The following is a 57,671-nucleotide window of genomic DNA, read 5'->3' on the forward strand; positions in this document are numbered from 1 at the left end:
GAGAGCCTCAAGGTGTCTGGTCATTCGGACCGCACCGGCCGCAGCGAGCGCCTTTGGTTCATCGAGAAGCCGGCCTTCTTCGAGGAAATCAGCTGGATCGGCGACAGGAGCGGGCCGAGGAGGCAGATCGATCTTCCTCGTGACGCGTCGTGGCGGGTCTTCGGCGACTGGCTGGCGGTAAGGCCGCGCAAGCCGTGGACGGTGGGAGGCACCACCCATCCCGCCGACGCGCTGATCGTCATCTCGCTTTGCTCTTTCCTCGCCGGCGGACGCCGATTTGAGACCCTGTTTCAACCAGGGGAAAGGCGCTCCCTGCAGTCATTCTTCTGGAATGACGGGAAGCTCATTATCTCTTACCTCATCAATCTCGTACCGCGTTTCGAGATGTTCACTCCCGGCCACCAGGAATGGACGCGCCGAGTCCTGGACACTCTGCCCGCCGAAGGGACTGTCCACGTCTGGTCATTCGATGCGGCAGTTCACGAGGCCAATGGAGAGGTCCTGGTCTGTGCTCAGGATCCGATCACGCCGCCGCAGCTCTTGCTATTCGATCTCAATGCCGCGCCGTCTCTCAGCGCTTCAGCAATCCTGAAGCGCAGCCCGGAGAATTTCGATGCATCCGGACTGGTGGTCACGCGCCACGAGGCAGTCTCTATCGATCATGAGCTGATCCCCTATACGCAGGTTGGTCCGGCGAACGGGAACGGAGATGCTCCGATTCACCTTTCCGCTTATGGCGGGTTCGGCGTATCACTCCTGCCCTACTACAACTCCCCGCTGGGCAAGCTGTGGCTCGAGCGCGGCGGCACGTGTGTCGAGGCGAACATCCGCGGCGGCGGCGAGTTCGGCACCCGCTGGCACGAAGCCGGGCGCAGGGAGGGCAAGCGTCTCGCCCATGACGATTTCGCCGCCGTTGCCGCCGACCTCGTGCGAAGGGGCATCACCCTGCCGAGGCGGATTGCCGCCGAGGGTGGCTCAAATGGCGGCCTGCTGATCGCAAACATGCTGACCCGCTATCCTGAGCATTTCGGGGCTCTGTTCTGCACAGCACCGCTTATCGACATGCGTCGCTACACCAAGCTCTTGGCGGGCGCGAGCTGGATCGACGAATATGGCGATCCGGACAAGGTTCACGATTGGGCTTTCCTGAAGGAAATCTCCGCCTATCACGCCGCAGCGCCGGGACAGCCCTATCCGCCTATCCTGATCGCCACCACGAAACGCGACGACCGCGTCCATCCGGGCCATGCGCGCAAGATGGCCGCAAAACTGCAGGCTCTTGGCTATCCCGCTTACTTCTACGAGGCCAGCGCAGGCGGGCACGGCTGCGGCGAGGACAATCGGGAGCAAGCCGCATTCATCAGTCTAGGCACCAATTTTCTCCGCAGCGCAATCGGCTTCAACGATCACCTTCCGGAGACGGCGGAACGCGTTGCAACGCAAGTGGGGCATTTGAGGTCCATCAACAATTCATTCGAGCAGGAGACGAAATAGTGCAGTGCATCCTTTCTGAACATCAAGGAGTGAATCTCATGGCGAGAACGCGAATGGGCGTAGCGCGGGCAACAGCAGCGGCGGTGGCCCTGATCATGGTGGGACAGCAGGCCGTCGCCGCGGAGCCTGCGCAAGCAGAGACCGTCCTGGCGGAGACGGGAGCCTCGGTCACCGAAGCGCCAATCCCTTGGCAGATCCGCCTGCGGGCGTTGGGCGTCGTTACGAAAGATCTGGGCTACGTTGATACGCTTCCCGGCTCCGGTCTTTCGTATTCGGACACGGTGACGCCGGAACTCGATATCTCGTATTTCTTCACCGACAACATCGCCGCCGAACTCATACTCGGTACCACCTATGCCAACATCGCGGGCCAAGGGACGATCGGAGGGTTGGGCAACATCGGCAAAGTTTGGCTGCTGCCGCCGACGCTCACGTTGCAGTACCATTTTACCGATCTCGGCGCGTTCAAACCTTATGTCGGCGCAGGCGTGAACTACACGATCTTCTACAACCAGGACACTGGCAGCGCTGATGCTCTCAAGGTGAAGAACACGTTCGGCACGGCGCTGCAGGTCGGATTCGACTACATGGTGGACCAGCACTGGGGCCTCAACTTCGACGTGAAGAAGCTTTTCCTGAAGCCGGACTTCGACGTCACGGTGGCCGGCGCGAAGCTGACGGGGAAGGCGGAGCTCGATCCCTGGCTGATAGGCGCAGGTGTCACCTACCGCTTTTGAATATCAGAGTGAAGTCTGCTTCCCGACTGCCGGTTTAAATGAAGGGCGCCTCGCGCGCCCTTTTTTACGGTCGACACTGCAGGGCGAGACCTCATGAAGCCGATTGTCGAGAGGGCGGGGCTCTCTTCCGGCGGACCAAGAAGGTGCACTGGCCAGCAGGCCTCGCGCCTGAGATGGAGGGCTTAGAAGCGCTTTGGATCGGGACGGGCTTTGGTATTGTGGGTGGAATGCTTCAGCCAGACTATTTGCCAGCATCGTCTCCCGGACGTTATGTCTGAGCTTCGTGTCAGCGCAAGGCGAACACGCGACTCCTAGATGCCGACACGATGGCTGGTTCAGCCATGCTGCGACAGTTGCCTGTTTTTTCGGTTCCTTTGCTGTTCGCGCGCTAACCGCAACGCTCCATACTAGTCTCGCGTGCCTGTCCCCGTGGGGCGGGCGACAGAAAGCGATTAGGCCCGCTGAAAGAGGCAGACCGCATCCGAAGGACCGTAACCAAGAGAAGGACCTGAAGCGAGAGCGAAGGTTGCGGCAGGCCGCGGCGGGCCTAAAAGGGAATGCCGACCACCCCACGTCCCAGGAAAAGCTGACAAAAACGCAGCGGCCGACTGTCCAATAGGGTGCGCCCGCGCGAGGGCGAGCTAAATGGCAGGGGCTGCCGGGGGACCTAAGAAAAGCGTGGGCTCACAAGCACCCGGCGCGCGCCATCAGGCCGCCAGCTACTTGGAGGGCGGGGGCATCAGGCCTGTTTGTCGGGCCGAACCAGATCCATGTGGCTGACGCCGAGGGCCAATGCCAGTTCATAGATCGTGATAATTGTCGGATTTCTTCGGCCTTTCTCCAAGCCGCTGATGTACTGCTGACTGAACCCGGAAATCTCCCGCAAGCTGCTCCTGCGTCAGGCGCTTCCTTTGCCTGATCCTCTGCACATTCCGTCCGACCAACTTGCGCATATCCATGCACGCAAGCCAGCGGATCAGGCGGCTTGAGTTTATCAACTATAATATGTAATCCACATTTAGCAGGCACAGGGCTTCGCGGGTCCATCGGCCGGAGATAGAATTAGCGATGTTGCAGCCCAGATCGAACACGCCGTTCGCCGACGAGGTCCCCTGGTCGGACCGCATCACGCCCTACGACAAGGACCACTTTACAACCTATATGAGGCTCCTGGACGCCTCAGCCGACAACGCCACTGAAGAGGAAATGGCCCATGTGATCCTCGGCATTGATCCGGCACGCGAACCGGAGCGCGCACGGAACGTTCTTCGCAGTCATCTCGACCGTGCAAACTGGGTGGTGACGAGCGGCTACAAGGATTTGTTCGCCAATTGACGAAATGGGCGGTGCGGTCGCTTCGCTTCAAGCAACGAAGTAGCGCAACCACCATGCATCGACGCATCACCACAGCGCGAATGCCGCTCCAAGATGATCGCGAGGACTTCCAGTCGGCGCGGATGGCCCTGCGCTTCGCTGGTCTCATCGTTTTGTCCTCCGCTCGCCAATGGCTGCTTCCCAGGAAGCGGTGCGGCGGCGAGTCATGACAGGAAGGGGCGCGCCGTCTGAGCCGCACCGCATCCGGAGGACCGGATGGACGACCTACTGAAAGCTCACAGCTGGCTAAGGGTTGCGGGACGCCGCGGCGGGCCTAGAAGGATACGGCGCCACCTGCTGGGAAAGGCACAAACAGAGAGAATTGCGAGAGTCTAACGACGCGCTAGGAGGCGCAGCGGAATGGTCGAGACGCCAGAGCCAAGAAAAGCGGGGATCAATCCACCGGCACACGGCACGCGCGGTGAGGGCGCGGGCGCCCACTACGTGCGCAGGCTCAACAGAATCTCACACGGATCAGCATCGAGGGCCGCAGTTACGTCGAGAAACTCAATGATATCGAGACGCCGCTCGCCACCCTCATATTTCGCCACGAAAGATTGCGGACGACCAAGCTTCTCAGCCACCTGCGCCTGCGTCAGCCCTTTGACATTGCGCAGTGAGATCAACTGGGCCAGAAACCGCTGGTGGCGGGGAGATCGAAGAGATTTGGGCATTTAGGTGAACCGGTCAGGTAGAGACCGGCTCAGCGACTAATCCCCGTTTCGGATTATCCCATTTTGGGATATTCTGCCTTGCATCCAGCGATCAACATGCGAGGTTCGCGGCAGACATGAATCGATCACCGGGAACAGATAGGACTCAACGCTCAACACTGCTCGACGAAGTCCCTTGGTCTGACCGTCTTACCTCCTACGACAGGGCGCACTTTACCATCTATATGAGGCTCCTGGACGCCTCAGCCGATGAGGCGCCCGAAGAGGAAATGGCCCAACTGATCCTCGGCATTGATCCGGCACTTGAACCGGAGCGCGCCAGGAAGGCGCTTCGTAGTCATCTCGACCGTGCGAACTGGATGGTGACGAGCGGCTACAAGGAATTGTTCGCCAGCTGACAAATTCGCAGTGCTCGGTCATAGAAGCAGGCAGTTCCTGTGGCAGCCACGGTCAGGCTGATCGGGACCTGCACTACAGCCCCGGCAAAATGGCCCCAGTGGCGAGCACAATTAAGTTCCCAGGAAATCGGGTTTGGCAACCGAGCGTCTGACGTGATAGAAGGTTCCGCTCTGTCTGGATGGGTATTAGCCCGGAGCAGCACTCCATATCGTGCCGGCGCTCGACGAAGGGTCCACCTCTTCGCTTTCAAGCCGCATAACCGACAGCCATCGCCCTAAGTTAAGGGTTTAGAGATTACCGGCAGGCAGGTATGCAAGCGGGCCATCCTCGGAAACTATATAACCGCACGACTAGCTCGTCAGCGACGAAACACCCGCTCGAGCACCCATAGACTATGAGCACCGGCGCGGACTGGAAGAATACGGCTGCATCGCCCGAGCCGGCGGAACAGAAGATCTTGGCATCCAGTCAACGCTCGATACAAGGCGTGCGATCGAATGGCCCGAGCACAAGGGGATCAGAAAGCTTCTCAGAGAATTGAGGACCCTTCGGACCCCAAAAGGGCTATAGCCTGATTTTGGGTTCGCACGCCTAGCTTCTTCTTGGCATTGTCCAAATGAAAAGCGATCGTGCGTGGCTTGATACCCAAGATGCGGCCGGTCACCCAGGCTGAATTACCCCGCGCTGCCCACCTCAGGCACTCATATTCGCGGGATGTCAGCGAAATCCCATCCACTGTTCGATCGCTCGGCAATTTGCGGCGAACGCAACGATGAAAGCAGGCCGCCATCAGTTGAAGAGCTTGTTCGTACCGCTCAGCGACCCGAAGAAATACTGGACGAGGCTCATCGGCGGCAAAAGTAACCGCAGCGATGCGGCCGCGGAGATCGACAATTGGGATCGTCAAACCGCAGCAGATGCTGAATTGAGCCGCCTCATCGAATAGCTGCTGTTGAGCCGGCGACATTTTATCGCCTCCGAAATTCGATCCCCAGTGAAACGGGCAGCCGCCATTTCGAGCACGCAAGACCACAGGATCGAGTTTCTCATACTGATTTTCCAGATACTGTCTGGTCCAGCGGGGTGGATAGTTTGAAATTAGCCTCGGTTTGCCGGAAGGCCGTGCTGGCAAGGAGAGGTAGGCAAAGAAGATTAGGTCAAGTCGTCCGGCCGCCTCAGCCATGGCATCCCGGAAATCTGCCTCATCGACACTCTGTGACAGTCTTTCTAGGAATGTCTCGAAAACAAGTGGCATGTCCCTCGTCATCGTCGCGCTCGATTCTTCCTCTTTCTGCACGCCTTCCGGCTGCGTCGTGTATGTCCCGACAAACGTGATTGAATCCGCGGGCGTCGCTGGGCTGACCGGGCTCCAGAATGCTGCCACACTTTCGATCTTCGTCGGTCATCCCAATCATGCTGGGCTCACCCGATGGGCGTCTGGCAGACGCCTCATGATCTCAACAGCTCAATCAGAGAATCTCCATGCATTAAATCATGACCGCCCCTGCACCGACCAAACCAGGAGAAATCATCCTGCGCTGACCAAAAGCCATCATTGACCCCAGCTTTTGCAGGAATTTGGGTCGGCATTAGCATAACAATTCGGATAGCCGCTCATCCCCCACCCGGGGCGCCGTGATCCGCAAAGAAGTGTTGCGATGCTTTCTTTTCTTTGATAGGCAAATCGTCTCAACAATATTAAAATGCCTTTCCTTGTGAACGGGGTGGCGTGTGAGTATCGTCCTTTTATATACCTGACGTGATAAAATTCACCGCAATGATTATTCTGCTCTTTGTGATGTGAAGGAAGATAATCATCGGCATTGCCGCACTTTGGAACCGGCGACCGTGGCCCGCTGCAATGATGTAAAGGGCACGTCTAAGCTCAATCTGCATCGGAACGTGCAGATGACCTTTACCAGACCCTCGATTCCGCACGGGCCATAATGATACTGATTACGTGGGTCAAAAAGGGCGCCCTGCCGGCGGGGAGGTACACCCGCAGGGCGCGCCGCACAGAGGTCCTGGTCGTTGGGCAACAGGACAGCGGCGGCAGATCTGATTCGGTTACAAATCGTGACTGAAATAGCCCGGAGCATGCTCAAGATCAGATATCTGGAATTCAACAGTTTTGGGTCTGCTCGGCGCAGTAGCGCGCAGGGACATGCCTGCCTCCGGACTCGCTCCTTCGCGATCGCAAAATCATACGGCACCCTCGGCCTTCAGCGCGCGATAGGTGGTATCGACCGACTTTACCGTCGCGTCGACAATGATGTCGATCTCTTTTCGGGTAATGATCAGGGGGGGGGCATAACCGAGGATGTCGCCATGCGGCATGGCCCGTCCGATGACACCATTCTCAAACAGAGCAGCTGCAGTGCGCACCCCGACCTGAAGGTCGGGTTCGAATGGTATCCTTTGTTTTGGGTCCCGCATCATCTCTACGGCCGACAGGATACCCACTCCGCGAACTTCACCAACGATGGGATGTCCCGCCAGCTCGGCCTTCATCCGGTCTTGCCAATACGGTCCAACATCGCGGACATGCTCCAGAATATTTTTTTCTTTAAGCAGTCGAATATTGGCGAGCGCGGCTGCGGCACAAAGCGTGTGCCCCGAATATGTCCAGCCGTGGCCGAGTGCGCCGTGCTTCTCAGTTCCTTGTTCCAAAACCGACCAGACACGGTCGCCAATGATTGACCCGGAGATGGGGAGGTAGGCGGAACTCAAACCCTTTGCGATGGTCACGAAATCCGGACGCATGTTATACAGGTGGGAACCGAACTTCTCGCCGGTTCGCGCGAAGCCACAGACCACTTCATCCGCGATTAGAAGGATATCGTATTTGTCGAGCACCGCTTGAATGGACGTCCAGTACCCTTTGGGGGGCGGCACAATACCTCCTGTCCCAAGTACCGGCTCTCCGATAAAAGCTGCAACCGTTTCCGGTCCTTCGGCCAGGATCAAGGCTTCAAGCTCATCGGCACAGCGCCGGGAGAACGCTTCCTCGCTCTCCTCGACACGCGCCTGGCGGTAATAGTGCGGCGTGGTTGTATGGCGCACCAAATCCAGAGGCAGGTCGAAGAAATTGTGAAAGAAGGGAAGGCCAGTTAGGCTACCCGTGACCAATCCAGACCCGTGATAGCCGCGATTTCGCGAGATGATCTTTTTCTTTTCGGGCCGGCCAAGAATGTTATTATAGTACCAGACCAGCTTGATGTTGGTTTCGTTGGCATCGGAACCGGAGAGGCCGAAATAGACCCTTCGCATGTTCTGACCGAAATACTCGACCACGGCCTCTGCCAACAGGGCGACCGGCTCCGTACCTTGGCTGGCATAGACGTGCGCGAACGGCAATTCGTGTGCTTGCCTGGCAATGGCCTCGGCGATCTCCGTGCATCCATATCCCATGTTGACGCAGTAGAGTCCTCCGAAACCGTCGAGGCTCCTTCGGCCTTCGGTGTCCCAGATATAGACGCCTTCCGCACCGGCCATAATCCTATTTGGCGTTTCGCCTCGGCTGTGCTTGGCCAAATGCGTAGAAGGATGGAAGACGAAGCTTCTATCCTTCTCCCGGAGTTGCTCGGTTCCCAGATTGCTCAAGCGCATGTCCCTCTCCTCGCGATAAATTGGCGGAGGGCACTCGGCCAGCCACCTGTTTAGCAAATAGCATACCGGAAACGTCCCTCGAGTTTCTCGGGAATGCAGGTTATTGGCCGTGGAATTCGCGGGATCGGCCCGAATTGCCGTGAAAACTAAGGCGTCACCTTCGCCTTAGCCGAGGGTCGGGGGCGCGTCCTGCAAACACGAACAGCTTACGACGCGCATGCGCCCACCATAGTGCCCGATTAGCGGGCGATATTGGGTAGTGTGCTGAGGGTTCTGCAAATTCGCTGAGAGAGGGCGGTCATGGCAGGCTGGTGATGTTCAACGTCACCGATTCCCTGGAAGGAACGCCACCATGACCAAGACAGAAAGTAAGACCGCCAGCGCTGCCGTCAAAGACATTCTGCTTTCGAATCCGGATGGATTGCACGAGGTGATCCGCGCGGTGATGCAGGAGGTGCTCGAGGCCGAGATGGACGAGGCGCTGGGTGCTTCGAAGAGCGAGCGCACGCCGGAGCGTCTCGGCTATCGCTCGGGTTACTATGGCCGCACGCTTGTCACCCGGGTCGGCAAGCTTGAGCTGCGGGTTCCGCAGGACCGGGCGGGCCGCTTCTCGACCGAACTTTTCGAGCGTTACCAGCGTTCCGAGCGGGCCTTGGTGGCGACGCTTGCGGAGATGTATGTGCAGGGCGTGTCGACCCGGAAGGTCAAGGCGATCACCGAAGAGCTGTGCGGCCATGAGTTCTCGGCCTCGTCGATCTCGGCCATCAACAAGCGGCTGGACGAGAGCCAGAAGGTTCGGCCCGGCAAAGACGCGCGGCGAGAGCTCCTTGCCATCGACATCTTGATTCGCAGCCGACCAGCGCCGCCAAGTTCTATCGGTCAGCGTGTTGCCTTTCTTGCGATCGCAGATTCGTGGTTGCAGCGCAGGGCGAGCCGAGCTGCGGCTCGCAGGAGGGGGCAGCCGACAGAATTGCGCGGCCTGAAAAGCTGCCTCCATCAATGCTCGCCGCTCGTGCAGTCTCGAAACGCTGGATCAAGCCTCAACGTCGAACAGCCGCTCCTTTTCCTCGCGAAACCAGCGCCCTCGCGCGACGTGATCGTGCCTGACGATCCGACGCTTCGAGCGGGGCTCCTCAAATAGGTTGCACATGACCTGCAGCTTTCTGCCAAACTCAGCAAATCGGACGTCTTCTTATCATCGCTCGGCAAGCTCGGAACAGGCTGGCGGTCGTTGCTAAGGCTAGTCGCCGCCAGCGGATGGCGAGGATGTTTTGGCGGCTAAGTGCTTTTAGGTGGGCGATTATAAGCCGAGATCGCGATAGGTGCTTTCGCCATAGCTCCTGGCGCCATCGCCACGCTGAGCGTTTGAAAGCCGATGAAATTCGCTCGGCCAATTGGCTAGCGCGTGCTTGATGGCCTTCATCTTGAACGGCACGTGCACAACACATTTGTCCCTGATGATAGGCGGACAGCTCACATCTTGTTGCCGCGAGCCGTTAAGGTTTGCTGCGATTATCGGCAGACCTAGATCAAGAGCCAATTCCATTTCCCAGCGCACGAAGCGAAAAAGGTTTTTCGTCTTCTCACCGATCAGGACAAGTACCTGGCTCGATCCATTCATTCTGTTGCGAAGATTGCGTTTAACATAATCTTCGTCCTGTGCTCGGCCCGTCATATTGTCCAGATCGTGAGCGTTCGCGAATTCAAAACTCACATTCTCGCTGGCGTTCCACCCTTTCATAAAGCGGTATGCCCAAGCGTCTTCATCGCCGTCAAATATTACATAGGTCGGATCGCTGTATGCCATTGTTGTCTCTTAGTTGTTTTGACGAGCAACCCACTGGGTGTGCTCCCGTGAGAAAGCCAGTTCGGCTTCGTTCACCGCGGCGGAGAATGCCTCATCCGAGTTGGCGTCCGTAATAAGGTCGGCAGTCAAGCCGATCTCGTGAGCTGTCAACGTGTAAGCCGATGCCAATTCGTTAAATTTCTTGATCTGGGTCCACCCGATAAGGGAGGCGGCGATGACAATTAGCGGCTCGGTCGGCCAGCCTGGCATCGCGGGGTCAGCGATGCGTACTACGATGAACGAGAATCCCAGAGCGTATGCAAAAATACCAAGGCCCATCCAGACTTTCGCGGACCTCTTGTTCGAGCGCGCCTTCTTCTCGTACCACTTCCGTTGGTCGCAGATTCGTCTCTGCAGATATAGGTCTTTTCGTTCTTTTCGCGGGGAGTCCCTTATCGACATCATCTCGTCCGTTGTTTGGGGCGATGCTGAATCGGTGCCGCTCAACGCGCTACCAAGGTGACGATTGCTATCAAGGATATCTTCCATGAGCTTTCGAAAATCAGCTCTGGCGTCAGCCGCGCGCGCGTCATCGAACGGCTGTGCTCGCATCGCGAAGCGCCAAGTCAATGTCTTCACCGACTCTGCCAGAGCTCGAGCCTGATACCAGACCTGCTCGGGCTTTGTGACCGACCGGAAAATGAGGACTCCCATTGAGCAAAGAAATACCGCAGCATAGACACCGAAATAGGCTTTTGATGACGACAAGTCCAAAGAGAGCACCGACGCTAAAAAAAGAAGAACGTACTCTGCCCGGATCAGGCGCAGAAACGTCGCCTGCTGCTCGTTGGATGCCACGTCGGCGCTATTATAGAGTCCAGGATATTTCATTTTTGAAGCACACCAGTCTATTTTGTGGCGGTAAATTCTTTAAGCCAGGATTTGGCAAACGTGAGGTTAGCAGTCGAGCTTACAGAGCCTATTCTTGAGCGAGGCGCGGTCCCTCTGTTCATAAACAGGAATGCAGGTCCTGTCCCATCAATGTAAGGGTATAGGCCCAAAAATTCTTGCCCGGAGAATGTTTCCGAAGAATTTTTTGCCACGGGCAGAACCGCTACCGCGGTCCGAAACCCATCGAAAAAGCCAAGCTCCCAAGGCATCCATCTGGATCCTGGAGAATTGTTTGAATGCACATAGATAAGCGTCTTTGACTGCCTCATACGGGTTCGCAGCAACTCGGCGGTGGCCGAGGAGACCTTTGTGCGGTCCAGTTGTGAATCTTCGACCCAATCTACGTAAGCAGTGAACCCAAGCTCCTCGAAAATTCGCTTCACACCGAGAATGATCTCTGCGTCCTTGAAAGAATGTGACAGAAAAACGTCGAATGACGATCTGGCTGTAGCTGCGGCCGTCTCTTCCTTTAGAACGATCGATGCGGCTCTATGTCCTCGACTGGCATTCGCAACTCTTTTCAGCTCTGCCTCGGTCAGTAGCACTATTCAAATCCCCCCATGATCTGTTCGCAATCTATGAACTTGACGCCCATTCGATTAAGCGACCCTTGTCTTGTGAAAACTGGCACCATGCTCTCCAGCCGGGTAGCGCAACCTCCACCTTCTCAAAGACCACGTCGGCTGGCAGGAGTGACCGGCCTTGTCACCCACCTACGCGCCCCCGGCACAGCCATGCTCCTCACTTAGAAGGCTGCGGAGACCAGCAATGTCAAACAGGACAGACGATCTCCTAATCTCGATCAGCAACGAACTTAGGACGTAAAAACGCGATGGAGCGATCTCCGAATGTCCGCAGGCGTCGAGGGCCCGGTTGGTCGTCAAGGCCGAGCGGGCCAGCTTGCACTCCCGCTATCCGTCGGCTTGCCAAACCCTCGCTGTAGATTTCGCCCCCTACACGGATGCGCTGACCGCGACTAAGCTCAATCGCCACTGATCGCCAATCCAGGGCGAAAGTTCCCCCCTTGAAGTAGCGGTAGAGGCATTTTTCGGCACTTCGCATCTTAGATATGGACGCCTCCTCAACCAGGCACGATCCGGTTTGACTTCTCGCCGTAACCGTGCTGGGCAAGTGCGTCCGATGGCTGCTTCGATCCGTCTCCTGGAATGATCGGTTCCAGATTGCTCAAGCGCATCGTCCTTCCTCGCCATCAACTGGCGGATAGCGCTCGGCCACCTTTTTCCAGCAATTAGTATACCGCAAATGTCCCTTGAGTTTCGTCGGAATGGGCGCCTTTTGCCGACGAATCTACGGGATCCGCGCCAAACGCCGTTGAAACTTAAACTTTCGGTTTCACCGTTGCCTCAGTGCGGACAAAGGTATCGGTGAATTGGACTTCACTGGTTTCGTGACGACAAGGCTATAGTATTGATCAATGCCCAAGCCTGCCTGCAGCAGTCCCTCCATGAAATCCTGATAGGCGGCCATAGAAGGAGATGCGACCCGCATCAGATAATCGACGCGCCCCCCAATTGCCCAGCAGTCCAGGATTTCCGGGATCTCTTGGATTGCAGTTTCGAAGTGTCGTTGGTCCTCAAGACGATGGCGATCCAGCACGACTTCTACCATCACAAAGATCATGCCGCCAATGAGGGCAGGACTCAGTCGCGCATAGAATCCCTCAATAATCCCTGCGGCCTTGAGTGCTCGGAGCCGCTCCGAACAGGCCGACGCCGAAAGATGAACTCGTTTTGCAAGCTCACTTTTTGAAATCCGACCGTCTGCCTGAATCTCGGAGAGAATCCGGACGTCCCAACTGTCGAGTTGCACGGGGTCGGGTTTCGACTTCATAACCTGTTGCTCTCAAGCAGCGATGACAGCGCCTTGTGCGCCGATCAATTCTATCCATCTTGAATGACCGAATGTAGTAGTGGAACGCATCCGTTCTCGGTCCGAGATGTGCCAGAATGGGGTACGACAATCAGCTGAGGGAGAGCGATCCGCTGAGAAAAGCTGCAGAAGTACTTTGGCTATCGCCCCGACGCCTAACGGGGCAATGATGCCGCTGGAGAGATTAGTCGGCGGCGGCGAAGACCTCCTAATAAATAGATACCCCATTTTCTTGAATCTCCGCTGCCGTACTTGATAGACGTGCGACGGCATTCGAGCCTCGATCGCGTGGACGGCATACTCAATGCAGTATTCAGTGGCACATTCAGCTATTGGGGTGAATTGAAGGCCTTGCTCGTCCGGCTCGCCGAGGCGCAAGGCACCGCAAATGCCGCTCGTCTCACGGCAATTTGACGCTGGAGTCTGGCCGAAATCGCCCAACGGAAAGACTCAAACGCCGATGTTGCGTGCGATGCTGTCGGCCGCCATACGCTTACGCCACTCAAGAGGCCCGGAATTGTGAATGGAGTTTCCCTCAACATCGACGGCCATGATAACAGGCATGTCCTGCACATCGAATTCATAGATGGCTTCCATGCCCAGGTCTTCAAAGGCAACGATCCGCGCCGCCTTAATCGATTTTGAGATCAGGTACGCAGCGCCACCCACTGCAGCAAGGTATGGCGTTTTGTGTCTTACAATCGAGGCGATGGCCGCCGGTCCCCTCTCCGCTTTGCCCACCATCGCGAAAAGGCCGGTTTCGGCGAGCACCTTGTCCGTAAAATCGTCCAAGCGGCTGGAGGTTGTTGGACCGGCGGGTCCAACGATCTCATTTCTCGCTGCCCGGACGGGACCGACGTAGTAGATCACGCGTCCCCGCAGATCGACTGGAAGCGGCTTGCCGGCATCGATCAGTTCGACCATTCGTTTGTGGGCAGCGTCACGGCCCGTCAGCATCTTTCCAGACAGCAGGAGCGTTTCACCGCAGCGCCACGATGCCGTCTCTTCCTTCGTCAGCGTATCTAAATTGACCCGCCGGACGCCGGCTGGGTTCAATTCGTCGGCTTCGATGTCGGGCCATTCGCGCAAATCGGGCGGCTGGAGGCTGATGGGTCCAGACCCGTCCAAAGTAAACTTCAGGTGCCGGTTGGCGGCGCATTGCGGGATGAGCGCCACGGGCTTGGACGCTGCATGAGTAGGATAGGTCGCAACCTTGACGTCAACGACTGTCGTCAGACCACCAAGGCCTTGGGCGCCGATACCAAGCGCGTTGATCCGCTCATAAAGCTCAATCCGCAGCCCCTCCTCTGCGCTTGACGCCCCCCTTGCGATCAGTTCCGCCATATCGATGGGCTCGTTCATGGCCTCCTTGGCCAGCAGCATCGCCTTTTCAGCGCTACCACCGATGCCGACAGAGATCAGTCCAGGTGGACACCACCCGCTGCCAAGGGTCGAAACGGTATTGACCACCCAGTCGGAAACGGAGGCGGTGGGATTGAGGGTGGTAAAACGTGCCTTGTTCTCCGACCCGCCGCCTTTCGCGGCGATGGTGATCTCAATCTGGTTACCTTGCACCAGGTCGACATGGACAACTGCCGGCGTGTTGTCTCGGGTGTTGACCCGTCTAGCGAGGGGATCCGCAACGATCGATGCCCGAAGGGGATTGTCCGGATCGAGATAGGCTTGACGTACGCCCTCATTCACAAGATCAGCGAAACTGGCCGTTGACTTAATGCGGGCATCCATGCCGACCTTTGCGAAGACAACCACAAGTCCGGTGTCCTGACAAATCGGGCGCCGCCCAAAGGCCGCCATGCGGGAGTTCAGCAGAATCTGACCTATGGCATTCTTCGCCGACGGGCTCTGTTCTCGCGTGTATGCGTGAGAAAGAGACCGGATATAATCTGGAGGATGATAGTACGAGATGTACTGAAGGGCGTCGGCGACGCTCCTTGTGATGTCGCTACCGGCCATGGTCCGTGTTCTGTTTCCCACCGGATTTTATCCAAATGAACCGAGGCCATTGACCATTTTCAGAATCTGGAAGCTTCGCACCCCCTGCTCGCCGCCTTCATATCCATAGCCGCTTTGCTTGACTCCTCCATAAGGGGCATCAGCGGAAACCCCTTTCAGGTAATTCACACTAACAGCGCCCGCAGAAAGACCGCCCACAAGCCTCTGTTGCGTATCGGCCGCGCCAGTAAACAAGTAGGCGGCCAGACCGTACTCCGTGGCGTTGGCTTCATCGATCGCCTCTTCGATCGTATCGAAAGGAGCCACGCTGAGAATTGGTCCGAACGGCTCTTCATGAAGTACTCTCGCTTCCTTCGGTACGCCAGTCAGGATGGTTGGCGGCCAGTAAAACCCCGGTCGGTCAAGGGGGGTGCCACCGGTCTCGATTTGGGCGCCGCCCTCTACCGCATCTTTGGTCAGGCGTTGCATGGCCTCGATTCGCCGCGCGTTTGCCATGGGACCCATCTGCGTTGCAGGGTCATCCGGTGGACCGATCCTGATTTTTCGGACCGCCTCCGTCATCCGGAACAGGAATTCCTCATAGCGGGATCGGGCGACAAGAATCCTGCTGGGCGCATTACAACTCTGGCCCGCGCACTCGAATTTGTATTCCGAAATAGCCGGTATCGCCGTTGCCAGGTCGGCATCTTCGCACACAATAACCGGGGAATGTCCACCGAGCTCAAGGATGCAGCGCTGCAGATTATTCGCGGCCAGTGTGGCCAGCTGTTTCCCAACAGCGGTCGACCCCGTGAACGTCAAGACTTTGACAATTGGCGAACTGAGCAGATGCCGTGATATATGCACAGGAACACCGAACACCAGGTTGACCACGCCTTCCGGTATCCCTGCTTGACGCAAAGATTCCACGATATGGACAGCCACGCTTGGCGTCTCTTCGGCCCCTTTGAGGATCACCGGGCAGCCTGCCGCCAGCGCGGGGGCGAGCTTGCGGGCGATGAGAACGGCTGGATAGTTCCACGGCGTAAAGGCAGCGACGACACCGAGGGCCTCCGGGACGATCATCCTGTTCGGACCCAACGGAATCGGGGTCGACAACTCATCGGCATGCCGGCCATTCCATTCCAGCGTTTCGACTGCGCGCGCGTACTCTCCTGTTGCTTCGGCAATCGTCTTTCCCTGTTCGGACGACAGGTCCCTGGCTGCGGCGCCAGCTTTCTCTGCCAGAATGCTGGCGGCAGAGACGAGTATCTCGCCACGCTCTTTGGCGGGTCGTGAGGACCACGCCTTGCGGCTGCGTTCTGCCGAAGCAAGAGCTTCATCCAAGTCTGAAACCGTAGCCGAGGCCACTGAGGCAAATACCTTCTCCGTCGCCGGGTTGATCACCGGCAAAGTGGCTCGGCTACCACCGGCTCGCCATTTGCCATTAATGAAGAGCTCGTAACTCTTGGCGTCGGACATCGCGGGCTCCACTTGACTGAATTCTTGCATACGAGCGCAGTTTCGATATCGAAACTGCTGAACTCGCTTGAGCCAGTTTCATCGCGATGGTCGCGGCGGGTCAAATATCGAATATTGCCGAAATCCATCTGGAATCCAGATCGGGCTGGTCCCAATGGCCGCAAAAGATCATGCCCAGCTTTACAGGTTAGTTTGTCAGGTCGCCTCAGGCGCCACCGCCGCCCAGTCCCCGATTTCAATCAATTTTCTGGCGACCTTCGGAATGAGCTTGCGGACCGCAGAAACGGCCGCAGAACGCTCATCTTTGGGATTTACAGCGAGCACCACGGACCGAGTAATCACCGGATCGACGATCTTGACAGTCCGGACCAGCCCTTGGGAGGCTTCTTTCTGAACCGCAGACGGGGCGAGAATAGAATGCGCTTTTCCCTCTACGACCATGTTGATGATCGTTGAGAGGGAGTCCACTTCAAACCTGACGTCCAGCGCGCAACCGTGTTGTGCGACGACATCAGCCACCGAACGCCTGACATTGTTGTTGCGCATGGGAACCGCCAGGGGGAATGCATGCAGGTCGGCCAGAGATATCGCATCTTCAAACGGTGGCTCGCCGGACGGAACCACCAGACAAAGGTCTTCGCGCGCTAGCACCGTCATTCGCCCCACACTGTCTGCTGTGCGGTACAGAACCGCCAGATTGAAGCGTCCAGCCGCCATCCATTCCTCTAGCGGTCCCGTCATACCCTCGACCATCTTGAGGGACACCTTGGGCAGTTCGTGTCTCACCGCCTCAAGCAGCGGACCGCTCAGGACGCGAGCAGCTCCAGACGGAATGCCAATAGTCACCTCCCCGGCAGGGGAAGCGGCTGTGTTGGTCAATTCCACCTCGGTAAGTCGAATTTCTTTGAGAATTGCCCGCGCCCGCTCGAGCAGTTTGGCTCCTGACGCCGTCACGCTCACGCCGGTCCTGTCGCGTATCAGCAGCTGAGTGCCGAAGCCTTCCTCCAATTGGCGCACATGCAGACTCAGCGCACTCTGGGCGACATTCAGAAAGCCAGCGGCCTTGGTGAAACTGCCTGCTTCGACCACGCCAACGAAGTATCTTAACTGCCTGATTTCCACGGGTACTCTTCCGAGGGCGAACTCCAATTTATGTAATCTATCTCGAAATGCGATGGCGCGACAGCAATAATTGTGCCAGGGCGCACTAAGTCTGCTCTAAACCAGCCGCAGAAGGCTCAAACACCCAAGTCGGTTCCGGACCCCAGGCGGTAATTTCTTGGGCCCTTCGGATCACCGGTGGATCGATCATCTTTCCATCCAAGGCGAAAGCGCCTCGGCCCTGCCCTGCCGCATCTTTTTCCGCCGCGAGAACACGACGGGCCCACTCGATCTCCTGTGCGCTCGGCGAGAAGGCCTCATTGAAGATGGCCACTTGTGCCGGGTGGATCGCCAAAGCTCCGGCAAAGCCAAGCCGCCGCGCATGCGCCGCGGTTTCACGAAGTCTATGGGTGTCCGAGAACTCGCCAACGCTTCCAATAAAGCCCAAAGGGAGCAATCCGGCCGCGCGGGCAGCGAACAGCACGGCAAGGTTCGGGGCCAGGAGCAGATCAAATTCCGGGGCACCGCCGACAGCGGCACTGAAGTCTTCAGGACCAAGCGCCATTGCGACCATCCTTGGATGCGCCGACGCAATGGCCGCGAGTCTTTGCAAGGCGCCTGGGGTCTCGATCTGGGCAAGGAACCGGATGCCTCCCGGCGGAAGATTTCTTTCCCGTTCAAGTTCCGAAACCGCATTCGCGACCTCTAATACCCACTCCGCCGATTCCGTCTTCGGGAGAACCAGTGCGTTAACACCTGCCATCACCGCTGCATCGAGATCGGCCGCCAAAGCGCGCAAACCATGATTCACGCGGACCAAAACAGATGCGTTCTTCCGGCCTACCTTTGCAACGCATTCAGGAAGCTGCCGCCGTGCCGTTCCCTTCTGATCCTGGGGAACGGAGTCCTCGAGGTCGAGTATGACGCCATCTGCCCCGCGCTCATGGGCAGCCTCCACAAAGAGCGGGACGTGAGCGGGTACAAAGAGCAGGGATCTCCAGCGTGGTACAGACATCGCGCCTTCAACGGCCGGAAAGGTGTCCTTGATCATGGAGTCGCCCCTGTGATCAATGTTAGCGAGCGTGACGGCGATGGGCTTGCTGGATGGCCGATGCGCTGAGATGATCCGAGATAGACAGGCTCTTCATATACCGCGAGCAGACTCACCTTACTCAAACGCGCGCTCACGCTGACGCGGCTCTTTCGCGCAAAAGCCCTCGAACCTCCTCGCGGACAGCCTGGGTATGAGCGCCTAGAGCCGGAACTGGACGCAGCGAGGAGCGCTCAGAGTTGAAGATCGCTGCTGGCGCTATTGTAGCTACAATTCCTTTCGGTGTGCCAACCCCAACCCTCCGAACGTGAGGATGATTTGAAATATCCGCGACTTCATTCAGGCGACCATACGCCAAACCGGCCGCCTCAAGCTCCTGCATTGCTTCGTGGCAGGACAATTCGGAAAACCGCCGTTCAATGATCTCATCAAGTTCCGCGCGGTGACCGAGGCGCTCCATGTTGTCAGCAAAACCGGGAGTGCGTGTGAGCTCCGGCTGCCTAAGAAATTTCTCGCAAAAATTTACCCATTCACGGTCGTTCTGAACAGAAAAGATGACGTCTTTGCCGTCGGCGCACCGATAGGCGCCATACGGCGCGAGCGACGGGTGTTTCACGCCGGCGCGTGCCGTGTGGTAGCCGCTGTAGTCGTTTTGCAAAACCGGAACATTCATCCAGTCGGCGACGGCATCGAACAGAGACACCTGGATGCTGGTGCCTTCACCGGTGACTTCGCGGTGATAGAGGGCCTGAAGAATGGCGCTATGTGCTGTCATGCCCGCCGAAATGTCGCAAACCGAAACCCCTACACGCGCAGGCCCTTGTTGGTTGCCGGTGATCGCGCATAGACCTGTTTCGGCCTGGACGATGAGGTCATAAGCCTTCAAATGCGAATACGGCCCTGTGTTCCCGAATCCAGAGATGTCGCAGGTGATCAGCCGCGGAAAACGTCGACGGAGATCCCCAGACGCGAAACCCAGTTTTTCGATGCTGCCCGGTTTCAGATTTTGGATATAGACGTCTGCACTAGCAACGAGTGTGTCGAGAACCTCGCGGTCCGCCTCCAACCTCAGGTCTAGACAAACCGACTCCTTGCCCCGGTTGAGCCAGACGAAGTAAGCGCTCTGCCCCCGAACCAACTTGTCGTAGCTTCGGGCAAAGTCACCTTCCGGCCGTTCAATCTTGATCACTCGGGCGCCGGCATCCGCAAGGCGAGATGACGCATAAGGCGCTGCCACGGCCTGCTCCACCGCAACGACGGTGATCCCCTCAAGGCTATTCTGCATTGCCGACACACCGCCCCTTTTCAACTAACATTTTTACTTGCTCGACGGTTCAGGATGGCGAGCAACCGGTTCTGTTCGTTCCCAACGATGGAAAATGCCTCGTCGACACCCATCCCGGGCTTTGCGAGCATCATGTCTGCCTGGGTCGCCACCGATATGTGGACAGAAGCTTGGGCAGAGAGATCTGTCTCGGTACAGCTTCCTCCAACGTACGCGCCTACCTTGTTCTCCTTGCACAGGAGCACGGCATGTGCCGTGTCAGCCAATGAGCCAACATCGGGCGTCTTGATTTGAATGAGATGCGCGGCTCTCGCTTCGGCAAAGAGCCGAATATCCTCAAGCGTGTTGCACCTCTCATCGACGACAATTCGAGCAGTGGAACCTCGGCTGTCCAAAATGGATACGATCTCGGCGTAGTTCTCAATTTGAGCTTGCGTCGAACCAAAGTCCGCCGGGGACTCGATGTTGATCGTAAAACCCGGAACGGTATCGACAACCCTGCAGATAAAATCGGCGATCCGTTGCGGCTCCAGGCCGATTTCTTGACCGATCCAGCCATAGACATCGAAATGCAGCACGGGATTATACCCGGGACGGCCGATCTCGCGCGTACGCTTCGCGACCCACTTCACGAACTCCATGAAGGTCTGACCGTCTACGCCGAATTTCTGCCGTGAGTTGATCAGACCGTGGGGAAGCACATCCACCGCCTTCAAAATCATCTTGTCGACATTGACTTCGCGAGCATCGCCGCTCTGGCAGTAAATCGGGACCCGGCGCGTCGGCAGCGGTAAGTTGAATTCAGCGCATACAACCTCTGCCATTGTGGCGCGCTGGAGGTAGGCCGCGGCTCGAAGCAGCGCCTGGCTGACGCCGTACTCAATCGCGAGTGATAGCCGCTGCTGTTCGAATGGCTCGAAAACCTTCGCGCAGGCATCAAGATAAAGAGACGCATCGACATCGAGAAGCCGTGGTGCCACGACGCGCGACGTCAAATCCGAGATTTGATTAGTTTCAAACACAGGATCGCGTCCGCCAGCACCAGAGTACTGAACGCCCATCATGTCGCCCCAAACAACGGTGTCGTCCGTGAGAACAAGCCCGACGCTCAGCGAAGATGCCGGAATGCGAAGCGACGTGAACCCAGGCGTTATCGGTTCGCCGACATAGATGAAGCCGTCCTGGGTTGCGCCGGACCTAATGGCAGCTTGATCGTCATAGAAGAATGCGCCGTTGCCAGACGCAAGGAGGACGTCTTTGATCTGCACTTCGTTTCGCTCGGTTTGTTCAAGACGCAATTGTAGGCTGGCTCACTATGCGTCACCTGCCAGCCCCGCCGCCAATATAAAGTCGGAGGCGGTACCATCTGTTTTCCAGATGAAGGAGCTCGCTAGCGAGGAGGCCGACATCGCCTAACGCAATCAATGTGGGGCCAACTTCAACAGTCATCTTTCTTGCCGATGCGAAGCGCCCATTGGCTTTGGCGGATTCGCATGCCCAGCCCCTCGCCAAGCTCTTGCCATTCAGCACCGTGGCCAAAACATTTTTCGCGCTTCTAACGTCGCAGGGCCTTTCCTGGCCGGCGCTGAGCCAGACGTTCCGTGCGTGGCTTTCTTCTGCGCCGAGTCGAGAAGACATTCAGTAGCGCTGACGCTGGACCACGCGAGATCCGGTCTATGCGCGCAAGCCTCCGCAAGTTGCCGACGATCCTGAGCACCGACAATGTAGTGCGCTTTGTGGGCAACGGTGCCCTTATTGAAGTCGCGCACTGCGCTGACCACCGCCCTATGGCGCGGGGTTGCGCGCTCGGAGGCGGTGAGTCTCAAGGCGGCGGATGTCGACAGCGATCGGATGGTGACCTACGCCTCCACTGCAAGGCCGCCAAAGGATCTCACGGTCATGCTGTCGCCGCAGTTTCTCGGGTTCTTGCGGACTGGAAACTGGCAGGCCCGCTGAACTGTCAGCTCCGTCTTTTTTGCCTCTGATGCTGAACCCTCAGCTTAGGCAATGCCGACTCCGAAATATCGCGTGTGGGCGACGTCGAGGATGCGATTGATCAAGCTCGAGTAGCTGTGTCCAGCAGCGATCCCGGCTAGGACAAATTCGGAGCTCATACTGAGCCCTGGCATTGAGTTGATCTCCAATACGAAAGGTCGGCCGGAGCGGTCGATCCGGATGTCGAGGCGGGCATAATCTCGGCATTGGCAGGCACGGAAGGTCGCAACCGAAATGTTCCGCAGCAAAATCGCGAGGCTGCTCTCAATTTGCGTCGGGCAAATCGTCGTAGGCTGCTCGGCCGGGAGGTGTTTCGCTTCCCAGGTCAAAAGGCCAATCTCGCGTTCACCGAAGTCGATCTCAGCGAAGGGCAACACCTCGGGTTGCCCGTTTCCCAGTAGCGCGACATGGATTTCTCGCCCGTCGATGTATTCTTCCACGAGCGCATCCTGCGCATATTCCGTGACAATCAATTCCACTGCTTGCCTCAGTTGACCGGGCTCATGTACGAGTTGCAAACCAAAGCTGTTGTCCTCGTGACGCGGCTTGACTACCACTGGGAATCGGAGATTGCCGGCACTCTCGGTGCTGTCGCGCATGACACAAAAATTTGGCGTGGGCACGCCGCAGCTGCGCATGAGTGTCTTACTGATGACCTTGTCGTCCGTCAGCCCGTGTCCGAGTGGGCTCGACCCAGTGTATGGAACGCCCGCCATCTCAAGCATGGCTGGGACGTGGGTGAAACGGTACTCGCCCTGAATCCCCTCTGCCAAGTTGAAGACGGCTCCGGAAGGGCGGCCTTGCGGGTCGGATGGCATGAATCGTTCGAGCCTGTCGAGGAGTCCTTTGTCGCCTTCACATAACAGCGTCTCGTGACCACTGTCTTGTAGTGCCGCCACCACCCTATGGGCTGTCGCACCACTTTGCGGCCAAGGGTGCGGGGACTCTGGATAAGGCTGACCGAACCGGTTGATTACGCCAGTAAAATCACGGTTCCGGACGACTGCTATCCGCATGGGCTTCCCCTTTGCTGACTTGGCTTCTATCACGTTCATTTGCCCGACTTGCCTTGCTTGAAGGAACGGCCAGCCGCGGACCTTGCATGAAGTCTCCAGCAACTGGCGTGCCAAGGAAGGAAGCCACGTGTTTCAAGCCGCGCGGGCCGGAATACTGTACCTCAATGTATCAGATCGCACATAGAGGTCTTCAATGAGACAAGCTGAACACCTATGCGTGGATGTCGCGAGATTCGACCAAACCCTGGGCCTGGGGTAGCTGATGGGATGCGTCCGTGCTGTTGGGTATGGTCGGCTTATTAGCGCACGCCGCGAGGCCCGTCGCTTGCCTGTGTGATCGTTTTCATGCGTTCGTCTAATGCAGTAGCGAAGACACTTCTTGGTTAACTGTCGGGCGAATTGAGAAACTGCCCCCCGCATTGCCTCACGTTGATTGTTACCGAGGGTCGCCGTCCCGACGGGATGAAGCCCTGTTGTCATCCTGGTTCGGAGGCTGGGTGGCGGGGCGGGTTAGCGGCGACAAGGTTGGAATTGGTTGAAGCGATTGTCGAGCGATATCGATCGAGCTGCCGGGCCGACAAACGACGGATTTGGACGAGCTCGTCGCAGTTACCGGCCACAATCGCAACATGCGATCCGGGTGCTGCGACCTCGCGCCGTCGGTCCCACGCCCACCGGACAATATCTGCTTTATCGCCCCGAAGTTGGGAGGCGCGGGTGGCATTGTGGAGGCGTCCGATCGCCTTTGCTCGATTGCCATTTTGCTGCCGGCTCTTGAGCGGCATGGCCGGCTCGATCTGGATGGCGAATTTGGCGACAAGCTGCTGACGATCAGTGCTGCGACGATCGATCGCCTGCTTCCGGAAGTTCGTGCGGTATCGCCGGGGACAGCGCCCTCGCGCCGGACTGAGTTCTGGGGTGCGTCGGTCGCTTCCGGTGCGCAGCTTCGGCGACTGGAACGATCCGCCGCCCGGATATGTCGAGGGCGGCTTCGTTGCTCCCGGCAGCTGTGTGCAAATGATGGTCTTGACCGATATCGCCACAGGCTGGACCGAGTGCGTGCCGGTCCGGACGCGAGAAAGTGGTCTTGTCATCGCTGCCGTCGTGCGGGCCAGGTCGTTGTTCCCCTTTCCGCTTCAAGGCGTGGACTTTGACAATGATTTGCCTTCATGAATGAACTCGTGGTCTCCTGGTGCAGAAGTCGAGGATTGGAAGTGACGCGTTCCCGTGCTATCGGAAGAATGATCAGGCATGGGTCGAGCAGAAGAACGGTGCCATCGTTCGTCCTGGTCGGCTATGGTAGGTTCGTGGGCGCGGAAGCCACGGTGACGATTGTTCGTCACTATGACGCAGTGCGGCTGCACGGCAATCTCATCCAGCCCTCATTCAAGCTGCGAGAGAAGACCCGTATCGGCGCGCGTGTGATCATCTATCATCCGCCAGCGCCGCGGTCGAGCGTGTATTGGCCCATCCCGAGGTGGCGGAGGTCGTGACGTTGCCTCCAGTTTCTATCCAGTTTTGAGTTCGTTTCCGGCATTTGATTGCCTTGATGGGCGGTGGAGCGACGGGGGCTGGCGCGGAGCTTTTCGCATTGCGCAGCGCGAGCGACCGTCGCGGATTGAAGGTCTGTGCGAACTCGTTCGGCGTCGCCATCCGATCTGCGAATGAGGCCGCACGCTGTTATACAACTCGGCGACGGAACACCCACGGAACCGGCCGGAGCGCGAGCTTCTCTATCCATGGCATCCTTGGGCGGGTCGCCAGGTCCATATTCATGAAGTGATCGACAAGAACGAAGCAGAGGTTTTCCGCTGTAGTCTTTCTGGCCGGGTATCGGATCGCTGGCTGGAGGTTCCCGGGTGGATGTTCGATCGGAGCCTCAGCGCGAGCTGGCGCATCACGACTGCTCCGCACGTCTACCTTGCCGCGCTGGGCACCCTGGCGAAACTGCTCCACGACACGGGGACCCCATCGCAATCGCCGGAGATGGGCGCAGCATTGGGATGTCACGCAAATCGGGGAGATGTCCATGCCGCGCCAGCCCACGACATACCAGTTCGATCTGTTCTCGAAGCCGAACGACGCCGACGCAGTGCAGACGCCGCAATGGCAGGCGCTGCCGGCCGAGGCGCGCCGATCAGTGACGAAGCTGATGGTCAGCCTGATGCTCGGACATGTCGACGGCGAGGGTGCCGCAAAACGGGAGGGCGCGGATCATGATGCATGAGAAGATTGGGCCGCATCATCTGGAGCGCAAAGCGATCCTGTATGTGCGGCAGTCGTCAGCCCATCAGGTCCTGCACAATCGTGAGAGCAGTATGCTTCAATATGCGATGCGCGACCACCTGACGGTCCTTGGCTGGTCTCGCGTAGAGACGATCGATGACGATCTCGGCCGTTCCGCCGCCGGCGGCGTGGTACGCGCCGGCTTCGATCGGATGATCGCCGAGGTCTGTCTCGGCAAGGTCGGGGCGGTTGCGGCACGGGAGGTGTCGCGGTTTGCCCGCAACAGCCGCGACTGGCAGCAGCTTATCGAGATGTGTCGTGTCGTCGATACCGTGCTGATCGACCAGGAGACAGTCTATGCGCCGCGTCAGGGCAATGATCGGCTGCTGCTGGGATTGAAGGGCAGTCTCAACGAGTATGAACTCGATCTTCTGCGCCAGCGTTCGCTGTCGGCTCGCGACGAGAAGGCCCGCCGCGGCGAACTCGTCGTCGCAGCCCCTGTCGGCTTCGTGAAGGTCGGCGATCGACTTGAGAAGGAACCTGATCGGCGTGTGCAGGAGGCCATCACCCTTGTGTTTGATAAGGTGGCGGAACTCGGTAGTGCCCGCCAGGCCCTGCTCTGGTTCCTTGAACATGGGCTGGATTTGCCTGCCAAGCGCAACAATGGCGATGTGGTCTGGCGCAGACCAAGCTACGCGACCATCCACCGAATGATCGAGAACCCGATCTACGGCGGCGCCTATGCCTATGGTAAGACTCGTGCTGCGTCGGGGTATGATGCAACAGCCATTCGCTCGCGCAGCCGCCATAAGGCGCGAGATGAATGGCTGGCGCTGATCCCCGGTGCACACGAAGGCTACGTCGGCTGGGAAAGGGCGGAAGCGATCCGCAAGATGGTGAGCGACAACGTGCCCACGAGCCGGCATCACGGGGCGCCAAGCATGGACGCTCTGCTCGCCGGGCTTGTCCGCTGCCGGCGCTGCGGCCGCAAGCTCACGGTGCGGTACACGGGCACCAAGCACAACATTGCGCGCTATTCTTGCTGGCGGGGTCTGCTCGACAATGGCGAGCCGCGATGCATCGCCTTTGGCGGACTGCGCGTCGATGATGCGATTGAGGAGGCGCTCCTGCGAGTCGTGGAGCCGGTAGCGATTGCTGCCGCTGCCGAAGCTGAGGCGCAAGCTGCCAATCGTCGTGACCAGGTCCGGGACGCCGTCAGTCGGGATCTTGAGGCTGCCCGCTACGCTGCCGACCGGGCCTTCCGGCAATATGACGCGGGCGATCCCGAGAACCGGCTGGTCGCGGCGGAACTGGAAGCGGGTTGGAACCAGGCACTCATCCGTGTTGGTGAGATCGAGAACAAGATCACCGCGCATGATGCCGCGACGCCGAGGCCATCACCTGTGTTGGCAACGGGCATCACGGCGCTGGCCACAGACCTTCGGGCTGTCTGGTCGGCGCCAACAACAATAAAGCACTTTGTTGGTCTGGATGTTTCCCTCGACCCTACATCGGTATGCGTTCTTGACGAAGCCGGCGCCGTGGTGTGGCGTGGCAAGATTGCCTCAACACCGGAAGCTTTGACTGAAGCGATTCGCAAGGCGCGCGCGCCTGGCGCGCCGGAGAGGCAGCAAGAAAGCCCGAGTGGCGGTCGCCCGCAAATTGGCTGTGATCATGCACCGAATCGGGATCGACGGCAGCGAATTCCGCCGGCAGCCCTCGTGCTGCAGAGGCTGATGAACGTCGATCAAACAGGGTTCACGACCAAAAGCCTGCGGACGGTGCAAATAGCCGTGAAAGCCTGGCGTGAGGAGACAGCCGTTGAAATCATCACGCGAGATACCCATTCGACCTTCTTGTTCTAGAACTCGGCTGATGAAGTTTAGAGGGCAGATAACGTCTTGAGCAGCCGCCACCGAGGCGAGTCAGCAGCTCTGCTGCGTTAAGACCAGCGGCGGCCGCAAAGTCGTCTGGCGTAAAATCTTTACCTAACAGTTCTACAAATCCACCCGGCGCGCAAAGCGCCTCCGGAACGTCTGTTACATCTATCGTCGTGTATTCCATGGATATTGTTCCTATTACAGGGACCGAATATCCAGCAAGTCTAACGGATATCTTGTTTGCGCAGGCCCATGGAAGGCCATGCTTGAAGCCGATCCCGACGATTGCTATGCGGCTAGGTCGAACTGTCCGGAACGTCGCGCCGTAGCCAACAGCCTCCCGGCTGGCCAAATAGCGCACATCGAGTATTTTGGCTCGGAGGCTTGCAACGGCCATCAGCGGATTGGGTTGAATGCCAGCGTCGTTAAGTCCGTACAATGCTGCGCCCACTCGTACCATGTCGAAATGATAGCATTTACCTAACCAAACACCGGCCGAGGCAGCGAGGCTTCCTATTGTGGGCCCAAGCATATCGTAGATCGCCTCAAAGCGATTCCTTTGAAACGCATTAGTCGGGTCCGTAGAGCATTCGCTGCACGCGAGGTGGCTGAGTACGACCGAGGGCGGACACTGGTCGAAGATGCCTGCAGCATGCGCGCGACGCACGTCGGGAAAAGCTAGCCCGAGACGGGAGAATCCGGTTTCCACGTTCAGAAAGTATGTTTGTGTCCGCGTTGCACGAATAACCTCCAATTCAGCGCAATTGTTTACAACGGGTATGAGGCCTTCGGATCGATAGTACTGGTGAAATTTCGCAAATTCATCACAAAAAACCGCAATAGCCCTATCTACCTGGTTTGACCTCAGAAGCAAAGCTTCGTCTAAATTAGCGACGAAGAGCAGCTCGCAGCCGGCATCGATTAGCGCCCCTGCAACCTCTACAGCGCCAAGCCCGTAAGCGTCGCTTTTGACGACTGCGGCCACCTTTACGTACGGCCCAACGAGACCCCCGATGGTACGGAAATTTGCTTGGATCGCCTCAAGATTGATCTCAAATATAACATTTGCAGGCCGTACTAGTGGAAACATCTTCTGCTCTCCAGCTAACTCGTAGACTGCGATGCGGCCTTAGCGGTCACGCCACAAAATCAGAACCGCGCACAGATACATCAGAGCAAAATTGCGGTAATTGCGCACTAAGTCAATACGGCTAACGTAAAATCGCCTTTAAGAAAACTTCTTAAAAAGTTAACATTTACGTTGTTCTTTTATTTTCGGTAAATGTTAAATGACTGTGGATTGTTACTTGCGATTATTATGGCCATGTATTGTAGATGACTAGATGCATTCTTGCTGAAATGTTCTCGTGATTGGGAGTTATTGCTGATCGAGATGTTCTCGCTGTTCAAAACGACCCATTTGCAGAGATGTGTAGGAGGCGTTTTGGGGCCGGTCTTGCGAGACAACACGGACTTGCGAGATAGCACGGTCCTGAGACTTGCTGAATCCCGTGAAGAGAACAACACGTCGGATAGGCCGAGCCACGGTGCGCGTTGCGGAAGTTACGCGTAAACACTAGGTCTCGCGCTGGCATGTCTATGACTGGCGCAAGCAGCTTCGGAGCAACGGCCGGCGCTAGAGCCAGTGAACAGAGCGTCGACGAGTACGCGAGGTGCGCGGGCCGATTCGTCACGTTTTCTCGCCGAGCGTTTGTTGTCCCGCTGTCGCCAACCCCGGCTGAGATCGTCCAACCGCAGAATTTGGATTACCAGCGATCGCTATCCTTTCATCGCGGCCTGTCCGATTCATTGGTCAAGCCGCTGCTTTGCTGCACGCCTCATCTGGGCGCGCTCTGCAAACTTGGGCAATACGCGCGTCATGATTTGTGCCCAATCGAAGCCTCTCTGTCTCCGAAACAAGTGCCCTGGTACGAGATGTCAAGCGACACGAGGAATTGACCCCTTTACCGACACGAGGAACTGACCCCTTCATTGGTTTGCGGTTTCGTTGCTTTCGGATGCCGGTCGGGTTTTCTGCAGAAGGCCGGACCGGCGCTTTTCGCGGAGACGGTAGCTGTCGCCGCGGATGGTAATCACCGTGGAGTGGTGTAGCAGGCGGTCCAGGATCGCCGTGGCCACAACGGGATCGCCAAAAACGCTCCCCCATTCGCCCACGGAGCGATTGGAGGTGATCAGGATCGATCCCTTCTCGTAACGCCGCGACACAAGCTGGAAGAACAGGTGGGCGGCGTTGGCCTCGAAGGGCAAATAGCCCAGTTCGTCGATGATCAATAATTTCGGCCGTGACAAGGTCGTCAACTGCTTGTCGAGCGAGCCGTCGGCATGAGCCTTGGCCAACATCGCCACCAGTGTGGCCGCCGTGATGAACTGCACGTTGTAATTCTGGCAGATCGCCTCGCGGCCGAGGGCCACGGCCAGATGCGTCTTGCCCGTGCCGGGTGGGCCGAGGAACAAAAGCGTGTCGCCGTGCGCGATCCAGCGACAGGTCGCCAGTTCCCTGATCTGCTCCTGATCCAGTGAAGGCTGCGCCTCGTAGTCGAAGCCGTCCAGTTCGCGCACGAAAGGGAACTGGGCGATCTTGCTCGACATGGAGATGCGCCGCTCGTCGCGCCGGCGATCTCGCGTGACACAAGGAAGCTCAGGGCTTCCCGTAACGTCATCTTTGAGCGAGCAGCTTCGTCCAGCAACGTGTCGAGCTGATCGCGGATCGCCGTCAGCTTCAGTCGATCGAGCGTTGCGATGAGCATGTCATGATCCACGGTCGTCATCACCAGGCCCCTCCGACAACCGCCTCGTATTCCGCGAGCGGCCGCAGCAAGGCCGGCGCGATCTCAATGGGATCTGCGCGGACCGGCCCGTCAAAGCCGGCAACGCCAACAAAATGCGCCCGATCCACGATCCGTTGTCCTCTCCCCCGGCAAAGGGCGTGGTCTGCGACGACCTGGCCCGCATGACGGATGATCACGCGGCCGGCCAGAACGACGACCTGGACGCTCTCGCCAATCAGGCGCCAGGGGACCGAGTAGCTGTTCGTGTCGAGATCGATTGCGCAGTCGGCCTGGACCTTGCGGACCAGATCCCGCAACTGTCCGAACGGGGCACGGCCGGCCAGCGGGCGTAGCGCACGAGCTTCAGCGGCAAAGCGTTCCACCGGCGCGACACCGGTCGTGCCGTGTTCACGTTGATCGGCAACCTCGCGCGTCCACCGGTCCAGATGCGCCTCGAACGCTGCCCAGCTCTCGAACCGGCGTCCGGCGATCGCGTTCTTCTTGACGTAGCCGAGCCCGCGTTCGTCCTTTCCTTTCGTGCGTGCTCGATAGGGAGCACAGGCCCGCGGCGTGAAGCTCCAATACCGGGCGAAGGCATGTAGCCGCGCGTTGAATCTCACCTCGCGCGTCACCGCGTCATGGTGTTCGACCAGCGCCTTCGCATTGTCGATCAGGACTTCCCCTGGAACGCCCCCGAACCGCAGGAAAGCGCCTTCCATTCCTTCGAACCAGTCTGCCTGGCGCTGACGCTGCGAGGCCCGGATACATCCGACGCGAATAGCCAAGCGTTCCGACAAACACATGGATCCGCACCCGCTCGCCGCCGATCCATACCCGCGTGTCGCCGAAGTCGATCTGCATCTGATGACCCGGCGCTGTCTCGAAGCGCACCGTCGCTCGCTTCTGCGCCTTCAGTTCCCGACGCCAATGCTGCACCCGGCGTTCTACCGACCGCAGGCTTATAATGATCCCATGTTCACCCGCCAGTTCCTGGCGAATGACGTCCGCGTTGCCCTCATGCCGGAAGAAGCGTTCCCGCAACCAGTTATCGAGCCCGTCGAGCGCCGACACGCGCGGCCGGCCTCGATACGTAATGACACCACCCTCGCGAAGGTAGCGACGTACCGTATTGCGCGCGCAGCCGAATTCCTTGGCGATCCGCTTCGCGCCCCAGCCACATTGATGCAGGCGCACCATCGACATCACTTCCTCCGCCTGCAGCATCGTCTCTCCCTGCATCGTTCTCGACAATGCAGGTGTCACCGAAATCTCGATCGCCATCTATGGGTCCTCTCAAAAGAGAGGGGTCAGTTCTTTGTGCGTTAGGGGGTCAATTGTGCATGTCGCCCGACACGAGACAGCGGTGGTCTTGGTGTCGGAACTACCGGATGCCCTCGTCGGGTCTCGTCAACGAGGTTCAGAGCGTGCATCAACAGCAGCAATCCCAGGAATCGGTCAAACAAAGCGGCAGTCCGCTTCAGGTTCACCGCCGCTGCAGTGAGCTCGGTTTGGATATTTATATTGGCGAGACCCTGTCGGATCGCTCGGGCGGTTATCGGACCAACGCCGGGGATTGTTGCCCCGCCCCACGTCTTCATCCTCTCGGCACGCGTGCAATCTCGGCATCGAGCTGCTTGATCCTTTCCTCCAGCTCAGCGTATAGACCAGATGGTGAGGGCCAGGCGGGCTTCGGGCAGGTCGCACTCAGGTTTCCATCAGCTTGGCGGTGGTGAGAAGGGGCTGGGCAATGACCAGTCAATATTCTGCGAGATGGCCGCGCAAGGCGTTGATCGTCTGGGTGCGCTGCCGCACCAGCAGAGCCCGGACCCGCACTCGCCTGCTTATCCTCACTGTTCACGGCGACAAAGCGCATGGTCGGCCGCTGCGCGGCCTCGCAGATAGCCTCGGCATCGGCGGCCTACGAAAGGCTTCAAATAGGATGGCGGCATCAGACGAACGGAGTGCCCGAGCTTGTCGATCTCGCGCGCCCAGTGATGCGCCCAGCACAGGCCTCCATGGCGACCAAGCAGGCCGGCTGCCCAGCGAGAAACGCAAGCACCTTGTCGCGTCGCAGTTGCTTACGGATAACTATGGCGCCCGCCGCATCCGCTCCATGCGCCTGAATCACATTCTTCACTAGGTCCAACCCGGTGTTAACTTCATTGTGGACGCTCCCTCTCTTAAGGGCTGTCAAACACCACCATTCTGGCACATCGATGCCGTCGAGGGGCGTCAAGCCCATCACTATCTGCCGCGGACGGTCAGCACGCGTTGGCCATGTCGACGTCATCTGCAAGCCTGGATCATTCTTGATTCTAGAAACGGCGTTGCGCCGGCCGCCGAATTCGCCGCAGGCTGCTGAGCAAACACCTGCTAGACCCCGAAGCGGACACGCCGTTCGAACCTGGTCATCGGCAACCGATATTGCATGCCTGCCTTCTTATTAAACGAAGGCGTTCAGAGTTCTTGGCGGTCAGAACGCTATGCAGGGAAACGGAAGGGAGGAGAGTTCACGGATCCCGACCATCTACCGGACGGGGTTGTACGACTCGGGACGCGTTACGAGAATTGGGCCGCATACTCTTCATCGAGCGACGTGGCCTTCTTTCGCAGTAAGCGCACAGTCTCCCGTGACCCGCCGAGGCCAGCCATCTGAAGACGCGACGGCACGGGTCGAGACATTATATTGGCGAATCGAAGACAGGTTGGTGCATACTGCAGAGCGAAGAAACGTAAACTCGGCGCCAAGTCGCTGAATACTCACACTAGGCTGAACAATGAGCAACCCGCCACATCTTACGTTTGACCCCGACAAGCCCGGCACGAGCAAAGGGCATCTTGTTGTTCCAAAAGGCGCCGACTGCGAAGCTCTTTCGCTTCCGGTTTTCAGCCTGAACAAAGGTGATGGACCTCGTCTCCTTATCACTGGTGGATGTCACGGCAATGAATTGGAGGGGCCACTTGTTGCGCAACGGCTTATTGCATGGCTGCCCGAAGCGCAAATCTGTGGGAGGATTATCATCGTTCCCGTTCTCAATCCGCCGGCCGTGCAGGCTTTCAGTCGCAATACGCCGATCGATGGATTGAACCTCAACCGAGTGTTTCCGGGCCGTGCCGAGGGGTCGCTAACCGAACGAATCGCGGATGCCGTTTCCCGCCTGTTGTTGCCGATGGCCGACACCGTATTTGATCTGCACAGCTTCGGACCAATCTGGGACTTTCCACCATCGACGACGACGCATCCCATTGCAGATCCCGCTCTCATGATCAAGACAATCAGAATGGCAGAGGCGTTCAAATTACCTATGACGTTGGTCTGGGATCATCCAGATACGCCCGGAATGTTTGATATCTCGGCCCACAACCAAGGTAAGGTATTCGTCTGTGTTGAACTGGGCGGCGGCATTATCGGCGATGAAGCTCTCGCGATCTACGACGCTGGAGTACGCAACGCACTCATCTCGCTGGGAGTCGTCGAGGGAAAAGCCGAGTATCCGACCTTCCGTCGACGGAGGTCCGGCCAGACACTTCATACGCGGCGCCCAGCCGATGAACTGAAATCGCCTCTGCCGGGTATCTTCGAACCTCGTTGCTCGATGTTGGGCGAAGTGAAGCAGGGAGATCTCATTGGCATCCTGCATCCGATGGACTCTTCGTCGGCAAATTCCAGTGATATCCGGTCGCCTGGCCCTTCCATCGTCTGCGGTGTTCGATCCGGGGGCTATGTCGAAGTCGGCGAATGGTTAGCGCTCTTGGCGCGACCGCTGAATCGTTGAAATCAAGTTCGCCGAAATCGTGCCTTCTGGTAACCGCTGTTCTCAGGCCACGGCTTTGAGCGGCATGGGTCTGTAGGCCCAAGGCAGCAGATCTGGCTTAGTGGATGGCCGGCGACGATCCGGGCGATCACGTCAGCGAGGTAGGTGTGAGGCTCGACGCCGTTTAGCTTGCATGTTTATGCCGACCGGCGAACTATGCCGAGTGAGCAAGTTTTTACCAACACTTTCCTCAACATAGCGGTAGCTGGATCGGCATAGCTTAGGCTCTCTCCGTCGCAATTGACGCGAAGGAGAGGACACATGAACGCAAGTGACTATCTGCAACGCAGCACGCTCTATCGGAAGCTGATCCACGGGCCATATGGCGAGTTTGCACGCGTTTATGCGGGCAGATTGTCGGACGAAGGCTTCGGTCGGCAATGCACCTGGCGATCGCTAAGCCGATTTCGTGAGCTGAGAGACTGGCATGTCGGTAACGGGCACGATCTCCGGGATTTGAGCGAAGTTCATGTCGAGCGGTTTCTGGAGCACCGTTCCAAACACTGGAGCATCGATTCGGGCGACCGATCGGCGCTTCGGCGCTTGCTTGCCGCGTTACGGCAAGACGGTTTGATACCAACCGCCCTTCCGATTGAGCGCACGGAGTACGAGCAGATTGTTGATGTGTTCGCGGCTTACCTCACGAATGAGAAAGGGCTCGCCGACTCGACGGTGGAAGGCCACAAGCTGCTCTCACGCCGATTTCTGCAGGAGGTCTGTCCGGCTGGCGCAGATGGGTTTGCGGCGCTCACCCCGGAGATCGTCATCGGTTATGTCGAGCGACATGCTCTCGATGGCTCCGCCGACAGCGGCAAGGCGATGTGCGGGGTGGTGCGCGCCTTCCTGCGCTATTTGCATCTGAAGGGCTTCATTTCGGTGGCCTTGGCCGATTGTGTGCCGTCGATCCGTCGCTGGCGGCTTGCTGGCCTACCAACCTTCCTGTCACCACAGAAGGTTCAGGTGGTTCTCGATCGCCTGCGATCGGACCACGGCAATGGGGCTTCGCGACTATGCGGTTTTGATGGCGCTGGCCAAGCTGGGCTTGCGCGCCAGCGAGGTTGCCGCGCTCAGTCTTGATGATATCGATTGGCAGTCGGGCAGTGTCCTCGTCCATGGCAAGGGACGGCGGCAAGCGATGATGCCGCTACGCCACGACGTCGGTGCGGCTATCGTCGCCTACATCCGGCATGGGCGACCGGCTTCACCGTGTCGCCGGTTATTTCTACGAATGCTTGCTCCGCACGTCGGCTTTGCCTCAGGCTGTGCCATCATGATGATCGCGAAGGAGGCCCTCGAGCGGGCGGGTATTCACGGCTATGCGCACCACGGCGCGCACCTCTTCCGCCACAGCCTTGCGACCGACCTGCTGCGGTCGGGGGCCAGCTTTGCCGAGATCGGCCAGTTGGTTCGTCACCGGAGCATCGACAGCACAGGAATCTATGCCAAGCTCGACATCGAGAAGCTGCGCGAACTGAGCCTGCCCTGGCCGGGAGGTATCCAATGAGCCGGCTTCGAACAGCGCTCGAGCGCTATGTGGGCATGCGCCAGGGATTGGGATACAAGTATCATGGCCCCGCTCGACGGTTGTCGGATTTCGTCACCTTCATGGAGGCTCGCGGCGCCGAGACCATCACCACGGGCTGGCAATGAAGTGGGTGACGTTGATCGGCCGACAACCGAGTTGGTCCATCCGCCTGACCGATGTGCGCTGCTTCGCTCAGCACCTCGCTCATTTCGATCCCCTGACGGAAGTGCCACCTCAAGACGCTGTGTCGCCGGCGCGGCGGGCCAAGCCCTACATCTATACCGATGCTGAGATCACGGCGCTTTTGGCGGCGGCACTGTCGCTGCCGCCGGCCAACGCCCTGCGTCGCTGGACATATCATTGTCTGTTCGGATTGATAGCGGTCGCCGGGCTACGCCATTTCGAAGCGCTCGACCTGCGCCGGGACGACGTCGATCTGGACCAAGGTATCCTCACCATTCGAGAGACGAAGTTCGGCAAGTCGCGGCTGGTCCCGCTCCATGCCACGACGGTCGCCGTGCTGTCGGACTATGCCGCGCGACGCGACGCGCATCTCGTCGCGCCTTGTAGCCCCTATTTCTTTGTCGCCGAGCAGGACGGCAGATTGCTGCACCAATACGTGCACCGGGTGTTCTGGCAGCTGTCGCGTAGATCGGCCTGCGGCAGCGGGGGCAGCGCAATGGTCCGCGGGTTCACGATCTTCGTCACCATTTCGCCGTCCAGGCCCTGACCAACTGGTATCGCGCGGGCGAAGATGTCGAGCGGGAACTGCCGGTCCTCTCGACCTTTCTCGGCCACGCCAATGTTCGCGACACCTACTGGTATCTATCCGCCGCGCCGGAGCTAATGACCCATGCCGCGCGACTGCTGGATAAGCGGTGGGAGGCTCGCTCATGAGTGCCCCGAATGATCTGGCCGTGCTGATCGAGCGGTGGTTCACCGATCGGCTCATGCGACATCAAGGCGTAAGCTCCAACACCATCGCCTCCTATCGCGACACCTTCCGGCTCCTGTTTGCATTCGCGCAGACACGCCTTGGCAGGTCTCCGTCACAGTTGACACTGCGGGATTTGGACGCGCCTTTCATCGGCGCATTCCTGGAAGACCTCGAGACACTGCGATCCGCCTCAGTAAGGACCAGTAATCTCCGCCTCACGGCCATTCGGTCTTTCTTCAGATATGCATCGTTCGAGGAGCCGGCCCATAGCGCCCAGATTCAACGCGTGCTCGCGATCACGAGCAAGCGATGCGACAAGCGACAGCTTCAGTTTCTCACCAGCCCGAGATTGAAGCGATCCTGGCCTGTCCGGATCGCAGCACATGGCTGGGACGGCGTGATTACACTCTGCTGTTGCTGGCCGCGCAAACGGGGTTGCGGGTCTCGGAGATCATCGATCTCGACCGGGACTCGGTGATGCTGGGGCACGGTGCCCACGTGCGACGCCTTGGCAAGGGCCGCAAGGAGCGAAGTACGCCGCTCACCAAGGTTGCACAGCAAGCCCTTCGGGGCTGGCTCAACGAGCCCAGGAAGCGGGGCGCAACGGCTCTCTTTCCGAACACGCACGGCGGCAAAACTGAGCGCCGACGGCGTGCAGGCGCTGCTGAACAAATATGTCGCCAAGGCTCGCGAACACTGCGTCACCCTCCGCTCGAAGCGGGTGTCGCCCCATGTTTTGAGGCACAGCGCTGCCATGCAGCTGCTGCAGGCGGGCATCGATTGTTCGGTCATCGCCTTATGGCTGGGCCATGAGGCGATGGAAACGACGCTGACCTATATTCACGCATATCTTGAGCTGAAGGAATCCGCACTTGCCAAGCTGAAGCCATACGAACGCGCAAAGGCGGAACGATTTCGGCCAAACGACCAGCTTCTTGAGCTCCTGAACGCCCTTTGAGCATGAGAACTATGCCGAGTGTCAACGACGGGTTCTTGGTCGAAACGGCGGGCAAAGCGCATCATACCGCCATGATCGGACGAGGCGCTCGGCATAGTTCGCCGGTCGGCATAAACCTGCTTATGCCGCGCGCGGCATAAGCAGGTTTCGATCAGCGAAGCGATCGTTGCCCAGTGCTCGGCGCCGCCGTCCGAGCCGGCGAAGAGCGCATGGCGCGCTCGACGACGTTGGAGTCGATCTCGATCGTACCGTTGTCGAGGAATCGTGTCAGATCTTGCCAGCGCGAGAGCGCATAGCGGATAGCTTCCGCCAGCCTTGGTCCTCTGGCTGATAAGAGTGAGTTGCTGCCTAAGCCACGGCTCAAGGGCATTGATGACGGGACGGCTTCTCTCCTGCCGGACCGCGCGGCGTTCGTCGGCGGAACGACCGCGGATATCGCTCTCAACGTGGTAGAGTTGGGCGATGCGGGCGAGCGCCTCCGTCGCGATCGGCGCGGGGCCGGACTGCGCGAGCTCATAGAAGCGGCGACGCACATGCGACCAGCAAAAGGCCAAGCTCACGGCGTTGCGTTCGGCCAATGCCTTGTAACCCGCGATCCGTCGACCTGCAGGGTTCCGACAAAGCTCTGAAGATGCCGGATCGGCTGTTCGGCCTTGCGGTCCGGAGCGTAGAGATAGGCGACGCCGGGTAGGTCCATTCCGCCCCAAGCTCGGTCGCAGTGGTCTCGTCCGCCAAGAGCTTGTCTGAAGCCTTCAGCCGCTCGAACAGCCGCTCATGCACAGGGCGAAGCAGGAAGCTGCCTTGCCCGGGGAAGGTGGTCGGCATACTTCGACACCAGAACATGAGCCACCGTGGCCTCTGTAGGAATGCCGCCTTCGACAAGACGTGCCGGCGTAAGAAGCCGTACCCGCTCCGCAGTCGCGGAGCGACAAGGAGAGTGTGTGCCGACAGCGTGACTTGATCGCGTCTGTGGCGCTGGTGATGTGTCCACAACAAGCTCCGACTGCGTCAGCATGGGGGTAGCTGCTTGCAGCCCCCTCCATCGGACAAAGGAGCTTGTGATGACCCAACTTCGCCAGCGCATGAGCGAGGACATGCAGGTGCGCAACTTCGCGCTCAACACCCAGCTGTCGTATCTCCAACAGGTGTCGCTGTTCGCCCGCCATTTCGGCAAGTCGCCGGACTTGCTCGGGCGCGAGGACATTCGGACCTATCAGGTTTATCTGACCAACGAGAAGAAGCTGTCGCCCGGTTCGATCCACCCAGCAATTGCGGCGCTGCGCTTTCTATACAGTGTGACGCTCGAGAGGGACTGGGCGCCTGAAGAGGTCCTGCCGCTTCCCAAGAAGCCGCAGAAGCTGCCGATCATCCTCAGTGCCGAGGAAGTTCAGCGGTTCCTCGGCTGCGTCCTCGACGTCAAACACCACGCATCCTGACCACTTGCTATGCCGCCGGCTTGCGCATCTCGGAAGCGGTTCAGCTAAAGCCCACGGGCATCGACAGCCAGAGAATGGTCATCCGCGTCGAGCAGGGCAAAGGCCAGAAGGACCGCTACGTGATGCTGTCGCCCAAGCTGCTGGAGATCCTGCGTGACTATTGGAAGCTGCGGCGGCCAAAGGCGTGGCTCTTCCCCGGCGATCGTGCCGGCCAGCCGATCACCAGGGGTGCGGTGGGACAGGCCTGCGCGAAAGCGTGCGACCTCTCCGGCTTGTCCAAACCGGTCACGCCGCACAGTTTGCGGCACGCCTTCGCCGTCCATCTGTTGGAGGCCGGCGCCGACGTGCGCACCATTCAACTGCTGCTCGGTCACCGCAGCCTCGCGACCACCGCCCATTACCTGCGGATTGCCACCAACAAGGTCTGCGCCACATCGAGCCCCTTCGAGCTCTTACCGCGTCCGGCGCCCACCGTGCCGCCGGCCGCCCAGCCTCAGTACTTCTGAGCTCGCGCCGATGGACCGCTCGGGGCCGGAAGTGGCGGATATCTTCCGCCGCTAAGCGAAGCCTATCGCGAGCAGCATGACGCGTCGCTGTCGACCGCCCAGCGCCGCGTCATGACGGCGATCGAACTGTGCCGGACCGCCGCGCTCGGCGGGCATGTCGAAGCATGCGATCAATGCGGCCACCGGCGCATCGCCTTCAACAGCTGCCGCGACAGGCATTGCCCCGCTGCCAATCGCTGGCTCGCGCAAATGGCTGGAGGACCGTCGCGCCGAGCTCCTCGACACGCAATACTTTTACGTCGTCTTCACGCTGCCCGGCGACATTGCCGCCATCGCCTATCACAACAAGGCGCTCGTCTACGGCCTGCTCTTCCGTGCCGCCGCCGAGACCCTGCGCACCATCGCCGCCGATTCCAAGCACCTGGGCGCCGAGATCGGCTTCTTCGCCGTGCTGCACAGCTGGGGCCAGAACCTGCTTCATCATCCGCATCTGCACTGCGTCGTCGCCGGCGGCGGCCTGTCTGCCGACGGTCGTCGGTGGATCGCCTGCAAGCCCGGCTTCTTCTTGCCGGTCCGGGTGCTCTCACGCCTGTTCCGACGATTGTTTCTGGAGCACCTGGAGAAAGCCTTCGACGCCGGGCAGTTGCAGTTTTTCTCTGGCCTGCAGCACCTGAGCGAGCGCGACGCCTTCCGGCGCTATTTGGCGCCGCTACGAAAGGCTGAGTGGGTCGTCTTTGCCAAACCGCCCTTCGCCGGACCTGCCCAGGTGCTCGACTATGTCGGCCGCTATACGCACCGCGTCGCCACCTCCAACAACCGTCTCGTCGACATCGAGGACAACGCTGTTCGTTTCCGCTGGAAGGACTATCGGCACGGCAATCGGCAAAAGGTCATGACCGTCGCGTCCGACGAGTTCATTCGCCGCTTCTTGGTGCACGTCCTGCCCGAGGGCTTCCATCGCATCCGCTACTACGGCTTTCTCGGCAATCGCTACCGCGCGCAAAAGCTCGCCCACTGCCGCGACCTGCTCGGCATGCCGGTTCCAGAGCCGTCGGATGGCTCATCCGAAAGGGATTACCGCGAGCGCTATGAGGATCTCACCGGTCATTCCCTCAGGCAATGCCCCGCCTATCGTCAAGGCCAGATGATCATCGTCGGTATCTTCGACGGCGCCACTGGACCCCCGCCATACTGGGACACCTCATGAAAGAACCGCTCCGCTTTCGCAATCACCGCATCGCACGAGCCGTTCGGCCGGAAACCGAGTCGGTCCCGCGAAGCTGCGCGCCGTCACCCCCGGCTGCCTTTGCCGGGCAAGGCGCGACGCCGGTCCTCACTTTGCCGAACCCATATCCGTGCCGCTTTCGGCGCACAACGCGACCCCTTGCGATAGCCGCGCCACGACCGCATCCGCGCGCACGCCACGCCTGTTCATAGGCATGGCCTCAATTGAACGCCCATAGCCGCCACCCGTGCCGGCGGCTTAGTCCAACACGTTTTTAGCTCACCGTCGCGATCCACCTCAGCGCGCTTTCGCCACCCGCCTTTCTGCGCGACGCCAAGCTAAAAAACGCTCTGCATTATGTGGCGCGCCACATAACCGTTCTCCGGCGCGGTCTACGTCTTCCGGGCGAAGCGCGCCGACCGGATCAAGCTCGTCTACTTCGACGGCACCGGCGTGTGCCTGCTGGCTGTCCAGCAGGTCGCCAATCACCTTGAATCCTAATTCAGCCGTTGCAACAAAGCCGTCAGCATTCACTTCGCCAGCACGCTGACAAGTGCTGCGGCCCGACTTCGATAGCCGGCGGCTCCTCTTCCCGGCAGCGGTCGAATGCCAGCGGGCAGCGAGGATGGAACCTGCAGCCCCTCGGCACGCGGGCGGCGCTTGGAACCTCCCCTTGCAGGGCCGGCAGCTTGCCGCGATCTGCGTTGCCGCCAATCTGCGGCGTCGCGTTGCGCAAGGCGACGGTATACGGATGGCGGGGGTTGAATGTGATCTCGTCGGCGCTGCCGATCTCGACCAATTTTCCAAGATACAAGACTGCTATCCGGTCGGCGATCGACCAGGCGAGCGGAAGATCGTGGGTGATGAATAGCAGCGCCATATTGTGCTTGTCGCGCAGGTCAACCAGGACCTGAAGAATCTGCGCGCGTATCGAGACATCAAGCATCGAGACAGGTTCATCAGCAACGATGAGCTCCGGCCTGACGGCAAGCGCTCCAGCAATCACGACCCGCTGGCGCTGCCCGCCAGACAGTTCGTGCGGGAAGCGGGCGAAGAAATCACCGGGAGGGTTGAGGCCGGCCGCTGCAAGCGCTTCACTCACCCGGTCGGCGAGTTGACTGGCGTTGTCGACCAGTCGCAGTGACCGCAATGGCTCCGCCACGACATCGAACACGGTGTGCCGCGGGTTAAGCGCCTGATAAGCGTCCTGGAAGATCATCTGCACGCGATGCCGGTAAGGACGCAGGGCTGAAGAGCCACGCACCGAGGTCATATCCTCGCCCTCGAACAACAACCTGCCGCCTGTTGGCTGGGCAAGCTTGGTAATGACGCGGCCTACCGTCGTCTTACCGCTTCCCGATTCTCCGACTAAGGCGACGATCTCACCCCGTCCGATGTTGAGGTCAATCCCATCCACCGCGCGTACGGCGCCCGCAGGTCGGCCCAGGACACGGTCGAACAGCCCGCCCTGGATAGGAAAATGGACCTGCATGCTCTCAAGACGCAGTATATCGGCGGTGTCAGGCATGGACTGCAACCTTGTCTTCTTGCGAGGACCGGTGAAGGTGACAGGCCACACGTCCCTGTCCGCACTCATCGAAACTAGGGACTTCGGTCACGCAAACCGCCATGGCCGACGGGCAACGCGGATGGAAGGCGCAGCCCGATGGCCGATTCATCAAGTTGGGGGGATCGCCGGGTATTGGCCGAATAATCCGTTTGCCGCTCGCCGGGTTCGGGATCGAGTCGATCAGCAGTCTGGTGTAGGGGTGCTTGGGCTGGGCGAAGATATCGGCGACAGTGCCGTCCTCGACGATGCGACCCGCGTACATGATCATCACGCGGTCACAAGCCTCAGCCACCACGGAAAGATCGTGGGTGATCAAAATGAGGGCAAGGTTAAGTCGCGATCGCAACTCACCCAGCAGCTTCAGGATCTGAGCTTGAGTGATGACGTCGAGCGCCGTGGTCGGCTCATCGCCAATGACGATCGAGGGGCGACATGCCAGCGCCATGGCAATCATCACCCTTTGACGCATACCCCCCGACAATTCGTGCGGATAGGCGCTTCCGCGATCCGCCGGAATGCCGACAAGCTCGAGCAGTTCTCTTGCCCGCGCGGTCGCCTCGCCACGCGACATGCCGAGCTTCAGCATGCATGGCTCGGCTATTTGTTTGAGGATGCGGTGAACAGGATTAAGCGCATTCATCGCGCCCTGGAAGACAACGGACGTTTCACTCCAACGATGTGGCCGCATCGCCGCATCGTCATCGATCGGCAGTCGCTTCCCGCGATATCGTACCTCGCCCTCGTTGACCCGCGCGTTGGGTGAAAGCAGACTCGCGATCGCCATTGCAGTCGTAGTCTTCCCGCTGCCCGATTCACCGACGAGGCCAACCGCCTCTCCGGCCCGCAGCGCGAAGCTCACGCGGTCGATCGCACGCGATGAAACGCCCTTGAGCCCATAATCGACAGAGAGCCTGTCGACCTCCAGAAGCGGTACGTTGTCCTGGGACGAGTTTGTCATGGGATCACCCTGCGCCGTGGGTTAAAGGTGTCGTCGAGGGCATTGCCGATCAGGACGAAGCTAAGCGAAACCGTAAGGACGCATACTCCTGGGGCACCAAGGTCCCACCAGGCTCCGGCGCTAGCGGCTCCAGCGCGTTGAGCGAGCGCAAGCAAAGTGCCCCATGAAGGCTGCAACGGATCGCCTAGCCCGAGGAACGAGAGCGATGTCTCGACATAGATTGCGCCGGCGACGACCAGCGCGCCGTTGGCCGCGATTTGCGGCAGCAGGTTGGGCAGGATGTGCTTTACCATGATGACGATATTGCTGCTGCCCACAACCCGCGCGCGATCAACGAATGTTCGCTCCTTAAGCGACAGCGTTTGGCTGCGAACGATCCGTGCAACAAAAGCCCAGCTCGTCATTCCGATAACGACAATGATCACGAAAAGAGAAGGACGAAAGCCTAGGATGTCTCCCCCGCGCCCCATCACCTCGAGCACCACGGGTGTGATGACCAGTGCCAGCACGAAGGACGGCATGACGAAAAAGAAATCCGTCAGGCGCATCAGCCATACGTCAACCCTGCCACCGTAGTAGCCAGCGGTGATACCAACCGAAGTGCCGACGACGAGGCTGATGACGGTCGCCAGCAGCGCGATCGTGAGCGAGATCCGGGCACCATGGACGACCAGATTGAGCACGTCCCGCCCCACCTCGTCCGTCCCCAGCAGATGCTCGCCTGATGGGGGAACGAGGAAATCGCCCGTTGCGTTGATTGCAGTTTGGAGCGGTCCCACAAGGGTATTTGGGGCGGCAGCCAGCACAAGAAAGAAGACCAGACATACGAGGCCCGCCTGAGCACCGCCGTGGCCAAGAAATTGACACAGAAAGCTTTTTATCGCTCGCGTCCGGCCTCGCGGGGAATATCGAACTGTACTTTCGCTCATTGGCGGACTCGCGGGTCAAGAAGGCCATAGGCGAGATCGGCTACGAGGTTTGCAACAACGATCGACGCACCAAGCAACAGGAATATGCCTTGAAGGACAGGGTAGTCGCGTGCATTCAGCGCTTCCACGGTCAGCCCTCCGATGCCCGGCCAGGCGAATACGGCTTCGACGGTGATGGCACCGGCGACCACGTAGCCAAGATTAAGGGCAATCAGGGTTACGACCGGCAGCATTGCATTGCGAAATGCATGACGCATTAGCATCTGACCGTTGGTCAGCCCCTTGGCCCGCGCGGTTACCATGTAGTCCTCGGTGACAACGTCACTCATCGCGGCACGTGCGACTACAACGTACTGGCCGATCAGCCCAAGCGCCACCGCAGCGACCGGCAGCGCGAGATGCCGCAAGTAATCGAGCAACCAATCAAGGGAACCGCTGACAGCGCCAGGCGAATGTGCACCATAGCCCGGCAACCAACCCAATGCCGTGCTGAAGATCACAACCAGGAGCATGCCCAGCCAGAACGCCGGCGTAGAATAGAGCGCCAGTGAAGTGCCGGTGGTGATATGGTCGATGGCTCCTCCTCTGCGCCAACCCGCATAAAGGCCAAGCATGACACCGCATAGGATGGCGATGACCTGGGCTAGACCGACTAGGGCGACGGTGGCTGGCAAGCGCTCCAAAATCAGGTCAGCGACACGCCTACCCCTGAACTTAAAGCTGTAGCCCAGATCACCTTGCATAGTTGCCGACAAGTAGTCGACCACCTGATCAGGGAACATCGGCCGGTCAAGGCCCCAGCTTTGGCGCTGTGCCTCAATCTGCTCAGGGGTCACGCTGATGCGTGCCCCACCAAGCAGAAGCGACGAAGGATCGCCCGGGATGACTCTGAATAGGATAAAATTCAGAATCGCCACCATCAGAAGTGTCATGGCCGCCCTTATCAGGATAAGCCCGAGATGCCGGCTTGCCCGGCCTCCTTGTCCACGACCCACTTTAGGCCGACCTCAAGCGATCAAAAGGATAATAACTCCACAGTGATATGTCCTCCCCCCATCCCTCAAAGCAATCCTTGCGATAGGCTTCGAGCAAGAAGGGGTAACACAACGTTATATAAGGCGCTTCGGTGTAAACCAGCCGTGCGGCCTGATCTACCAGCTCCTGGCCCTTCTTTAGGTCCAAGGTGACCTCGACCTCCGACAAGATCGCGTCGAACTTTTCATTACTCCAGAACGCTCTGTTTGCGTGAGCCCCGCTGCTAAATCCACGCAGCAGATCATCGGGGGTAGGTGACGGCCAAGCTGCGGCGACGAGTAGATCCCAGCCGCCGCTATCCGCTGACGTTTCAGTACGGGCGCTCAACGCGCCGGCTTCGAGTTGGGTTACTGATACGGGAATTCCGATTTGCCCGAGCCAGCCAGCAATAAGCTGCACGGCCGCCATTGGAATCTCAAGCTTGCCCGAGACGGTGCCAGTAATGAGCTCAAGCTGGAATCTTTTTCCGTCCTTGTCCTCTCGAATTCCGTCGCCATTCGAGTCTAGATATCCTGCATCATCAAGCCGGCGACCGGCTTCGGCCAAATCGAAATGGCGCCTAACGTCGTTCAGATCAGAGTAGTAGTCAGCTGCGGATGGCGGCACCAGTCCAACACCGGGCTCGGCGAGCCCGCGGAAGGCTCGATCGACAATAGCCTTCTGGTCAATTGCGTAGCCAATCGCATCACGAAACGCCGGGTCCTGAAGGGCCTTGCTACTGCCGGCTCCCTTACCGGACGCGGTGTTAAAGGCAAGATAATTTACCTGCTCACACCGCGTTTCCACGACTTTGATTGCAGGATTCTTGGAAAGGTCAGCCGACTGCGCCGCCGTCAGACTGATACCAAAATCGAGGCTGCCGCTCTTCAGACCTTGAGCAATAGGATCGGCTGTATTGAAGAAGCTCATGATCATGCCGGCCGTAGATGGCCTGCCCGAACGGAAGTGCGGGTTTGGCGTGAAGCGGACGAACTGGCCCTGCTGAAATTCCTGAACAATCAACGGCCCCGTTCCCACCAGCGGCGGATCATTGCGGAAGGTGCTGCGTGCATCCGCATAGCTGACGTCCTTCCAAATGTGTTGAGGGACGATCATAGTAAAATTATCAATCGGCCATCGAGTGGGGGTCTTAGTCACGATTCGAAGCGTCTCGTCGTCGATGGCCGTGATGGACTCGACTTTCTGCATGTCAGCAGTGCTGTTTTCGCCGACATTGAGTTCGTCGGGCTTGCCGATGGACCCGAGCAGGTAGTTGTAGGTAAATGCAGCGTCCCTAGCCGTGGCAGGCTGGCCGTCCGACCACTTCATACCTGGCCAAATCTTAAAGGTCCACGTGAGGTTGTCGTCAGCAACCGACCACTCTTTGGCAAATCCTCGTCGGTCGGGGTGGCGCTGGGCATCCACGCAGACCAGAAAATCATATGTGCAGACCAATGGCTGCCAGGAGGCCCATGACGCAAATGGGTTCATCGTGTCGGGGGACAAGATTCCGCCAAACCGGACGACATGATCGTCGCATGAAGACGAAGCGAAGACCTTAGTGCTCAACATCCAAGGCGCCGCCGACATCGCTAGCATTGCCTTCATGACTACTCGACGACTAGATATGTACGTGTTCATTCTTACCTCCACCACCCCATGACACGGGCATCCCAGCCTACACTGTTGATGTCGTAGCCTTTGTCCTATTACTGGGTTGCGGCCTCGGAATTGGCAAACATAGAAACGATATCGCAACCATCTAGAATCTAGATGATAGTTGGCATCCGTGTTCGATGACGGCCGAGGCAAGCCGGTAGAATGGTCTAGGGCCGGATTATGTTGAATCCGCTTGAAATCGCGAATGGGCGTGCCGCCAATCTCTATGCTTTGGCATTGCCTGCCAAAAGCATTGGCGCCCGTTGGAGCTGATGCCGATTCTGTCGCGAGTTCAGAGTTCTTGGCGCGATCGTTTTGGTGCCTGATGACACCATTGAGGACCTCTCCATCTCCGCAAGTCCGATCCTGCCGCTCCACGTCCGACCAGCTCATCTGGCTCGTCGTAGTCGAGCGCGCCGGACCCAATACTCCAGATGCCGCGTGGCCATGTCGTCGGGAGTTCAGGTGTCTTTGACAGGGTAAAAGCCAAAAACCAGCCGACCGCAATCACCCGCGCGTTGCCGTTCGCATCGCTAGCACCTGCGGGCAATATCAGCGCGCGCCTGCTCAAGGGCGAACAGAGCTTTTCCAAGCTCGGGCCCTCGCGCCGCAGGAACAGCCACACCGCTCGTGCGAGGCTTTGACCCCGCGCGCTGCCAACTCGTCCTTCAGTCGATGCAGCGCGTCAGTTCAGAACTCTGATTGGCCGATTGATCTGCTCAACGATAAAGGCACGATGCGGCTGCTCCTGGCAGAGCGGCCTCGATCCGCAGCGCCTGGTCTTCGTCAAACGAAACCTGGATCATGACCAACGCTCCGGTCCGAGATTGAGACCAAGGGTAAGCGGCTACGCGTCTTGGCTCCGCACGGCCACTGGCGCCCGCTTACCTTCCTCGGCGCGTGTTTAGTCCCGGCATTTGCCGGAGCGGATTAAGCTTAAAGCGTTCGGGCTGTGCGGCCGGTCTGTGGACTAGCCTCACGTGATGTTTTCGAGTACTAGGCTCTATCGATGGTTCGTGGGACTTTGCCAAGTATTTCAGCCCCCTGCTCCGTTATCAAAACGCTTTCGCTGCAACCGATCTGATAGCCATTCTCGTCGAAGAGAATAATCGGCAGGTGGAACGTCATATTGACGTCCAGGATATCTTCAGTCCTTGGTTCTATGCTGATGTTGCCGCGTTCGTTCCAATACACTCCAATTTGGTAGCCGGTCCTGCTGCGAAGAGCGTGCGGGTGCGTGGATCGTTGAACCACGCTGCGGATAGCCGCATTCACGGCGCCGGTCGTGGCACCCGGTTTCATGATGGCGATACCCGCGTCCAAAGCCTCCGACGAAATTTCGTACAGCGCTTCGAGCCCGGGATGGCGCCCCACGACAGCGGACCGGCACAATGGGGCGACATAGTCATTTTTTGTCCCGCTGACTTCGATAAAGGCCCCCTCGTTTATCCCGATCGGATACTTGTCCGGCTCCTGATGCGGCACCCGCAGGCGTTCGCCGAAGACCATATGCAAATGTTCGGGTTGTATGTCCTCCCCACCGGCGGTTGAAACCCGATTGCGGATCTTTGCGGCAACCTCGCTTTCGGTGACCCCCTCCAGAAGCGATTCCTGGAATGTGATGATAGCGAGATCCGTCATGGCGGCCGCTTCGCGCACAGCCGTAATTTCGATTTCGTCCTTCACGGCCGCGATTGACGCGACCAGCCTGCCCGCATCAACGATCTTCACATTGGGCAAGGCCGCTTGTAGCGCGGTCACGTCCGCCGGGGCTAGGCCCCAGCAATCGAGTTCCATCCCGACTCGCTTATGGTCAAGGCCATGTCGCCGCAGAACATCAGCGCAAACCGTGCGCCACTCATATCCCTCGGTGAAGGGCACTATCTTGTCGATACAGCTATTTGCCCTGACATTCCCCTCATCGAACTCCCGGACGATAAAGGTCGGCGCCCGCCCCGTTGATAGTATGAGCGGGAACGGCCTGAAATAAGATCCCTGGCCGGAATAGCCAGTCAGATAGCGAAGGTGGCTTCTGGCGGTTACCATGAGGCCATCAAGGCCAGCGCGTTCCACAGCTTCGAGTACGCGCTCTTGCCGCTTCTCATATTCGGATCTCGGATATATTGTTCCGGTGCCGGGGATTGCTATCTGCTTCACATTCATGATCTTCTCCGCGCATCAATTGTCGTTGTTCAGTTGGAGTGGTGCTCGCGATGCGGCGTGCGGCACCTGCGCCAAGCGAAAAGCCCCGGCAGCATCAGCCAAACCACCGTAGTCTCAGGTTTACCAAGTCGTTTCCGCACCTCCAACATAGAGGCTGAATCTCGAATCGCATTCAGCTCCTGCTCAACGGCTCAAGCATCGGTCTCCAAAGCTATGACCGCCGGCAACAACTGTGGCCGGATGACATTCGATCATGCGCGCGTTAGTGCCAGCCTCCTTGTCAGCCTGTTCGGGCATATTAAGGCCACAGGCTTGCGCGCTTCCATCTGGCCGAGTCTCCGCCGACCGTGGGGAGACCGTTTAAATCGCGGAGTTCAGAAGTGCGGGCTGCTCTCTTAGCTTCGATCGCCACCACGTGACATAGAGGACCATTAGCCAGAGCACAGGCAATAGCATCAGCAGCGTTGCCACTGCGGCAATCGTCGGGTCGATCTGGTGGCGTATGTTCTCCCACATCTTCAGCGGCAGGGTACGAATCGAGAGGCCCCCGATGAGGGACGTGATGACGACCTCGTCGAAGGAGTGGAGGAACGCGAACACGGCGCCGCCGATGATGCCCGGCCGAACCAGCGGCAGCGTCACCCGCCTAAACGTCTGGAAAGGCCCCGCACGCATGCTCTTGGCCGCGTCCTCAAGCCGTCTGTCAAAATTCGCCAGGGTGGCGGAGACGATCACGACGACATAGCCGATCGCGCCGATGCTATGACCCAGGACGATTCCGGTGTTCGAGCCTAGCAGTCCGAGTTTGACCAGCCCGAGATAGGTTGCGATACCGACGACGATGACCGGAAAAGTTATCGGCGTCAGGATCAGCATGGTCAGGAAGCCGCGCAGCCGCGGAAAGGTCGTGCGGGTGAGCCCATAGGCCGCAAGCGTGCCCACAATGGTCGACAGGATGGCCACGGCAACGGCGATCTGGATGCTGGTCCAGGCAGCGTCTCTCCAGGATGGATCGCCGAAGAAGGAGCGGTACCACTGCAGGGAAAGGCCCGAGGGAGGAAATTCCAGAAACGTCCCGGCGCTAAATGACATAATGACGACCACGAGCCCGGGAAACAGCAGGTAGAACATGACGAGTAGGACGAATACCGTGCCGACGATCTTCGGCCAGTGGCTGTCGCCGCCGGCCCGGTAGAGCTGATCTATCCAGCGCTTCGCCCTAATGGGAGTGAGAAGCTCATTGACCCAGCGCTTCAGCGCACCGAAAGGCGACCGTCGGCTCAGCCAAGGCTTACGCGCCGGCTGCCCCGCGCTGCCCTGCCTATGGGAGAGATCAAGCCCGAACATGGATAGCATGATCACCGCCACCGCCAAGAGGACGAAGGCCGATGCGGCGATGCGCGCTATATTGAAGGAGGTCGAAACCTGCGACGCAATGAAGGTCGACAGCATGGCATCCGGCAGCCCCCCGAGAGCCGCCGGAGTGATGTAGAAGCCGAGGCAGAGCACAAAGACCAGCACCGCGCCGCTGCGCACGCCCGGCATGCTGAGCTGGAAAAATACCCGCCAGAAAGCGGTGAGTGGCCGCGCGCCCATGCTGCGTGCCGCCGCCATCAGTGACTTATCGATGCCCATCATGACGCTGACAAGTGGCAGGATCATCATTGGCAGCATAATGTGCACCATGCCAATATAGACTGCCGTTCGGTTGTAGATGAGCGGGAGCGGACTGGAGATTAACCCGAGGTCGAGCAACATATGGTTGATCAAGCCGCGGTCGCCTAGAATGACGATCCATGCATAAGTGCGCGCCAAGGCGCTGGTCAGGTAGGGGATGATGACGAGCACGACGAGCGCCACGCGCAGGTGCTTCGGGGCGGCGACGATGAGATAGGCCGTGGGATAGCCGATGATGACGCAGATGCCCGTGGCGACGATGCTTATCTCGATCGTCTGCAAGAGCACGCGAACATTCGCTGGGTGACTGAAAAACGCCTGATAGTTGGCTAGCGAAAAAGCTGGTGCATTGACGCTTGTAAAAAAGAGCAGAATGATTGGTATGCCGAAGACGACGAAAAGGATCGTGAAGGCCGGAACGGTAAGGCCGATGGGCATACGGCCCACTGTCTGAAACATCTTCATCCGGATTTCCTAGCGCCTATAATGAGACGAAACGAACGTCGCACCGCAGCCAGTGGATGCGCACCTCCGAGCCCAGCCGGAACGTTTGCTGTTCCGAGGCGACATGCTCGCGCACGATCAGGACAGTGCTCCCGACGCGCACATGGTATTTGCGCAACGGGCCACAATAGATCATTTCATCGACGATGCCGCTGACGGACTGCCACTGATCCGCATTGGCCCGCTTTGGTGCATTGGGGAGGCTAATACAAATACGCTCCGGCCGGATCATAGCCACGGTACCGAACGGCTGCGCGGCATCGGATTCGACAGTGAAACCAGGATTTTCGAGGATGTTTGCCTCGCCCAGAAACTTTGCCACGAAGCACGTCGCTGGCCGGTCGTAGAGGGCCTCGGGCGCGTCGGTCTGCTCGATCCGACCGGCGCGCATGACGACGATGCGGTCCGACAGGGTGAGCGCCTCCTCCTGGTCGTGCGTGACACAGATGGTGGTGATGCCAAACTCTTTGTGCAGGCTCTTCATCTCGACCTGCATCTGCTCGCGAAGGTTGCGGTCGAGTGCGCCGAGCGGCTCGTCGAGCAAGAGAAACGGCGGATCGGCAATCAGCGCTCGGGCAAGCGCCACGCGCTGCTGCTGGCCCCCGCTCAATTGCGACGGCATGCGGCCTCCAAAGTCCTCAAGATGCACGCGCTCAAGCATGCGGTCGACCCGAGCTGCCCTCTCGGCAGCCTTCATGCCGCGCATTTCGAGGGGAAATTCAAGGTTCCGACGCACCGTAAGGTGGGGAAAAAGAGCATAGCTTTGAAAGACAATGCCCTGGTCGCGCCGGTAGGACGGCACTGCAGCGACGGAGTTTCCAGCGATCAAGATGTCGCCCTCATTGGGCGCTACGAACCCGGCAAGCAGCATCAACGCTGTGGTCTTGCCCGAACCGCTCGGGCCGAGAATTGTCAGGAACTCGCCGCGACGGACAGTCAGTGACAGGTCTTTGACCGCGGCGACCCGCCCGTACATCTTGGTAACCTTGCGAAATTCAATCTGTGCGGGGACCGCGCTTTGCTCCAATGCGTTAACCTCAGTAAGTGAGACCGGATTTCTGATATACACAGTCACTGTTGATACTCCAGAAAGACCCAACTGCGTACACCATCGACTGATTGGGGGCGCATCAGCGTCGCAAAATAGCGGTGTCGGCTGCAGCGAAGTTGCAAAATGACTAAATCGCTAGCAAGGGGCAACCAGCTTCACGAAATGAAGGAGTCCGACACTCGTGGCTCATCAAGACATTCAGGTCGGCAAGCTGACGACTGGATCGTAGCCGCCTTGCCGATTCTAAAGCTGGCTAGAGCAGAATCCACTCGTTCCAGCGCTGAGTGAGCCGCTCTGCATTCGACAAGCCATCCGCTCCAACATCGGAGTACCAATTCCCGTTGACCCGAATACTATTTCTCAAGTAGTCAGGATGACTGGCAAGCTTGCGTCCAACCTCCTCGGGAATTAGATTATGGGCATTTAGATTTGTCGGGCCGATGGGAAAGATTTGCACAAACGTCGCTTGGCGGTCCGCGCGGGTGGAAAATTCAATGAACTTTTGCGCGTTTTGTGCATTCGGAGCACCCTTGGGAATTACTCGATAGTCCCAAGTTACCTTGGGCTGACTGCGACTGATCTCGATGGGCGCACCCTGATCTACCAATAGGACTGCTCGTCCATCATACGATTGCAGAAGGTCGGCAGCCTTATCATGCATCATCTGCTGAATCTCGGAGCCACTCGTCCACCACTTGCGGACATGCGGCTTTATCTTGTCCAAACTGACAAAAATGCGGTCGATATCCATCGGATAGAGCGCATCTGCAGAAACTCCATCTGCAAGCAGGGCTTCTTCCCAGGGGCCTTCATTCCCGTATATGCCCGACTGTAGCGCGCGAACACCCGGAAACCGGTTCACATCCCAGAACTCAGCCCAGGTGTTGGGGCGCGGTTTGCCTGAAGGAAACTTATCCGTATTATATACCATATTGACTGAGTACATCACGAAGGCAACGCCGAACGGTTCCTTTCCAAAGTCCACGATACCATCGAGTTCCTCTTTTTTGTATATCGAATAATCGATCTGCTCTAAGAGACCTTTTTTGTGTGCAGGAGACGCCGTGCCGTTGCCCATGGTAACCACATCGACTGAAACGTTATTCGTGGTCACCATCAGCTCAAGTTGCGCGAGAGACATATCGTCGGTGATCGGGTTTACTCGAATCCCGGTTTCGGCCTCGAACGGTTCCACATATGCCTTTATATTGGCCTTGCCGTAGTCGCCGCCGCCTACCATCACCGTTAACTCGCCCGATGATTGAGCCGACGCCTGGCTAGCCACGGAAGACAGTGCGCCGACCGTGAGAGCGGATGACGTCGCCTGCAGGAAACGTCTGCGGTTGATCCAGTAGTTCATTGTTGTTCCCCTTCTTTTTCTTGCATAGTAGTAGGCGCAGTTTCAAACCAATCCTGGACCGCAGGCAGCTATTGACGGCGCGGCGCCGAAGTCAGCATACAGCGCAACCTGTCCAAGAAAAGGCTGTGTTGGATGATCAACTGCGGGCCGGCTCGGGGTCAAATACAGTGTTATTATGATACCATCTAGCAGCGAGATGGTTCCGCACAGGCAGCGCGCCATCGGCACACTGCGCTACCCCTGACGCGCTGGTCTCGCGCGGCCTATTAATGCGGGAAGCGGGCTCCAGATTTGACCGTTCACTGAGCTCGGGCCTCATCGCTCAGCAAGGTCAAAACGGAGAGACGATCCGGATCGGCTTCTCCAACGAGGTTCCTTGGGCCTATCCGGGTGAGAACAACGAGCCGCTTGGCTTGGTCAATGCGATGCTGGACATTCTAAAGAAGATAGGCACCATGTGACTGGCTCCATCGTGCTAGCCTGGAGGCCGGTCGCTTGGAATCTATCACCGGCGGCATGTTCATCGTGCCCGAACGCTGCCGCAACGGGCTGTAATCCGCTAGCCAAGGTCGCGGCAGTGCTGATCGTGCGGAATGGCAGTCCGGAAGGACTGCATTCCTGCGAAGATGTGGGGGGGCAAAGGTCTCACCTTCGTCACCTGGCGCCGGCTGATTGTGATGGCGAAGGCGAAAAAATCGGCATCCCTAACGACAAGATCATCCAGGTGGCCGGCAGGCGGAGATCTCCAGGCCATGACGGTCGGACACGCCGACACTATCAGCGGCAACTACTTCTATATAATAAAAACGCTTGCCGATAAGGATGACAGTATCGAGCCGGCCGATTCATACGCGCCACCTTCCAAGTCCGACTACGCCGCCATCCTCATCCCCAAACGAGCAGGCTTCGGTCAACGCCTTCAACGTCGCGCTGAAGGACTGTCTCGGCTCCGAGGAGATGGTGGCATCGCTCGGCAAAAACGGCTTCAGCAAGGCGAGCCTGCCGGACGGAACTAGGACCGCCGAGCTCTGCAAGGGTAGAAGCAAAGCTGAGATGTGACACTTACGCGCCTCCGCCCTCCCCGGCCTGGCCGGAAAACGGTGAGGCGGGAAGGAAAATGAACATAGGCTTTAGCGTCGTCGCGTTGGAAAAGAGCGTTTGACCACCCTGATTTCCTTTCGGATTCCTGACTCTCCAAAACGATCAGCGCGCCAGCCTCGTACATCAGGCGAATGCTGGCTGCCATGGCGCGCTCCTGCATTTCATCAGTTGCAGCCGCTTGCTCAAACGCTCGTCCGCAAACCTAAATTCGGAAGCTCATGATCGAGCCATGCGAGCTTGCTCATGAGATGACGCGCAACCGGATCCTTCCAGCTGTGGAAACTTCGCGTCCGAGATGACACCTTTCCGCCACGGATGGCCTTCCTCCGCCAGCCGCGCAACGACGCTTCTGCGCCCCGACAAACTTGGACTTCTTCCCCGTCTTTGCGACACCGATCTCACAAGTAAACAATGCCGGTTCGGAACGGTCCGAAAAGTGAATTGCAACGTTCCGCTTATCCACCGAACGCCATTGCTATTGGCGCCCCGCGCGCCGCGATAGCCGCTGTTACTTCGCCCCAAAAAACGCAACATGGAACATATTCAGACGACGGACGCGAGCGTCAGCCTACATAGGTCCGTGATATCGTAGATGGGCAGTCCTATGCTACGGCGGATCGCGGGTGTAACCACCGGGAACCCGGTACATTCGAACAACACTCCCGCGATTGCTGGGTGGACAGCGCGGAGTTGCGCGATGCAGGCACTGACCTCTTTCTCAGTGTCGGCAACGTCCGTCGGGATTGGTGGACGCATCAACGCGTTTTGCAGATGCTTGCCGCCTTCGATGCCGCCGATAATCACCCTCGCCCGATCGACCGGATCCGCAATCCCGAGCAGATCTTCGCCGCAATGCCTCGAGTCGGCGGTTATGACGGCGAGCTTGGCAGTATACGGCAACTGCCGGAGCAACGTCGGAAGTAAGAGGAGGCTCGACATCGCCACGGGGACATTTACCGCCGCGGCCACCGCTGCCTGGTGCCGGATAAAGAAGCCGCAGTCTGCGCTTATTGCGATCGCGCCTCGTTCCACTAAGCGCCTGGCAGCTGCTACGCAGGCTGGCTCAAGTGACGCATCGCCGCGAATAACAACGTCAGCCCAACCACCAGCTACTATCTCCGTGATAATCGGAAAATTGTATATAGCCGGGTCGAGTATCGACCCGCGCGGAGGCGCCGGCGGAATAGCACCTTGCGGTAGCCCCTCTTCTAGACTGATTAATCCAATAGATCGTGCGCTTTGCGAGGCCATAGATGATGCTCCTAAAGCTCTGTTCAAACTCAACTTCCGAAGATCTCGTCGATCAACTGAGTATGCGTACCGACATCCCGCATCCGGAATTTCGGTCGCCAATCGTGAGGGGCTGACCTAAGGTCGAATCTGCCGCCGATCTGTGCCTTAAGGCACGGTTAGCCTCCTCCACGCCAAGCGGCAAATACAGCATGTGTATAGCCATCATCTAAATGCGAGATGGACCGGATGGCGCCACCGGAACACCGCTTATGGACTACGTGGGCCGTAGTCAAAGCAGTCAAAGCGGGGGCGTCGAACACGCAGCGATGTCACCAACACATGGCGCTGTCATGGAAGGCGCGGACCCGGCTTTCCTGGCGATCAGTACTAGGCGTCAGGGTATTAGGGTAAGCGCGAAGCTGAGGCCGTTCAGCGCTGGTAGTTCCAGGGCATGAGGGCATCGATGCCGCTGTTTGGCCAGCCATGGGCGATGCGCTCGAGGGACTCGGTGAGCCAGGCGTGCGGATCGACCTGGTTCATCTTGGCGGTTCATGCCGACCGGCGAACTATGCCGAGTGTCAACCATGGGTTCTTGGTCGAAACGGCGGGCAAAGCGCATCATACCGCCATGATCGGACGAGGCGCTCGGCATAGTTCGCCGGTCGGCATAAACCTTCAAACTCAACGGTGTCGAACCGCTCCATTCCTCGCCAGGATCGTCAACGGCCACCCTGACCGAGGGCCTGCTGCCTTGGCGTACATCCCGGCTCCCGAGCTCAACGCCGTGGCCTGAGAACAAGCTCATTCCCCGGCGAGAAGTGCGACGAGTTGTTGGCGACGTTGTCGCACAGCAGTGCTCGGCCTCCCAAAGCTCGTCAAGGCTTTGGCAGTCGGCGTCATCCTGCTCAGCCCTGCCGGCGACGCAGCAACGGTGTCCCCGTTCAAATGCAAGCAGCGCAACAAGGCGCAAGTCGGCTCACGAGCCAGTCGCGGTCGGCCCAGTGCGCCGCCGCCATTCATTGAGCGTATAGCCTTAACGTTGAGCGCGGATCTGCGGTGCTGGATATAAGCCCGGCAAGTACAAGCGCATGCCATAATGTGACTTGATTGGCTGTCATAACTAGCCGACCCGAAATTTTCTCAAAAGATTCCAAATGTTCCAAGGAGTTGATTCCGGTACACGGAATGAGAATCGGGTCATCGGAAATCGGCATTAAGGAGGCGAACTCTGCCAGTTCTGCTCCACAGTCGACATCATTGCCTTGTCCACTCTGCGTATACATATTCCGGATTTTTCCAACGCTTACACCTGCCTCAGAGAGAAACGTGACCAACAGCTTCGTGGTTTGAGAATCATACAACGATAGAATATCCACACGCTTCGCACCAAGGGCCGCCAGTGCAGCCAAAAAAGCCATCGCCGTGCTTGAAGCGGGCGCTTGGGCACTTTCAGAAAGGAACTGAATCTGGCGCTTTGCATGCTGCAGTCCTTTAAAGAAACTGGCGCTTGTGCAGGCCCAGATGACCGAACCGCATCCCATGTTCCCTAACTTGCGTGCAGCCGGCGACAGCACATCTTCCGCAGTAGCGCGCTCGCAGGATTCAAATTCCGTGGCAGCAGATATATCCTTACCACCAAGTGAGCGAACAGAAATGTACTCCGTGTTCTCGAAGTTGCGGTCAGCGAGCCATTTGTTCATAAATCTGTCGTCAATTATTTCATAGGGGATCGTACCATCAGAAGGAACAATAGCGCCGATCTTTCTAGTGGGATTCTGTTTTTGCATTTCACTTGCCTTTTTAAAGTTTGCTGCAGCGGATAGGGATGAGTCCCATCTATTTTTTTCCCTCACAAGCCATGATACTGCACTCGACACTTAAGACCCGAAAAACCTCTAGGCCGCTACTTGGATTTCGTTCGCTGCTCATATCCGCCAAGGCGCCTGGCAAACCATGCGCGTTCACGCGCTAACGCGGTGACGGCGCACGTATCTTTAGCGATTTACGCGTCGCCCAAAGGGCACCATTCCTTCTTTTTACAGCGGCATGCGCTCGGATTAAATGGCGTTTAGTCAGTGGCGTGGGAGCGAAACAGCTTCACGATCGGCGGCTTTTGGGGCACGAAATGTTCGTTCCCTTATGAGTGCATTAGGATATATAGCGTGGTACTTGGCCCATCGCTCGGCTTCTATTCTGAATTGCGGAGCTATTTCTGCGTGCAACTCAGTGCAGGGAATGCTATGATCATCGATGATCTTACCATTGTTCTCAATCGCGGTTTCAGTCCGAACGAATTCCTCCGCCTGCAGCTAATGAATTCCACGGGAATTCATCGCTATTTACTAATGGTCGCGTAGC

General features: G+C 58.6%; 37 protein-coding genes and 13 pseudogenes (1 of these 50 only partly in view). 17 read left to right on the forward strand and 33 right to left on the reverse strand.

Going from position 1 to position 57,671, the window contains the following annotated elements; genetic code table 11:
* Both EN861_RS08605 and EN861_RS08610 read left to right on the forward strand, forming a co-directional pair.
* Nucleotides 1–1,494: the 3' portion of a prolyl oligopeptidase family serine peptidase gene (locus EN861_RS08605; RefSeq protein WP_126097363.1), read on the forward strand. It extends 669 nt beyond the left edge of the window; 1,494 of the gene's 2,163 nt are visible here — the last part of the coding sequence; its start codon lies off the left edge, out of view; it ends in the stop codon at nucleotides 1,492–1,494.
* 38 nt (nucleotides 1,495–1,532) lie between these two features.
* Nucleotides 1,533–2,231: an OmpW family protein gene (locus EN861_RS08610; protein ID WP_126097362.1), complete on the forward strand. Its 699-nt coding sequence runs from the start codon at nucleotides 1,533–1,535 to the stop codon at nucleotides 2,229–2,231.
* Nucleotides 2,232–2,970: 739 nt separating this feature from the next.
* On the opposite strand, the pseudogene EN861_RS08615 reads toward EN861_RS08610, so the two are convergent.
* Nucleotides 2,971–3,190: pseudogene (locus tag EN861_RS08615) on the reverse strand (helix-turn-helix transcriptional regulator).
* A gap of 109 nt (nucleotides 3,191–3,299) precedes the next feature.
* Here EN861_RS08615 and EN861_RS08620 point away from each other — a divergent pair.
* Nucleotides 3,300–3,566, forward strand: a complete 267-nt coding sequence (locus EN861_RS08620) for a DUF2285 domain-containing protein (protein ID WP_126097361.1) — start codon at nucleotides 3,300–3,302, stop codon at nucleotides 3,564–3,566.
* Nucleotides 3,567–4,045: 479 nt separating this feature from the next.
* On the opposite strand, the gene EN861_RS08625 is transcribed toward EN861_RS08620, so the two are convergent.
* On the reverse strand, nucleotides 4,046–4,279 hold the full coding sequence (locus EN861_RS08625) for a helix-turn-helix transcriptional regulator (protein WP_126097360.1): 234 nt from the start codon (nucleotides 4,277–4,279) through the stop codon (nucleotides 4,046–4,048).
* Between the two features lie 116 nt (nucleotides 4,280–4,395).
* On the opposite strand from EN861_RS08625, the gene EN861_RS08630 reads away from it, so the two are divergent.
* Nucleotides 4,396–4,677: a DUF2285 domain-containing protein gene (locus EN861_RS08630; protein ID WP_135863270.1), complete on the forward strand. Its 282-nt coding sequence runs from the start codon at nucleotides 4,396–4,398 to the stop codon at nucleotides 4,675–4,677.
* Nucleotides 4,678–5,207: 530 nt separating this feature from the next.
* Here EN861_RS08630 and EN861_RS08635 read toward each other — a convergent pair.
* Both EN861_RS08635 and EN861_RS08640 read right to left on the reverse strand, forming a co-directional pair.
* Nucleotides 5,208–5,945 (reverse strand): LuxR family transcriptional regulator, encoded by a 738-nt coding sequence (locus EN861_RS08635; RefSeq protein WP_126102498.1) that lies wholly within the window; start codon nucleotides 5,943–5,945, stop codon nucleotides 5,208–5,210.
* A 935-nt stretch (nucleotides 5,946–6,880) separates the two neighbouring features.
* Nucleotides 6,881–8,287: an aminotransferase gene (locus EN861_RS08640; RefSeq protein ID WP_063169303.1), complete on the reverse strand. Its 1,407-nt coding sequence runs from the start codon at nucleotides 8,285–8,287 to the stop codon at nucleotides 6,881–6,883.
* A 352-nt stretch (nucleotides 8,288–8,639) separates the two neighbouring features.
* On the opposite strand from EN861_RS08640, the pseudogene EN861_RS08645 reads away from it, so the two are divergent.
* Nucleotides 8,640–9,074 (forward strand): annotated as a pseudogene (locus tag EN861_RS08645) (transposase); the annotation flags it as partial.
* Between the two features lie 513 nt (nucleotides 9,075–9,587).
* Here EN861_RS08645 and EN861_RS08650 read toward each other — a convergent pair.
* The 11 genes from EN861_RS08650 to EN861_RS35345 all read right to left on the reverse strand — a co-directional run bounded on the left by EN861_RS08650 (nucleotide 9,588) and on the right by EN861_RS35345 (nucleotide 23,840).
* Nucleotides 9,588–10,094, reverse strand: a complete 507-nt coding sequence (locus tag EN861_RS08650; protein WP_126097358.1) for a TIR domain-containing protein — start codon at nucleotides 10,092–10,094, stop codon at nucleotides 9,588–9,590.
* Between the two features lie 9 nt (nucleotides 10,095–10,103).
* On the reverse strand, nucleotides 10,104–10,964 hold the full coding sequence (locus EN861_RS08655; protein ID WP_095488148.1) for a DUF4231 domain-containing protein: 861 nt from the start codon (nucleotides 10,962–10,964) through the stop codon (nucleotides 10,104–10,106).
* Between the two features lie 1,413 nt (nucleotides 10,965–12,377).
* The gene (locus EN861_RS08660) at nucleotides 12,378–12,875 is read right to left on the reverse strand and encodes an Lrp/AsnC family transcriptional regulator (RefSeq protein ID WP_095488146.1); all 498 of its coding nucleotides are present in this window, start codon (nucleotides 12,873–12,875) and stop codon (nucleotides 12,378–12,380) included.
* Nucleotides 12,876–13,364: 489 nt separating this feature from the next.
* On the reverse strand, nucleotides 13,365–14,888 hold the full coding sequence (locus tag EN861_RS08665; protein ID WP_135863273.1) for a fumarate hydratase: 1,524 nt from the start codon (nucleotides 14,886–14,888) through the stop codon (nucleotides 13,365–13,367).
* A 27-nt stretch (nucleotides 14,889–14,915) separates the two neighbouring features.
* Nucleotides 14,916–16,349 (reverse strand): NAD-dependent succinate-semialdehyde dehydrogenase, encoded by a 1,434-nt coding sequence (locus tag EN861_RS08670; protein WP_126097356.1) that lies wholly within the window; start codon nucleotides 16,347–16,349, stop codon nucleotides 14,916–14,918.
* 195 nt (nucleotides 16,350–16,544) lie between these two features.
* Complete coding sequence (locus EN861_RS08675; protein ID WP_128314956.1) at nucleotides 16,545–17,471, reverse strand: LysR family transcriptional regulator; 927 nt, start codon at nucleotides 17,469–17,471, stop codon at nucleotides 16,545–16,547.
* Nucleotides 17,472–17,556: 85 nt separating this feature from the next.
* Nucleotides 17,557–18,501: a CoA ester lyase gene (locus tag EN861_RS08680; protein ID WP_245501519.1), complete on the reverse strand. Its 945-nt coding sequence runs from the start codon at nucleotides 18,499–18,501 to the stop codon at nucleotides 17,557–17,559.
* Between the two features lie 133 nt (nucleotides 18,502–18,634).
* Nucleotides 18,635–19,786: a CaiB/BaiF CoA-transferase family protein gene (locus tag EN861_RS08685; RefSeq protein ID WP_135863275.1), complete on the reverse strand. Its 1,152-nt coding sequence runs from the start codon at nucleotides 19,784–19,786 to the stop codon at nucleotides 18,635–18,637.
* A gap of 20 nt (nucleotides 19,787–19,806) precedes the next feature.
* On the reverse strand, nucleotides 19,807–21,054 hold the full coding sequence (locus tag EN861_RS08690; protein WP_128314958.1) for a methylaspartate ammonia-lyase: 1,248 nt from the start codon (nucleotides 21,052–21,054) through the stop codon (nucleotides 19,807–19,809).
* Nucleotides 21,055–21,786: 732 nt separating this feature from the next.
* A complete protein-coding gene (locus EN861_RS08700; RefSeq protein WP_128314960.1) occupies nucleotides 21,787–22,797 on the reverse strand; it encodes a hypothetical protein in 1,011 nt (336 codons plus the stop codon).
* A gap of 476 nt (nucleotides 22,798–23,273) precedes the next feature.
* Nucleotides 23,274–23,840: a hypothetical protein gene (locus EN861_RS35345; RefSeq protein WP_189343588.1), complete on the reverse strand. Its 567-nt coding sequence runs from the start codon at nucleotides 23,838–23,840 to the stop codon at nucleotides 23,274–23,276.
* Between the two features lie 986 nt (nucleotides 23,841–24,826).
* Here EN861_RS35345 and EN861_RS08710 point away from each other — a divergent pair.
* Nucleotides 24,827–25,024 (forward strand): hypothetical protein, encoded by a 198-nt coding sequence (locus EN861_RS08710; protein WP_128314882.1) that lies wholly within the window; start codon nucleotides 24,827–24,829, stop codon nucleotides 25,022–25,024.
* Nucleotides 25,014–26,492, forward strand: a pseudogene (locus EN861_RS08715) (recombinase family protein); the annotation flags it as partial. The gene EN861_RS08710 and the pseudogene EN861_RS08715, both read left to right, overlap by 11 nt.
* A 361-nt stretch (nucleotides 26,493–26,853) precedes the next feature.
* Here EN861_RS08715 and alr read toward each other — a convergent pair.
* The 4 genes and pseudogenes from alr to EN861_RS36130 all read right to left on the reverse strand — a co-directional run.
* A complete protein-coding gene (gene alr, locus EN861_RS08725; protein ID WP_128314881.1) occupies nucleotides 26,854–27,993 on the reverse strand; it encodes an alanine racemase in 1,140 nt (379 codons plus the stop codon).
* Between the two features lie 899 nt (nucleotides 27,994–28,892).
* Nucleotides 28,893–29,692, reverse strand: a pseudogene (gene istB / locus EN861_RS08730) (IS21-like element helper ATPase IstB).
* Nucleotides 29,692–30,973, reverse strand: a pseudogene (gene istA / locus EN861_RS08735) (IS21 family transposase). Before istA ends, istB begins: the two co-directional pseudogenes overlap by 1 nt.
* A 477-nt stretch (nucleotides 30,974–31,450) precedes the next feature.
* Nucleotides 31,451–31,838 (reverse strand): annotated as a pseudogene (locus tag EN861_RS36130) (IS110 family transposase); the annotation flags it as partial.
* 631 nt (nucleotides 31,839–32,469) lie between these two features.
* Here EN861_RS36130 and EN861_RS08750 point away from each other — a divergent pair.
* Nucleotides 32,470–33,468 carry a succinylglutamate desuccinylase/aspartoacylase family protein gene (locus EN861_RS08750; RefSeq protein ID WP_128314879.1) on the forward strand — a complete coding sequence of 333 codons (999 nt, stop codon included), beginning with the start codon at nucleotides 32,470–32,472 and terminating at the stop codon, nucleotides 33,466–33,468.
* A 2-nt stretch (nucleotides 33,469–33,470) separates the two neighbouring features.
* Here EN861_RS08750 and EN861_RS36745 read toward each other — a convergent pair whose 3' ends face one another.
* Nucleotides 33,471–33,599 carry a hypothetical protein gene (locus EN861_RS36745; RefSeq protein ID WP_292251445.1) on the reverse strand — a complete coding sequence of 43 codons (129 nt, stop codon included), beginning with the start codon at nucleotides 33,597–33,599 and terminating at the stop codon, nucleotides 33,471–33,473.
* 169 nt (nucleotides 33,600–33,768) lie between these two features.
* On the opposite strand from EN861_RS36745, the gene EN861_RS08760 reads away from it, so the two are divergent.
* The 4 genes and pseudogenes from EN861_RS08760 (at nucleotide 33,769) to EN861_RS08770 (ending at nucleotide 36,927) form a co-directional block, all read left to right on the forward strand.
* Nucleotides 33,769–34,584, forward strand: a complete 816-nt coding sequence (locus tag EN861_RS08760; protein ID WP_245501511.1) for a hypothetical protein — start codon at nucleotides 33,769–33,771, stop codon at nucleotides 34,582–34,584.
* Nucleotides 34,529–35,011 carry a tyrosine-type recombinase/integrase gene (locus EN861_RS36135; protein ID WP_245512011.1) on the forward strand — a complete coding sequence of 161 codons (483 nt, stop codon included), beginning with the start codon at nucleotides 34,529–34,531 and terminating at the stop codon, nucleotides 35,009–35,011. The genes EN861_RS08760 and EN861_RS36135 overlap by 56 nt, the downstream gene beginning before the upstream one ends.
* Nucleotides 35,008–35,929, forward strand: a pseudogene (locus tag EN861_RS08765) (tyrosine-type recombinase/integrase). Before EN861_RS36135 ends, EN861_RS08765 begins: the two are co-directional and overlap by 4 nt.
* Nucleotides 35,926–36,927, forward strand: a pseudogene (locus EN861_RS08770) (tyrosine-type recombinase/integrase). The pseudogenes EN861_RS08765 and EN861_RS08770 overlap by 4 nt, the downstream one beginning before the upstream one ends.
* A gap of 140 nt (nucleotides 36,928–37,067) precedes the next feature.
* On the opposite strand, the pseudogene EN861_RS08775 reads toward EN861_RS08770, so the two are convergent.
* Nucleotides 37,068–37,819 (reverse strand): annotated as a pseudogene (locus EN861_RS08775) (IS66 family transposase); the annotation flags it as partial.
* A 169-nt stretch (nucleotides 37,820–37,988) separates the two neighbouring features.
* Here EN861_RS08775 and EN861_RS36625 point away from each other — a divergent pair.
* Nucleotides 37,989–38,869: pseudogene (locus tag EN861_RS36625) on the forward strand (tyrosine-type recombinase/integrase).
* Nucleotides 38,870–38,879: 10 nt separating this feature from the next.
* Nucleotides 38,880–40,076 (forward strand): annotated as a pseudogene (locus EN861_RS08785) (IS91 family transposase).
* Between the two features lie 315 nt (nucleotides 40,077–40,391).
* Here the strand turns inward: EN861_RS08785 and EN861_RS36150 are convergent.
* From EN861_RS36150 to EN861_RS08815, 6 genes are all read right to left on the reverse strand, one after another.
* Nucleotides 40,392–40,628, reverse strand: coding sequence for a hypothetical protein (locus EN861_RS36150; protein WP_245501483.1), 237 nt, complete (start codon nucleotides 40,626–40,628; stop codon nucleotides 40,392–40,394).
* Nucleotides 40,618–41,622, reverse strand: coding sequence for an ABC transporter ATP-binding protein (locus tag EN861_RS08795; protein WP_128314743.1), 1,005 nt, complete (start codon nucleotides 41,620–41,622; stop codon nucleotides 40,618–40,620). The genes EN861_RS36150 and EN861_RS08795 overlap by 11 nt, the downstream gene beginning before the upstream one ends.
* Nucleotides 41,615–42,622, reverse strand: coding sequence for an ABC transporter ATP-binding protein (locus EN861_RS08800; protein WP_128314744.1), 1,008 nt, complete (start codon nucleotides 42,620–42,622; stop codon nucleotides 41,615–41,617). The genes EN861_RS08795 and EN861_RS08800 overlap by 8 nt, the downstream gene beginning before the upstream one ends.
* A complete protein-coding gene (locus EN861_RS08805) occupies nucleotides 42,619–43,551 on the reverse strand; it encodes an ABC transporter permease (RefSeq protein WP_128314745.1) in 933 nt (310 codons plus the stop codon). The genes EN861_RS08800 and EN861_RS08805 overlap by 4 nt, the downstream gene beginning before the upstream one ends.
* Nucleotides 43,548–44,483 carry an ABC transporter permease gene (locus EN861_RS08810; RefSeq protein ID WP_128314746.1) on the reverse strand — a complete coding sequence of 312 codons (936 nt, stop codon included), beginning with the start codon at nucleotides 44,481–44,483 and terminating at the stop codon, nucleotides 43,548–43,550. Before EN861_RS08810 ends, EN861_RS08805 begins: the two co-directional genes overlap by 4 nt.
* Nucleotides 44,484–44,547: 64 nt before the next feature.
* Nucleotides 44,548–46,206, reverse strand: coding sequence for an ABC transporter substrate-binding protein (locus EN861_RS08815; protein WP_245512012.1), 1,659 nt, complete (start codon nucleotides 46,204–46,206; stop codon nucleotides 44,548–44,550).
* Nucleotides 46,207–46,976: 770 nt separating this feature from the next.
* Between EN861_RS08815 and EN861_RS08820 the strand changes: the two are divergent.
* Nucleotides 46,977–47,125 (forward strand): annotated as a pseudogene (locus tag EN861_RS08820) (IS630 family transposase); the annotation flags it as partial.
* Nucleotides 47,126–47,220: 95 nt separating this feature from the next.
* Here EN861_RS08820 and EN861_RS08825 read toward each other — a convergent pair.
* The 4 genes from EN861_RS08825 to EN861_RS08840 all read right to left on the reverse strand — a co-directional run bounded on the left by EN861_RS08825 (nucleotide 47,221) and on the right by EN861_RS08840 (nucleotide 52,979).
* Nucleotides 47,221–48,387: a Xaa-Pro peptidase family protein gene (locus EN861_RS08825; RefSeq protein ID WP_128314534.1), complete on the reverse strand. Its 1,167-nt coding sequence runs from the start codon at nucleotides 48,385–48,387 to the stop codon at nucleotides 47,221–47,223.
* Nucleotides 48,388–48,747: 360 nt separating this feature from the next.
* Nucleotides 48,748–50,529 carry an ABC transporter permease subunit gene (locus EN861_RS08830; protein ID WP_128314535.1) on the reverse strand — a complete coding sequence of 594 codons (1,782 nt, stop codon included), beginning with the start codon at nucleotides 50,527–50,529 and terminating at the stop codon, nucleotides 48,748–48,750.
* A 16-nt stretch (nucleotides 50,530–50,545) separates the two neighbouring features.
* Nucleotides 50,546–51,544: an ABC transporter ATP-binding protein gene (locus EN861_RS08835; RefSeq protein ID WP_128314548.1), complete on the reverse strand. Its 999-nt coding sequence runs from the start codon at nucleotides 51,542–51,544 to the stop codon at nucleotides 50,546–50,548.
* Nucleotides 51,545–51,872: 328 nt separating this feature from the next.
* Nucleotides 51,873–52,979 (reverse strand): ABC transporter substrate-binding protein, encoded by a 1,107-nt coding sequence (locus tag EN861_RS08840; RefSeq protein ID WP_128314536.1) that lies wholly within the window; start codon nucleotides 52,977–52,979, stop codon nucleotides 51,873–51,875.
* Between the two features lie 752 nt (nucleotides 52,980–53,731).
* Here EN861_RS08840 and EN861_RS35825 point away from each other — a divergent pair.
* Together EN861_RS35825 and EN861_RS36750 are read left to right on the forward strand one after the other, a co-directional pair.
* Nucleotides 53,732–53,995, forward strand: coding sequence for a hypothetical protein (locus tag EN861_RS35825; protein WP_135932612.1), 264 nt, complete (start codon nucleotides 53,732–53,734; stop codon nucleotides 53,993–53,995).
* Nucleotides 53,996–54,755: 760 nt separating this feature from the next.
* Nucleotides 54,756–55,004: a hypothetical protein gene (locus EN861_RS36750; RefSeq protein WP_189341898.1), complete on the forward strand. Its 249-nt coding sequence runs from the start codon at nucleotides 54,756–54,758 to the stop codon at nucleotides 55,002–55,004.
* 738 nt (nucleotides 55,005–55,742) lie between these two features.
* Here the strand turns inward: EN861_RS36750 and EN861_RS08855 are convergent.
* Together EN861_RS08855 and EN861_RS08860 are read right to left on the reverse strand one after the other, a co-directional pair.
* A pseudogene (locus EN861_RS08855) lies at nucleotides 55,743–55,862 on the reverse strand (transposase domain-containing protein); the annotation flags it as partial.
* 467 nt (nucleotides 55,863–56,329) lie between these two features.
* A complete protein-coding gene (locus tag EN861_RS08860; protein ID WP_128314537.1) occupies nucleotides 56,330–57,100 on the reverse strand; it encodes a hypothetical protein in 771 nt (256 codons plus the stop codon).
* Nucleotides 57,101–57,671: the final 571 nt, after the last annotated feature.

This window comes from Mesorhizobium sp. M8A.F.Ca.ET.218.01.1.1 (genome assembly GCF_004791165.1).
In the GTDB taxonomy this organism is placed as follows: domain Bacteria; phylum Pseudomonadota; class Alphaproteobacteria; order Rhizobiales; family Rhizobiaceae; genus Mesorhizobium.

Bases quoted from the DNA above. Each gene is read 5' to 3' on its own strand.
- EN861_RS08610 (WP_126097362.1), top strand. From the start codon at position 1,533: ATGGCGAGAACGCGAATGGGCGTAGCGCGGGCAACAGCAGCGGCGGTG.
- EN861_RS08620 (WP_126097361.1), top strand. From the start codon at position 3,300: ATGTTGCAGCCCAGATCGAACACGCCGTTCGCCGACGAGGTCCCCTGG.
- EN861_RS08625 (WP_126097360.1), bottom strand. From the start codon at position 4,279: ATGCCCAAATCTCTTCGATCTCCCCGCCACCAGCGGTTTCTGGCCCAG.
- EN861_RS08630 (WP_135863270.1), top strand. From the start codon at position 4,396: ATGAATCGATCACCGGGAACAGATAGGACTCAACGCTCAACACTGCTC.
- EN861_RS08635 (WP_126102498.1), bottom strand. From the start codon at position 5,945: ATGACGAGGGACATGCCACTTGTTTTCGAGACATTCCTAGAAAGACTG.
- EN861_RS08640 (WP_063169303.1), bottom strand. From the start codon at position 8,287: ATGCGCTTGAGCAATCTGGGAACCGAGCAACTCCGGGAGAAGGATAGA.
- EN861_RS08650 (WP_126097358.1), bottom strand. From the start codon at position 10,094: ATGGCATACAGCGATCCGACCTATGTAATATTTGACGGCGATGAAGAC.
- EN861_RS08655 (WP_095488148.1), bottom strand. From the start codon at position 10,964: ATGAAATATCCTGGACTCTATAATAGCGCCGACGTGGCATCCAACGAG.
- EN861_RS08660 (WP_095488146.1), bottom strand. From the start codon at position 12,875: ATGAAGTCGAAACCCGACCCCGTGCAACTCGACAGTTGGGACGTCCGG.
- EN861_RS08665 (WP_135863273.1), bottom strand. From the start codon at position 14,888: ATGGCCGGTAGCGACATCACAAGGAGCGTCGCCGACGCCCTTCAGTAC.
- EN861_RS08670 (WP_126097356.1), bottom strand. From the start codon at position 16,349: ATGTCCGACGCCAAGAGTTACGAGCTCTTCATTAATGGCAAATGGCGA.
- EN861_RS08680 (WP_245501519.1), bottom strand. From the start codon at position 18,501: ATGATCAAGGACACCTTTCCGGCCGTTGAAGGCGCGATGTCTGTACCA.
- EN861_RS08685 (WP_135863275.1), bottom strand. From the start codon at position 19,786: ATGCAGAATAGCCTTGAGGGGATCACCGTCGTTGCGGTGGAGCAGGCC.
- EN861_RS08700 (WP_128314960.1), bottom strand. From the start codon at position 22,797: ATGCGGATAGCAGTCGTCCGGAACCGTGATTTTACTGGCGTAATCAAC.
- EN861_RS08710 (WP_128314882.1), top strand. From the start codon at position 24,827: ATGCCGCGCCAGCCCACGACATACCAGTTCGATCTGTTCTCGAAGCCG.
- alr (WP_128314881.1), bottom strand. From the start codon at position 27,993: ATGTTTCCACTAGTACGGCCTGCAAATGTTATATTTGAGATCAATCTT.
- EN861_RS08750 (WP_128314879.1), top strand. From the start codon at position 32,470: ATGAGCAACCCGCCACATCTTACGTTTGACCCCGACAAGCCCGGCACG.
- EN861_RS08760 (WP_245501511.1), top strand. From the start codon at position 33,769: ATGAACGCAAGTGACTATCTGCAACGCAGCACGCTCTATCGGAAGCTG.
- EN861_RS36135 (WP_245512011.1), top strand. From the start codon at position 34,529: ATGGCGCTGGCCAAGCTGGGCTTGCGCGCCAGCGAGGTTGCCGCGCTC.
- EN861_RS08795 (WP_128314743.1), bottom strand. From the start codon at position 41,622: ATGCCTGACACCGCCGATATACTGCGTCTTGAGAGCATGCAGGTCCAT.
- EN861_RS08800 (WP_128314744.1), bottom strand. From the start codon at position 42,622: ATGACAAACTCGTCCCAGGACAACGTACCGCTTCTGGAGGTCGACAGG.
- EN861_RS08805 (WP_128314745.1), bottom strand. From the start codon at position 43,551: ATGAGCGAAAGTACAGTTCGATATTCCCCGCGAGGCCGGACGCGAGCG.
- EN861_RS08810 (WP_128314746.1), bottom strand. From the start codon at position 44,483: ATGACACTTCTGATGGTGGCGATTCTGAATTTTATCCTATTCAGAGTC.
- EN861_RS08815 (WP_245512012.1), bottom strand. From the start codon at position 46,206: ATGAACACGTACATATCTAGTCGTCGAGTAGTCATGAAGGCAATGCTA.
- EN861_RS08825 (WP_128314534.1), bottom strand. From the start codon at position 48,387: ATGAATGTGAAGCAGATAGCAATCCCCGGCACCGGAACAATATATCCG.
- EN861_RS08830 (WP_128314535.1), bottom strand. From the start codon at position 50,529: ATGAAGATGTTTCAGACAGTGGGCCGTATGCCCATCGGCCTTACCGTT.
- EN861_RS08835 (WP_128314548.1), bottom strand. From the start codon at position 51,544: ATGTACGGGCGGGTCGCCGCGGTCAAAGACCTGTCACTGACTGTCCGT.
- EN861_RS08840 (WP_128314536.1), bottom strand. From the start codon at position 52,979: ATGAACTACTGGATCAACCGCAGACGTTTCCTGCAGGCGACGTCATCC.
- EN861_RS35825 (WP_135932612.1), top strand. From the start codon at position 53,732: ATGACGGTCGGACACGCCGACACTATCAGCGGCAACTACTTCTATATA.
- EN861_RS08860 (WP_128314537.1), bottom strand. From the start codon at position 57,100: ATGCAAAAACAGAATCCCACTAGAAAGATCGGCGCTATTGTTCCTTCT.